Source organism: Ruegeria haliotis (assembly GCF_013377785.1).
In the GTDB taxonomy this organism is placed as follows: domain Bacteria; phylum Pseudomonadota; class Alphaproteobacteria; order Rhodobacterales; family Rhodobacteraceae; genus Ruegeria; species Ruegeria haliotis.
Map to the genome: position 1 here is coordinate 397,143 of NZ_JABXWT010000002.1, position 55,487 is coordinate 452,629.

General features: G+C 57.8%; 60 protein-coding genes and 1 tRNA gene (1 of these 61 only partly in view). 31 read left to right on the forward strand and 30 right to left on the reverse strand.

What is annotated here, in order from left to right:
* Positions 1-539: hypothetical protein (locus HW561_RS06940; protein ID WP_211198541.1), on the reverse strand; the 539-nt coding region annotated here is incomplete at its 3' end.
* Positions 540-768: 229 nt separating this feature from the next.
* On the opposite strand from HW561_RS06940, the gene HW561_RS06945 reads away from it, so the two are divergent.
* Both HW561_RS06945 and HW561_RS06950 read left to right on the forward strand, forming a co-directional pair.
* Entirely contained in the window at positions 769-1,524 is a 756-nt protein-coding gene (locus tag HW561_RS06945; protein WP_176863047.1) for a 3-hydroxyacyl-CoA dehydrogenase, read from the forward strand.
* 9 nt (positions 1,525-1,533) lie between these two features.
* Positions 1,534-2,079 carry a sugar O-acetyltransferase gene (locus HW561_RS06950; RefSeq protein ID WP_176863049.1) on the forward strand — a complete coding sequence of 182 codons (546 nt, stop codon included), beginning with the start codon at positions 1,534-1,536 and terminating at the stop codon, positions 2,077-2,079.
* Positions 2,080-2,154: 75 nt separating this feature from the next.
* Here the strand turns inward: HW561_RS06950 and HW561_RS06955 are convergent, their stop codons facing one another.
* From HW561_RS06955 to HW561_RS06965, 3 genes are all read right to left on the reverse strand, one after another.
* Positions 2,155-3,963, reverse strand: coding sequence for an ABC-F family ATP-binding cassette domain-containing protein (locus HW561_RS06955; protein ID WP_235962826.1), 1,809 nt, complete (start codon positions 3,961-3,963; stop codon positions 2,155-2,157).
* Between the two features lie 68 nt (positions 3,964-4,031).
* Positions 4,032-4,766 (reverse strand): GNAT family N-acetyltransferase, encoded by a 735-nt coding sequence (locus tag HW561_RS06960; RefSeq protein ID WP_176863667.1) that lies wholly within the window; start codon positions 4,764-4,766, stop codon positions 4,032-4,034.
* A gap of 106 nt (positions 4,767-4,872) precedes the next feature.
* Entirely contained in the window at positions 4,873-5,346 is a 474-nt protein-coding gene (locus tag HW561_RS06965; protein WP_176863051.1) for an outer membrane protein assembly factor BamE, read from the reverse strand.
* 84 nt (positions 5,347-5,430) lie between these two features.
* Here HW561_RS06965 and HW561_RS06970 point away from each other — a divergent pair, with 84 nt between their 5' ends.
* The 8 genes from HW561_RS06970 to HW561_RS07005 all read left to right on the forward strand — a co-directional run bounded on the left by HW561_RS06970 (position 5,431) and on the right by HW561_RS07005 (position 10,795).
* Positions 5,431-5,967, forward strand: coding sequence for a YceD family protein (locus tag HW561_RS06970; RefSeq protein WP_176863053.1), 537 nt, complete (start codon positions 5,431-5,433; stop codon positions 5,965-5,967).
* Positions 5,968-6,173: 206 nt separating this feature from the next.
* Entirely contained in the window at positions 6,174-6,380 is a 207-nt protein-coding gene (rpmF, locus tag HW561_RS06975; RefSeq protein ID WP_037316137.1) for a 50S ribosomal protein L32, read from the forward strand.
* Between the two features lie 24 nt (positions 6,381-6,404).
* Positions 6,405-7,493, forward strand: coding sequence for a phosphate acyltransferase PlsX (plsX, locus tag HW561_RS06980; protein ID WP_176863055.1), 1,089 nt, complete (start codon positions 6,405-6,407; stop codon positions 7,491-7,493).
* Positions 7,494-7,514: 21 nt separating this feature from the next.
* The gene (locus tag HW561_RS06985) at positions 7,515-8,486 is read left to right on the forward strand and encodes a beta-ketoacyl-ACP synthase III (protein ID WP_176863057.1); all 972 of its coding nucleotides are present in this window, start codon (positions 7,515-7,517) and stop codon (positions 8,484-8,486) included.
* 97 nt (positions 8,487-8,583) lie between these two features.
* On the forward strand, positions 8,584-8,886 hold the full coding sequence (ihfA, locus tag HW561_RS06990; RefSeq protein ID WP_176863059.1) for an integration host factor subunit alpha: 303 nt from the start codon (positions 8,584-8,586) through the stop codon (positions 8,884-8,886).
* An 18-nt stretch (positions 8,887-8,904) separates the two neighbouring features.
* Positions 8,905-9,513: a MerR family transcriptional regulator gene (locus HW561_RS06995; protein ID WP_176863061.1), complete on the forward strand. Its 609-nt coding sequence runs from the start codon at positions 8,905-8,907 to the stop codon at positions 9,511-9,513.
* A 61-nt stretch (positions 9,514-9,574) separates the two neighbouring features.
* Positions 9,575-9,651 (forward strand) — tRNA-Pro (locus HW561_RS07000).
* Positions 9,652-9,712: 61 nt separating this feature from the next.
* Entirely contained in the window at positions 9,713-10,795 is a 1,083-nt protein-coding gene (locus tag HW561_RS07005; RefSeq protein ID WP_176863063.1) for a 2'-deoxycytidine 5'-triphosphate deaminase, read from the forward strand.
* Here HW561_RS07005 and HW561_RS07010 read toward each other — a convergent pair whose 3' ends face one another.
* The 6 genes from HW561_RS07010 to argS all read right to left on the reverse strand — a co-directional run bounded on the left by HW561_RS07010 (position 10,796) and on the right by argS (position 16,438).
* Positions 10,796-11,038, reverse strand: a complete 243-nt coding sequence (locus tag HW561_RS07010; RefSeq protein ID WP_176863065.1) for a hypothetical protein — start codon at positions 11,036-11,038, stop codon at positions 10,796-10,798.
* Positions 11,039-11,103: 65 nt separating this feature from the next.
* Positions 11,104-11,760, reverse strand: a complete 657-nt coding sequence (gene scpB, locus HW561_RS07015; protein ID WP_176863067.1) for an SMC-Scp complex subunit ScpB — start codon at positions 11,758-11,760, stop codon at positions 11,104-11,106.
* Positions 11,753-12,547, reverse strand: coding sequence for a segregation and condensation protein A (locus HW561_RS07020; protein ID WP_176863069.1), 795 nt, complete (start codon positions 12,545-12,547; stop codon positions 11,753-11,755). The genes scpB and HW561_RS07020 overlap by 8 nt, the downstream gene beginning before the upstream one ends.
* Complete coding sequence (gene nagZ, locus HW561_RS07025) at positions 12,537-13,544, reverse strand: beta-N-acetylhexosaminidase (protein ID WP_176863072.1); 1,008 nt, start codon at positions 13,542-13,544, stop codon at positions 12,537-12,539. Before nagZ ends, HW561_RS07020 begins: the two co-directional genes overlap by 11 nt.
* Positions 13,541-14,653, reverse strand: a complete 1,113-nt coding sequence (locus tag HW561_RS07030) for an SPOR domain-containing protein (protein WP_235962827.1) — start codon at positions 14,651-14,653, stop codon at positions 13,541-13,543. The genes nagZ and HW561_RS07030 overlap by 4 nt, the downstream gene beginning before the upstream one ends.
* Positions 14,654-14,692: 39 nt before the next feature.
* On the reverse strand, positions 14,693-16,438 hold the full coding sequence (argS, locus tag HW561_RS07035) for an arginine--tRNA ligase (RefSeq protein WP_176863074.1): 1,746 nt from the start codon (positions 16,436-16,438) through the stop codon (positions 14,693-14,695).
* Positions 16,439-16,570: 132 nt separating this feature from the next.
* On the opposite strand from argS, the gene HW561_RS07040 reads away from it, so the two are divergent.
* Entirely contained in the window at positions 16,571-17,122 is a 552-nt protein-coding gene (locus HW561_RS07040; RefSeq protein WP_176863076.1) for a hypothetical protein, read from the forward strand.
* Here HW561_RS07040 and HW561_RS07045 read toward each other — a convergent pair whose 3' ends face one another.
* Entirely contained in the window at positions 17,123-18,265 is a 1,143-nt protein-coding gene (locus tag HW561_RS07045) for a deoxyguanosinetriphosphate triphosphohydrolase (protein WP_176863078.1), read from the reverse strand.
* Positions 18,266-18,341: 76 nt separating this feature from the next.
* Here HW561_RS07045 and HW561_RS07050 point away from each other — a divergent pair, with 76 nt between their 5' ends.
* Positions 18,342-18,665 (forward strand): HesB/IscA family protein, encoded by a 324-nt coding sequence (locus tag HW561_RS07050; protein ID WP_176863080.1) that lies wholly within the window; start codon positions 18,342-18,344, stop codon positions 18,663-18,665.
* A 282-nt stretch (positions 18,666-18,947) separates the two neighbouring features.
* Positions 18,948-19,727, forward strand: coding sequence for an exodeoxyribonuclease III (xth, locus tag HW561_RS07055; protein ID WP_176863081.1), 780 nt, complete (start codon positions 18,948-18,950; stop codon positions 19,725-19,727).
* Positions 19,728-19,731: 4 nt separating this feature from the next.
* On the opposite strand, the gene HW561_RS07060 is transcribed toward xth, so the two are convergent.
* Both HW561_RS07060 and dksA read right to left on the reverse strand, forming a co-directional pair.
* Complete coding sequence (locus HW561_RS07060; RefSeq protein WP_235962828.1) at positions 19,732-20,868, reverse strand: FAD-dependent monooxygenase; 1,137 nt, start codon at positions 20,866-20,868, stop codon at positions 19,732-19,734.
* 87 nt (positions 20,869-20,955) lie between these two features.
* A complete protein-coding gene (dksA, locus tag HW561_RS07065; protein WP_176863671.1) occupies positions 20,956-21,378 on the reverse strand; it encodes an RNA polymerase-binding protein DksA in 423 nt (140 codons plus the stop codon).
* Positions 21,379-21,761: 383 nt separating this feature from the next.
* On the opposite strand from dksA, the gene HW561_RS07070 reads away from it, so the two are divergent.
* From HW561_RS07070 to HW561_RS07105, 8 genes are all read left to right on the forward strand, one after another.
* Positions 21,762-22,607, forward strand: coding sequence for an AAA family ATPase (locus HW561_RS07070; protein WP_176863085.1), 846 nt, complete (start codon positions 21,762-21,764; stop codon positions 22,605-22,607).
* Positions 22,608-22,712: 105 nt separating this feature from the next.
* Complete coding sequence (locus HW561_RS07075) at positions 22,713-23,162, forward strand: GNAT family N-acetyltransferase (protein ID WP_176863087.1); 450 nt, start codon at positions 22,713-22,715, stop codon at positions 23,160-23,162.
* Positions 23,159-24,526: a DUF2927 domain-containing protein gene (locus tag HW561_RS07080; RefSeq protein WP_176863089.1), complete on the forward strand. Its 1,368-nt coding sequence runs from the start codon at positions 23,159-23,161 to the stop codon at positions 24,524-24,526. The genes HW561_RS07075 and HW561_RS07080 overlap by 4 nt, the downstream gene beginning before the upstream one ends.
* 7 nt (positions 24,527-24,533) lie before the next feature.
* On the forward strand, positions 24,534-24,704 hold the full coding sequence (locus HW561_RS07085; protein ID WP_176863091.1) for a hypothetical protein: 171 nt from the start codon (positions 24,534-24,536) through the stop codon (positions 24,702-24,704).
* 4 nt (positions 24,705-24,708) lie between these two features.
* Complete coding sequence (locus HW561_RS07090) at positions 24,709-25,893, forward strand: vWA domain-containing protein (protein WP_176863093.1); 1,185 nt, start codon at positions 24,709-24,711, stop codon at positions 25,891-25,893.
* A 111-nt stretch (positions 25,894-26,004) separates the two neighbouring features.
* Positions 26,005-26,340, forward strand: coding sequence for a cupin domain-containing protein (locus tag HW561_RS07095; RefSeq protein ID WP_176863095.1), 336 nt, complete (start codon positions 26,005-26,007; stop codon positions 26,338-26,340).
* Between the two features lie 123 nt (positions 26,341-26,463).
* The gene (locus HW561_RS07100) at positions 26,464-26,898 is read left to right on the forward strand and encodes a lipocalin-like domain-containing protein (protein WP_176863096.1); all 435 of its coding nucleotides are present in this window, start codon (positions 26,464-26,466) and stop codon (positions 26,896-26,898) included.
* Positions 26,899-26,979: 81 nt separating this feature from the next.
* On the forward strand, positions 26,980-27,669 hold the full coding sequence (locus HW561_RS07105) for a M48 family metallopeptidase (RefSeq protein ID WP_176863098.1): 690 nt from the start codon (positions 26,980-26,982) through the stop codon (positions 27,667-27,669).
* Here the strand turns inward: HW561_RS07105 and HW561_RS07110 are convergent.
* Genes HW561_RS07110 through HW561_RS07130 form a run of 5 tightly spaced genes read right to left on the reverse strand, consistent with a single transcriptional unit; the run spans position 27,666 to position 32,949 of the window.
* Positions 27,666-28,208, reverse strand: a complete 543-nt coding sequence (locus HW561_RS07110; RefSeq protein WP_176863100.1) for an RSP_2648 family PIN domain-containing protein — start codon at positions 28,206-28,208, stop codon at positions 27,666-27,668. The two genes, HW561_RS07105 and HW561_RS07110, sit on opposite strands and share 4 nt — an antisense overlap.
* Positions 28,205-29,413, reverse strand: coding sequence for an RSP_2647 family RNA methyltransferase (locus HW561_RS07115; RefSeq protein WP_176863102.1), 1,209 nt, complete (start codon positions 29,411-29,413; stop codon positions 28,205-28,207). Before HW561_RS07115 ends, HW561_RS07110 begins: the two co-directional genes overlap by 4 nt.
* A 45-nt stretch (positions 29,414-29,458) precedes the next feature.
* On the reverse strand, positions 29,459-29,731 hold the full coding sequence (locus HW561_RS07120; protein ID WP_176863104.1) for a hypothetical protein: 273 nt from the start codon (positions 29,729-29,731) through the stop codon (positions 29,459-29,461).
* Positions 29,715-32,510 (reverse strand): [protein-PII] uridylyltransferase family protein, encoded by a 2,796-nt coding sequence (locus HW561_RS07125; RefSeq protein WP_176863106.1) that lies wholly within the window; start codon positions 32,508-32,510, stop codon positions 29,715-29,717. Before HW561_RS07125 ends, HW561_RS07120 begins: the two co-directional genes overlap by 17 nt.
* Before the next feature lie 46 nt (positions 32,511-32,556).
* Positions 32,557-32,949 carry a nuclear transport factor 2 family protein gene (locus HW561_RS07130; RefSeq protein WP_235962829.1) on the reverse strand — a complete coding sequence of 131 codons (393 nt, stop codon included), beginning with the start codon at positions 32,947-32,949 and terminating at the stop codon, positions 32,557-32,559.
* A 142-nt stretch (positions 32,950-33,091) separates the two neighbouring features.
* On the opposite strand from HW561_RS07130, the gene HW561_RS07135 reads away from it, so the two are divergent.
* The 4 genes from HW561_RS07135 (at position 33,092) to HW561_RS07150 (ending at position 35,309) form a co-directional block, all read left to right on the forward strand.
* Positions 33,092-33,514, forward strand: a complete 423-nt coding sequence (locus tag HW561_RS07135) for a DUF2852 domain-containing protein (protein ID WP_176863110.1) — start codon at positions 33,092-33,094, stop codon at positions 33,512-33,514.
* Between the two features lie 68 nt (positions 33,515-33,582).
* On the forward strand, positions 33,583-34,014 hold the full coding sequence (locus tag HW561_RS07140; RefSeq protein WP_176863112.1) for an RDD family protein: 432 nt from the start codon (positions 33,583-33,585) through the stop codon (positions 34,012-34,014).
* 73 nt (positions 34,015-34,087) lie between these two features.
* Positions 34,088-34,912, forward strand: a complete 825-nt coding sequence (locus tag HW561_RS07145; RefSeq protein WP_176863114.1) for an arginyltransferase — start codon at positions 34,088-34,090, stop codon at positions 34,910-34,912.
* 7 nt (positions 34,913-34,919) lie between these two features.
* Positions 34,920-35,309 (forward strand): VOC family protein, encoded by a 390-nt coding sequence (locus HW561_RS07150; protein WP_176863116.1) that lies wholly within the window; start codon positions 34,920-34,922, stop codon positions 35,307-35,309.
* Between the two features lie 138 nt (positions 35,310-35,447).
* Here HW561_RS07150 and HW561_RS07155 read toward each other — a convergent pair whose 3' ends face one another.
* From HW561_RS07155 to HW561_RS07165, 3 genes are all read right to left on the reverse strand, one after another.
* Entirely contained in the window at positions 35,448-37,802 is a 2,355-nt protein-coding gene (locus tag HW561_RS07155) for a TRAP transporter large permease (RefSeq protein WP_176863118.1), read from the reverse strand.
* Between the two features lie 17 nt (positions 37,803-37,819).
* A complete protein-coding gene (locus tag HW561_RS07160; protein WP_176863120.1) occupies positions 37,820-38,746 on the reverse strand; it encodes a TRAP transporter small permease subunit in 927 nt (308 codons plus the stop codon).
* A 123-nt stretch (positions 38,747-38,869) separates the two neighbouring features.
* Positions 38,870-39,952, reverse strand: coding sequence for a TRAP transporter substrate-binding protein (locus tag HW561_RS07165; protein ID WP_176863122.1), 1,083 nt, complete (start codon positions 39,950-39,952; stop codon positions 38,870-38,872).
* Positions 39,953-40,199: 247 nt separating this feature from the next.
* Here HW561_RS07165 and HW561_RS07170 point away from each other — a divergent pair, with 247 nt between their 5' ends.
* Positions 40,200-41,633: a cache domain-containing protein gene (locus HW561_RS07170; RefSeq protein WP_176863124.1), complete on the forward strand. Its 1,434-nt coding sequence runs from the start codon at positions 40,200-40,202 to the stop codon at positions 41,631-41,633.
* A complete protein-coding gene (locus HW561_RS07175; protein WP_176863126.1) occupies positions 41,630-42,277 on the forward strand; it encodes a response regulator transcription factor in 648 nt (215 codons plus the stop codon). The genes HW561_RS07170 and HW561_RS07175 overlap by 4 nt, the downstream gene beginning before the upstream one ends.
* Here the strand turns inward: HW561_RS07175 and HW561_RS07180 are convergent.
* The gene (locus HW561_RS07180; RefSeq protein WP_176863128.1) at positions 42,274-42,549 is read right to left on the reverse strand and encodes a DUF6455 family protein; all 276 of its coding nucleotides are present in this window, start codon (positions 42,547-42,549) and stop codon (positions 42,274-42,276) included. The two genes, HW561_RS07175 and HW561_RS07180, sit on opposite strands and share 4 nt — an antisense overlap.
* Before the next feature lie 139 nt (positions 42,550-42,688).
* On the reverse strand, positions 42,689-43,534 hold the full coding sequence (locus HW561_RS07185; RefSeq protein WP_176863130.1) for a HalD/BesD family halogenase: 846 nt from the start codon (positions 43,532-43,534) through the stop codon (positions 42,689-42,691).
* Positions 43,535-43,956: 422 nt separating this feature from the next.
* Here HW561_RS07185 and HW561_RS07190 point away from each other — a divergent pair, with 422 nt between their 5' ends.
* From HW561_RS07190 to HW561_RS07205, 4 genes are all read left to right on the forward strand, one after another.
* Positions 43,957-45,708 carry an acetolactate synthase 3 large subunit gene (locus HW561_RS07190; protein WP_176863132.1) on the forward strand — a complete coding sequence of 584 codons (1,752 nt, stop codon included), beginning with the start codon at positions 43,957-43,959 and terminating at the stop codon, positions 45,706-45,708.
* Positions 45,708-46,109 (forward strand): hypothetical protein, encoded by a 402-nt coding sequence (locus HW561_RS07195; protein ID WP_176863133.1) that lies wholly within the window; start codon positions 45,708-45,710, stop codon positions 46,107-46,109. Before HW561_RS07190 ends, HW561_RS07195 begins: the two co-directional genes overlap by 1 nt.
* A 6-nt stretch (positions 46,110-46,115) precedes the next feature.
* A complete protein-coding gene (gene ilvN, locus HW561_RS07200; RefSeq protein WP_176863135.1) occupies positions 46,116-46,676 on the forward strand; it encodes an acetolactate synthase small subunit in 561 nt (186 codons plus the stop codon).
* A gap of 319 nt (positions 46,677-46,995) precedes the next feature.
* Complete coding sequence (locus HW561_RS07205; protein WP_176863138.1) at positions 46,996-47,757, forward strand: helix-turn-helix domain-containing protein; 762 nt, start codon at positions 46,996-46,998, stop codon at positions 47,755-47,757.
* 5 nt (positions 47,758-47,762) lie between these two features.
* Here HW561_RS07205 and HW561_RS07210 read toward each other — a convergent pair whose 3' ends face one another.
* The 7 genes from HW561_RS07210 to HW561_RS07240 all read right to left on the reverse strand — a co-directional run.
* Positions 47,763-48,536 (reverse strand): DUF2189 domain-containing protein, encoded by a 774-nt coding sequence (locus tag HW561_RS07210; RefSeq protein WP_176863140.1) that lies wholly within the window; start codon positions 48,534-48,536, stop codon positions 47,763-47,765.
* A gap of 92 nt (positions 48,537-48,628) precedes the next feature.
* Positions 48,629-48,859, reverse strand: coding sequence for a hypothetical protein (locus HW561_RS07215; protein WP_176863142.1), 231 nt, complete (start codon positions 48,857-48,859; stop codon positions 48,629-48,631).
* 121 nt (positions 48,860-48,980) lie between these two features.
* Positions 48,981-49,721 carry a M50 family metallopeptidase gene (locus HW561_RS07220; protein ID WP_176863144.1) on the reverse strand — a complete coding sequence of 247 codons (741 nt, stop codon included), beginning with the start codon at positions 49,719-49,721 and terminating at the stop codon, positions 48,981-48,983.
* Positions 49,678-50,805 (reverse strand): peptide chain release factor 2, encoded by a 1,128-nt coding sequence (gene prfB, locus HW561_RS07225; protein ID WP_176863146.1) that lies wholly within the window; start codon positions 50,803-50,805, stop codon positions 49,678-49,680. The genes HW561_RS07220 and prfB overlap by 44 nt, the downstream gene beginning before the upstream one ends.
* A 129-nt stretch (positions 50,806-50,934) precedes the next feature.
* On the reverse strand, positions 50,935-53,424 hold the full coding sequence (locus HW561_RS07230) for a penicillin-binding protein 1A (protein ID WP_176863147.1): 2,490 nt from the start codon (positions 53,422-53,424) through the stop codon (positions 50,935-50,937).
* Between the two features lie 95 nt (positions 53,425-53,519).
* A complete protein-coding gene (locus tag HW561_RS07235; protein WP_176863149.1) occupies positions 53,520-54,740 on the reverse strand; it encodes an N-acetylmuramoyl-L-alanine amidase in 1,221 nt (406 codons plus the stop codon).
* A 66-nt stretch (positions 54,741-54,806) separates the two neighbouring features.
* Positions 54,807-55,487: the 3' portion of a pyridoxal phosphate-dependent aminotransferase gene (locus HW561_RS07240; protein WP_176863151.1), read on the reverse strand. 483 nt of this gene lie beyond the right edge of the window; the window shows 681 of its 1,164 coding nt (coding positions 484-1,164); its start codon lies beyond the right edge, outside the window — the gene reads right to left on this strand; the stop codon is at positions 54,807-54,809.

Below are 55,487 nucleotides of genomic sequence, written 5' to 3' on the forward strand. Positions count from 1 at the left end.
TTACCGCCGCCATCGCCACCGCCGCCATTACCGCCGCCATCGCCACCGCCGCCATTACCGCCGCCATCGCCACCGCCGCCATTACCGCCGCCATCGCCACCGCCACCATTACCACCGCCATCGCCACCGCCGCCGTTCCCTGGGTTGCCACCGTCATTTCCCGGACCACCAGCGTTGCCACCATTGTCTGCAACCGAAGTTCCACCCGGATCCGAGCTCCGATCCTCTCCCCGACGATCAGCTGCGTTTGACAGGCTTGCGGTCGGCAAGTCGGTCAGCAACGCGGCCAGCCCTGGGCATTGTGCACTTGTAACACTCAGTGTTGTTTCGAAATCGGATCGCTTCTGAAGCCTTTCCAGAAAGCTTGGGGTTACCTGCGCGCAGTCACACAAAGCCGCATAATCGCCAGAATTGGCAAGATTTCGTGCCGTCTTCCAATTGCAAGTTCCCGGATCAGCAGCCGCACTGCTGATCATGACAATTCCAAAGAAAGGCACAGCTACAATTGCGCCCAGATTCTGTTTCGTACTCGTTAACATTTCGGCACCTCCTGACAAAAGAAACACCCGACAGCGTCAGGTTCTTCGTTCACGAGATGGCGATCCACCGTGAAGAGCAGATTAAGACTTGTTGAGGATATGTTCATAAATCTCGCGCGCCGGTCGGACACAGTTTGCGAATCTGACACCCTGCCCCATCAAGTCTATGGACACAGTGCTGTGGAAACAGTTATTGAACGGTTGTTCAAATCTTTGGGAGGAGTCCACCATGCACCTGTCCGCCACCGCCGCCCTCATCACCGGAGGCGCATCTGGTCTGGGCGAGGCCACGGCCCGTCACTTTGCAGCTCAGGGCGCTCAGGTCACGATCCTCGACCGGGATGCGGATCGCGGTCTGCTCGTCGCAAACGAGATTGGTGGGCATTTTGCGCAGACCGACGTCACCGACGAAAGCTCGGTTGCCGCCGCAATCGCCACCGCGACGGACAAAATGGGCAAGATTACGGCCACCGTAAACTGCGCAGGTATCGCTAATGGCATCAAAACTGTCGGTAAGGATGGACCGCACCCACTGGACGCGTTTCAGCGCACCATCGACATCAATCTGGTCGGCTCCTTCAACGTCTCACGTCTGGCCGCCGTCGAAATGGCAAAGAATGACCCCGAGCCGGACGGCGCGCGCGGCGTGATCATCAATACTGCCTCGATTGCCGCGTTCGACGGCCAAAAAGGACAAGCCGCCTATGCCGCATCCAAGGGCGGTGTGGTTGGCATGACCCTTCCCATGGCCCGCGATCTGGCGTCCACCGGAATACGGGTTATGGCCATCGCGCCCGGTATCTTCATGACCCCGATGCTGGCCGGACTGCCCGAAGACGTGCAGCAACAGCTTGCCGCTGACGTCCCCAACCCAGCCCGTCTGGGTGATCCGCATGAATACGGACGGCTCGCCGGGTTCATTGTCGAGATGGGTTATCTGAACGGAGAGGTCATCCGCATCGACGGCGCGCTACGTATGCGCTAAGCCTTGGGCATGACTGAACGGGAAAAGATGCAAGCAGGCGCGTGGTATAGCTGCCTGGACCCGGAACTTTCCGCGTTGCGCGCCCAAGCGCGGCGCGCGGTTCATGCGCACGGCACGTGCGATCCGGACACCCGCAGCGATATGGCGTCCGCACTGAAATCCCTGTTCGCCCGCACCGGTCAGGACTGTTACCTTGAGGCACCGTTTCACTGTGCCTATGGGTTTAACATTCACCTCGGCGACCGGGTGTATTTCAATACCGGTTGCGTCATTCTGGATACCGCACCTGTTCAGATCGGCGATGGCACATTGTTCGGACCGAACGCGCATATTTATTGTGCGCAACACGCAAAAGATCCGGACGAACGCGCGCAGGGTTTGGAAATCGCCCGTCCCGTCACAATCGGCCAAAACGTCTGGGTGGGCGGTGGCGCCATCATCCTGCCCGGCGTCACCATCGGCGACAACGCCATCATCGGCGCGGGCAGCGTGGTGACCAAAGATGTGGCGCCCGGTCAGACAGTCGTCGGAAATCCAGCCCGCCCTATTGAGTGAGTTTTTCGAAGTCAGGGCTCCTGACAAAACGTACGTTTTGTACAATCACGCCCGCTCCAAACGTACAATTTGTACTTAAGCGCCTTCAGCCTTCTCTTCGAGCATCAGCCACTCTTCCTCAGAATTCGACAGTTTCTCGTGCCGCTCGACCAGCGCCTCGGTCGCCTTTTGAAACTTGACCGGCTCGCGCGTGAACAGCGCAGGGTCGGACATCAACTCCTCAAGCTTGGCAATCTCGGCCTCCAGTCGCGCAATCTCGGCCGGCAGTTTTTCAAGCCGGTGCTTTTCCGAGAATGACAGACCGGTTTTGGGCTTAGTATCCTGCTTTATCTTTGACTTGGAAGTTTTTGTTTTCTCTTCTTTATCTCCGACCACATCGCCACGCTGCGCAATGTAATCTGACCACCCGCCCGCATAAACCGTGGCCCGGCCATTGCCCTCCATTGCAATGGTCGTCGTGGCCACGCGGTCCAGAAAATCCCGGTCGTGGCTGACCAGCAGAACCGTGCCATCATAGTCGTCCAACAACTCTTGCAACAGGTCCAGCGTCTCGACATCCAGATCGTTTGTCGGTTCGTCCAGCACCAGCAGATTGGAAGATTTCGCCATCAACTTGGCCAGTAGTAACCGCGCTTTTTCGCCACCTGACAAGGACTTAACAGCCGCTCTGGCCTGCCCTTCATCAAACAGAAACTCTTTGAGATAGCCTACAACATGCTTGGGTTGCCCACCGACCATGATCTGATCGGCCTTGCCCGAAACGCGCATCTCGGGATCACCGGTCAGGCTGTCCCAAAGGCTCATCTCAGGGTCCAGTTGTGCCCGCGCCTGATCAAACACCGCGACCTCCAGATTGGTCCCGAGGGTCACTGAACCTTCATCCGGAGCCTCTTGCCCCAGCAGCATCTTCAGCAATGTCGTTTTGCCAACCCCATTGGGGCCGACAAAGGCCACGCGATCCCCACGTTGGGCCATCAGGTCAAAGTTGCGCACGATCTGCTGGTCACCAAACGTTTTCGAGAGGCCCTTAGCTTCAATCACCTTACGTCCGGATTTCGGACTAGATTCCAAAGCCATAGCGGCAGCTCCCTGCCGCTTGATCTGGGACGCCCGCTCAGCTCGCAACGCCTGTAGCGCACGTACGCGCCCCTGATTGCGCTTACGCCGCGCACTGATGCCTTCGACGGCCCAACGGGCCTCGGATTTGATCAATCGGTTCAACTTGTGCCGCTGCTGATCTTCCTCGTCCCACACCTTGTCGCGCCAGGTTTCAAAGGCCTCGAACCCCTGCTCGTGCCTTCTAACGGCACCTCGGTCAATCCACAGGGTCGCGCGGGTCAACGCGCGCAGGAACGCCCGGTCGTGTGAAATCAGAACAAAGGCCGCCCGCGTCGCACCCAGCTCTCGCTCAAGCCACGCAATGGCTTCGATGTCCAGATGGTTGGTCGGTTCATCCAACAACATAAGATCCGGCGCTTCGGCCATCAACTTGGCCAGCGCCGCGCGCCGCCGTTCCCCGCCCGAGGCTGTTTCGATCGCGCGGGACGGATCGAACTTCAAACCCTCTCCGGCACGTTCAACCTTGTACAGCTCGCCAGGTTCCAAGCCGCTCGACGCATAATCGCCTAACGTCGCGAATCCCTCCATGCTGGGATCTTGCTCCATGTACCCAACGGATTTCCCCGGCGGAATCACGGTATCGCCCCGATCAGGTTCAACCAGGCCCGCCATCACTTTCATCAGCGTGGATTTACCCGAGCCATTGCGCCCGACCAGCGCCACGCGATCACCCGGCTGGACCACAAGATCCAAATCGGAAAACACCGGATCACCCCCGAAGGTCAGGGAAATGCCGGACATCTGTAACAAAGGAATTCTCGCCATGTCTGCCAGCTAAACCGGCAGGAACAAGGCGTCAACGCCCCGGCTTCACCTTTTCAAAAATACTCAATCTAACTTGCCACTACGCGCAACAGACGTTTGCGTGCCGAGGGAATCGCCCGAACCTCAAGCCCGGTAAAGACATGCAGCGTGTTCATGTGCCGGTCCACCACCGCATGATCGCTGACCCACCCGCCCATCATCAAATAAGTACGTAGCAGCGGTGGCATCCGTAGCATCGCTTTTTTTGCATCCGGACGCCGGCGCAACCGCGCAGCAAAACGAAACACATCCGGGGCCTTAACTCGCGGCAACCAGCGGCTTGGGCCCAGATGCCGGTGCTTGAGCATGGCAAAGGCATCCAAGTATTCGGTCGTTTCAATCCCGGCGAAAGAAGAACAGCCAAACAGCATTTCCACCTTGTTATGATCCACATAAGCAGTCATCGCGCCCCATGCGACGCGCAAAATATCTGGATCCGTCCAATCCGGATGAATGCAGAACCGGCCCATTTCCACCATACGCCCGCTGAAATCCTCAAGGGTCGACAGATCGTAGAACTGTGCTGAATAGCTGCGACCAACCTCCCCCCCATGCTCCATGGCCAGCATGCGAAAGCAGCACACCAATTGTCCCTCTGCGCGCATATCCTCGATCAGGATATGCGCGCAGATCGAGTCAAAGACGTCCTGATCCAGGTCTTCGGTACCAAAGGCCAGCGATCGCAACCGCTGCGCCTCTGCCAAATCAAGGGCAGACCGCGCCAAACGAGCCCGATACCGCCCTTTGTTCAACAAAACTGCCATTACCATGGTCGCATCCTCCGAGGTTGCCGACCCGTTTTCGCCATCGCGGTTTCCTTATCACACGCCGGGTGACGGTCGTGTGAACATAACGAGGCGAAGCTACGATTTAGTTGGCACCCGGAATATTCGCCGGATTGAAGTTACCGATATTGCCCAGCAGCTGACGCAGGAATCCTTTGTCCTGAACGCTGGAATCGGTCACACGGCGTTCGAGCGGAATAACGATTCCATCCTCAAGACCGAAGCGTTCGATGTTTCGAACAACACCACGTTGATCGAAACTGATCGCCACCAGTTCACGCGAAACGACTTGGGGTTTTTTCGGACCATAGTGACGGATACGCGACCGGACATAATAATAGCCGGAATCCTGCACGACGCCGGATGCGCTTGGCGCTCCTATCGCTTCGACCACACTGTCGCGCGTGTCTTTGCCGACCTGAATTTCAGCCAAGTCTTCAGAGGGCGGCACATAGCCGTGATTCTTGTAAATCGGAGTACACGCCCCGAGCGCCGCCAGGCAGGCAACAAAGACGAGCGATTTCGTCGTCGATTTCGACCTGATTACTACCTTCAACATGCGCACCCTCTTGCCTTGGCCTCTTGCGGCTTCTATCCGATTACAGAAACCGCTGCCACGGTTCAACACAGGAAAGGCTCACGGATGAGCAACGTTACATCATTGCGGGTGGCCGACCTGCCCCAAAATGCCCCGACCCCCTTTGGCCTGCGCCCTGAAACCAAGGCGCTGGAGGCTATAAAGAACGATCTGGGGTTGCTTGGATTACGCAAGCTCAGTTTTGTAGGCGACGTCCGCGCACAGGGAAAACGGGATTGGATTCTGACGGGCAAGCTGGGTGCAACCGTCATTCAACCTTGTGTGGTGACGTTGGAGCCGGTCACGACTCGGATCGATATACCGGTGTCCCGCGTTTTTATGGCCGACTGGGCCGACCCCGATGAGCCTGATTTCGAGATCCCCGAAGGAGACGAGACCGAGCCTTTGGGCCCGGAAATCGACCCTGAACAAGTTATGATCGAAGCGCTGTCACTGGCACTGCCGCAATATCCGCGCAAGGACGACGCTGAATTGGCGCAGGCCGGCTATACCGAACCGGGCAAAAAGGCGATGACAGACGAGGACGTCAAACCCTTTGCTGGATTGGCGGGATTGCGCGACTCTTTGAAAAAAGACGAGTGACAGGGGTTTGAATTCCTGTCATAGCAGGCGGTCAGAAAAATCGCTTGAACATGTCGAGAATCGCAGTATTTTCGCGCGCTCAACGGAATTTGGGTTGGACATTGCGGGGCTCGTCCCCTAAACGCGCGTCAAACCACGAGAAACACGAAGAATGAAACCCGGTCAGCAGCGAATCTGCCGACCCTTAGTAGACAAAGGTTGAGACCATGGCTGTCCAACAGAACAAAGTTTCCAAGTCGCGCCGCAACAATCGCCGTGCACATGACGCTCTGGTTGCTGCAAACCCGAACGAGTGCGCCAACTGCGGTGAGTTGAAGCGCCCGCATCACGTGTGTGCATCCTGCGGCCACTATGATGATCGTGAAGTCGTCGCACAGGCCGACGAAATCGACCTGGACGAAGACGCGGCCTAAACCTGATTGAGCGCAGGCCAAGGCATGACTGAACAACCCACGCACGCCGGACGGATCACCATCTCGGTTGACGCAATGGGTGGGGACGCCGGTCCTTCAGTTGTTGTGGCAGGCCTTGCGCAATCGGCCAAGAAGAACTCCGATATCGGGTTTCTGCTGCACGGTCCTGAAAAAGTGCTGCGTAAGTTAGTCGCTAAACGACGTGTCCTAGAGGGACGCGTCGTTTTTCGTGATTGCACGGACGTTGTCACGATGGAGGACAAACCAAGTCAGGTTGTCCGCAACGGCAAGCAAACCTCGATGTGGTCCACGCTGGAAGCCGTCCGTCAAGGCGAAGCTCATGGAGCAGTGTCCTGCGGCAATACCGGTGCGTTGATGGCGCTGTCGATGATGCGCTTGCGCAAACTGCCGGGTGTGAACCGCCCGGCCATCGCGATTCTGTGGCCGTCACGCAACCCGCATGGCTTTAACGTGATGCTGGATGTCGGCGCAGATGTGCGTGCCGATGCCAAGGATCTGCTGCAATACGCACTTATGGGCGCCTCTTACGCCCGCAACGGGATGGCCTTGAACCGCCCGCGTATCGGCCTGCTCAATGTCGGAACCGAAGAACATAAGGGGCGCGCCGAGTTGAAGGAAGCGCACGGCATGATCTCGGATTTTGCAGGTCCGGCGAATTTCGATTTTGTGGGCTTTGTCGAAGGCAGCGACATTCCTGGCGACAAGGCGGATGTCATTGTCACCGACGGATTTACCGGCAACGTCGCCATCAAAACTGGCGAAGGCACCGCCAGCCTGATCGGTGATCTGCTGCGCGAGGCGTTCAAATACACGCCACTGTCGCGCCTGGCCTCAATTTTGGCGATCACCTCGCTACAGCGCCTGAAAAAGCGTATTGATCCACGCCGCGTGAACGGCGGTGTGTTTTTGGGCCTGAACGGAACGGTAGTGAAATCGCACGGTGGTGCGGATGCAACTGGCGTGTCGGCGGCGGTCAAATTAGCCTTTACGCTGGCTCAATCAGGTTTCGCCGAAAAGTTGGCGGCACGGGTTGCATCCACTGCCCAGCTTGCACAAGATGCCGCGCAGGCTGCGCCGCAGACAGATAAATAACAAAAAAGGCAGTACCCCAACATGGCAGGCCGTTCAGTTGTTGTAGGTGTCGGGCATTATTTGCCGGAACGTGTGGTCCCCAATTCCGAGTTCGAAAAGACGCTGGATACAACGGATGAGTGGATTCGCACCCGCTCGGGGATTGAACGGCGCCATTTTGCTGCCGATGACGAAACAACATCTGATCTGGCGACCAAAGCCGCTGAGGCCGCATTGGCCGACGCCGGTCTTGAAGCCGATGATATTGATGCGATTATTCTGGCCACCTCGACCGCGGATCTGACATTCCCGTCTGCCGCAACAATGGTTCAGGCGCGGCTGGGCATGACCAAGGGCTTTGCTTTTGACGTCCAGGCGGTCTGCGCCGGATTTGTTTTTGCCCTCAGCAACGCCAACGCTCTGATCGTCTCAGGTCAAGCCAAACGCGTATTGGTTATAGGGGCCGAAACCTTTTCCCGAATCATGGACTGGACTGACCGTTCGACCTGTGTGTTGTTCGGTGATGGCGCCGGTGCGCTGGTTCTTGAGGCGCAGGATGGTGCCGGGACGGCGCAGGATCGCGGTATTCTGGCCACCGATCTGAATTCGGACGGACGGTACAGGGATCTGCTTTATGTTGATGGTGGCGTATCCACTCAATCGACGGGCCATCTGCGGATGCAGGGCAATCAGGTCTTCCGCCATGCCGTTGAAAAACTTGCAAAAACAGCCGAAACTGCACTGAGTCACGTGGGCCTCAGCAGCGCGGATGTGGACTGGATCGTGCCGCATCAGGCCAATATTCGCATCATTCAGGGCACCGCTAAAAAGATGGGTCTGCCGATGGAGAACGTCGTTGTAACCGTGCAAGATCACGGCAACACCTCGGCCGCATCAATTCCGCTGGCCCTTTCGGTGGGCAAGGAACGTGGGCAAATCAAACCCGGTGATCTGATCGTCACAGAAGCCATCGGCGGCGGTCTGGCCTGGGGCGCGGTTGTCCTGCGTTGGTAACAGGCGCAATCCGGCTTACACAGCCGCCTGCAATTCATTGATATTGACAGCGAATTTGCCCTGACCGTATGCTTTGATATCAACAGGGGAAAATGGCATGGGCGACAAAACACTGACCAGAATGGATCTGAGCGAGGCCGTCTTTCGTGAGGTTGGCCTTTCACGCAACGAAAGTGCACAACTGGTCGAAAGCGTTCTGAACCACATGTCCGACGCACTTGTGCGCGGCGAGCAGGTCAAGATTTCATCTTTCGGTACATTCAGCGTTCGGGACAAAACCGCCCGTATTGGCCGCAACCCAAAAACCGGTGAAGAAGTTCCGATTCAGCCCCGCCGCGTGCTGACCTTCCGCCCGTCGCACCTGATGAAGGATCGCGTCGCCGCCGGGAACCGCGAGTAAGTCCGGGGTCGCACGGATATGAGCAAGTCACCCGACGCATTTCGCACAATCAGTGAGGTTGCGGATTGGCTTGGGGTACAGGCCCACGTCCTGCGGTTCTGGGAAAGCCGGTTCACTCAGGTCAAACCTGTCAAACGCGCTGGTGGCCGTCGGTATTACCGTCCCAATGACATGCGGCTGCTGGGTGGCATAAAGAAGCTGCTGCATGAAGACGGAATCACGATCAAAGGCGTTCAACGTATACTGCGGGAACAAGGTGTGGCGCACGTGGCGGCCCTGTCTCAGGGGCTGGACGAAGACGCTCGGCCCGATTCTGTGGCGGACGACACCGTAATCCCGTTTTCCGCAAACTCTGCTCCTCCGGCAAAACAAATCCGTCTGGATCTTGACGATTCTGGTGCGAAGCCGACCGACACGAACGCACACACAGAAGAAACGACTGCCGGTACGCCATCGATAACCAAATCAAGAGACCCCGAATTGGATGCAGCCCCCCTTATGGGTGGAATCGCGTCATTGGCATGGAACCGGTCAGAGTTTGACGATGATCTTCTGAGCCGGATAGAGCCAATCGCAAGGGACTTGCGCAGGTGGCTGGACCGGGTCGAACCCCACGCGACGGGATAGGAAAAAAGGTATTGTTTTCCTCTTGCCCCTGCCGGGGAAACCTATATGAAAAGCCAAACGTCGGGCTATGGCGCAGCCTGGTAGCGCGTCCGTCTGGGGGACGGAAGGTCGCAGGTTCGAGTCCTGCTAGCCCGACCAATTTACACCGACGTTTATGGCAGACAGGCCAGATCCTCTTCTGGCAACAGGGGGGATCGAAATGACAGGCGTGTGCCCGAACCAACAGCTTGAAGCGATGATTGCGCGCGGTGAGATCACCGCCACCCCGGACGTCCTGCCTGCACAAATTCAACCTGCCAGCCTTGATTTACGTTTGGGAACAGTCGCTTATCGTGTGCGTGCGTCATTTCTTTCAGGCGAAGGGCGCACGGTCGCGGATCGTTTGGCCGAGTTCGAGATGCACCGCATCGACATCACTGATGGGGCCGTTCTGGAAAAGGGCTGCGTCTATCTGGTGCCGCTGATGGAATCACTGGTCCTGCCGAAGAACACCAGCGCGGCTGCCAACGCCAAAAGCTCGACCGGGCGACTGGACCTGTTGACCCGTACAATCACCGATGGCGGGACCGAGTTTGATCGGGTGCCCGCAGGCTATACTGGTCCACTGTATGCCGAAATCTGCCCGCGCTCTTTCTCGGTTCTCGTGCGTCCCGGAATGCGGTTGAACCAGATTCGGTTTCGTCAGGGACAAGCGGTTCTGACAGATGCAGAACTGACCGCCTTACATGCCGACTCGCCCTTGGTCGACGGGCCTGCTGTTATTCAGGACGGGTTGGGGTTTTCGGTCGATCTTCAATTGCCGGATACCGATTTGGTTGGCTATCGCGCCAAACCGCATACCGGCGTGATCGATCTGGATCGCATCGGCGAATACGACCCGCAGGAATACTGGGAAGAGGTACGCACCAAGGATGCCCGGATCATCCTCGACCCCGGTGCGTTTTACATTCTCGTTAGCCGCGAGGCGGTGCATATCCCGCCCATGTATGCGGCTGAAATGGCCCCATATCTGGCGATGGTCGGTGAATTCCGAGTACACTATGCCGGGTTCTTTGACCCCGGTTTTGGGCATGCTGCCGCTGGCGGCGCCGGGTCACGTGGTGTGCTGGAAGTGCGCTGCCACGAAGCACCATTTGTGTTGGAGCACGGTCAGGTTGTCGGGCGTTTGGTGTATGAACGGATGACCGAGATGCCGACTCAACTATATGGTGCCGGCATTGCATCCAACTATCAGGGACAGGGCCTGAAACTGTCCAAGCATTTCAAGGCCGTCGACGGGTAATCAGAACTTCATGAAGCGGCGCATCTGACGGGTCAGCTGCTGTGCCTGTTTCATGTTCTGCCTTTGCCGACCCGCGCTCTCGGCCATACGACGTTTGCCTTCCGGATCGCTGGGTGCGCTGTGCGTTTCGCCCGGCTTTCTCGTCACCCGATCCGCCAGATCAAATCCTTTGTCGACTCCGCGAGTAACAAGACGGCGCATCACCTGGCGCACGATCATGTTGATGATCCGATTGGCGTTCATTTACTCGACTCCATTTGCTGCGGCTTAACATAGGCGATCCATACGGCAACAAAAGGGCTTCGCGATCACTCTTCCTCGAACAGTTCGGATTGATCCTCATCCTCTTCGTCTTCTTGCCCCTCGCCCAACGGGATCATGCCCGGAGGCGGACGGTTTTCAAGCAATCCAGCCGCGCGCAATTCCTTAAGGCCCGGCAGATCGCGGGCATTCTCCAGCCCAAAGTGGTCCAGAAACTGCGGCGTCACCACAAAGGTGACCGGGCGACCCGGCGTCATGCGTCGACGCCCCAGCCTAATCCACTCCATCTCGAGCAATTGGTCGATGGTCCCGCGCGAGACGGATACACCGCGGATTTCCTCGATCTCGGCCCGGGTGCAGGGCTGGTGATAGGCCACGATAGCCAGCGTTTCGATGGCCGCCCGGCTCAGCTTGCGAGTTTCGACCGTTTCCTTCTGCATCAGAAAGCCCAGATCAGGGGCGGTTCGGATCGCCCATGCCTCGCCGACTTTGACGACACGCACGCCCCGCCCTTCATACCGCCTTTGCAACAGCTCAAGCGCTTGCGCCGCGTTGCTGCCATGAGGCATACGCGCCTCGAGATCACCAACCGTCACCGGGTCTGCGCTGGCAAACAGAACCGCCTCGACCATGCGCTCTTGCTCGGCCGGAGGGGGCGCCTCGAACAGGGTGCCGGTGCCATCTTCGTTGGGGGCGTCAGTCACGTGTCTCGGTCCTCTTGCGCAGTTGGATCGGGGCAAAGGTCTCGCTTTGCTTGATCTCCATATGTCCTTCTTTCACCAGCTCCAGTGAGGCAGCAAAGGTCGCCGCCGTGGCCGAGCGTCTGCGTACAGGGTCAGCGTCCCAACCGTCGGGCAGATAGGTTTCCATATCCGTCCACGTACCGGCAAACCCAATCAGGGGGCGCATCCGCTCCAAGGCCTGTTCCATCGTGAAGACAGCATCACGGTCCATGACGAAGGGGCGGAATTCGTCACGCGTGCGAATGCGGGCATAACCCTGCATCAGATCCAACAGCGTCGCTGAATAAGTTACCGTGCGAACGCGCCGAATGTCTTCGCCTTGCCCGCGTCTAAAGAAATCTCGGCCCAGCTGATCACGCGCCATCAGTCGCGCGGCGGAATCACGCATGGCTTGCAGCCGTTCCAGTTGAAACGCCAGATGTGCGGCCAGCTCTTCGCCCGAAGGACCTTCGTCATCCGGGTCTGGCGGCAATAATAAACGGGATTTCAGGAAAGCCAGCCAGGCAGCCATAACCAAGTAGTCCGCCGCCAATTCGATCCGTAGCGCGCGGGCTTTTTCGACGAAGGTCAAATACTGCTGCGCCAGCGCCAGAACCGAGATTTTGCGCAGATCAACCTTTTGCGTGCGTGACAGGGTCAGCAGCACGTCCAACGGGCCTTCAAAGCCGTCGACGTCAACGATCAATGCTTCGGCCGCAAGACGATCCGCGACCGAGACCGGGTCTTCGCTGAAAAGGTTATCGTTCATACACCTGCCCGCCCATTAGGCGAGATAGTTCCGCCTCAGCGGCCTGTATGTCAAGTTCCTGCGGGGCTTTGCGCATGGCGAGGGCTCGGTCAGCACGCGTTTGCGCCAAGTCGGACATATCGCCTGCAGCCTCCATCACTTCGATACGCTCGGCAAGACTACCGTTGCAGTGCAAGACAACATCGCATCCCGCTTGCAGCGACTGCCGCGACAGGTCCGCCAGCGACCCGCTGAGCGCCTTCATCGAAATATCATCGGTCATGATCAGACCTTCGAATCCGATATTTTCGCGGATCAAGCCCATCATCGGGGCAGAAATGGTTGCTGGTTTTGGGTCAATCTGATCGTAGACCAGATGCGCCGTCATCCCCATCGGCAGGTCATTCAGTGCGCGGAACGGAGCAAAATCACTGCGCTCCAACTCCTCCAGCGGCAAGTCCACGTGAGGCAGGTCATAGTGACTGTCCAGCACAGCGCGCCCGTGACCGGGAATGTGTTTCAGAACCGGCAGTACACCGCCGTCCAGATGCCCTTGCGCCACAGCGCGTCCAATCCGGGCGGCCGTGTCCGCATCCGTGCCGTAGCAGCGGTTACGTAAAAAAGCATGAGTCTCGGCTTGCGCGACGTCTACCATTGGCGCGCAATTGCTGTCGACGCCTAAGGAAAACAGCTCATCAGCGATCAAGCGGTAGCGCAGGTACATGGCGCGTTCAGCGTCACTGCCGGCACGTTCCGCATGGCTCAACGGAGGCAGCCATTCGCGGGCCATAGGGGCGCGCAAACGCTGCACACGACCACCTTCCTGATCGATAGTGATGGGGCAATTGCGGCCCACCGCCTCGCGAAAGTCATCGCACAAGGCCCGAACCTGATCAGCCGTATCGATATTACGGGCAAACAGGATGAACCCGAACGGATTCATCTGGCGGAACAACGCGCGTTCTTCTAGCGTCAGGCGCAGGCCTTCGGCATCCGTGATCGTGGCGCCAAACTTCACCGCACAGCCACGGGGATACAGTCCGCCCCTTGCGCGACCAACGCCGCACAGAACTGGCGCGAGTCACTTAGGTCTTCAAAGCCTAAAACTCGCAGACGATAAAAGGTGCGTCCACCGCTTGAAGTTTTCTGAATAACACGCTGTTTTCCATCCATATACTCGGAAAATCGGTTATTCATTCTGTCCCATTCAGCCTGCGCGACTTCGGTGCTCTCATACGCGCCAAGCTGGGCCAAACGCGTGCCTTTGCTCAGTGCATCCGGGGCGACATCCAAACCGGCGGCAGCCTTGACGGCTGCGTTGATCGCGTCTTCTGAATTTTCACTCGGCGATACGGCACTGCGGGATGCGCGCGCCGGACGGGTATTGGGGCGCAAAGACCGACGTACCCCCGGCAAGGCAGCTATCTTAGGATCAGGCAATTGTGCGGCAAAGTCCGCAGGGTCGATTGCGGGCTCTTCTTCAGGTGTCGTCAGAGAGGCCAGTTGCACGCCCTGCCCGGTTGGTTGTCCCGCTTGGGCGGCTTCCCCTGCCAGTTCCGCAACCAACGCATCCACTGCGCTTTGACGCATTTCAGCAGCTTCCTGGTTCGAAATCGGTTCTTCGATCACATGGACCGCTGGTGTCGGTTTCAATTCCCCCGCAGGCAGATCCTCGTCCGTCAGGGACACAGGACGTGGTGCCAGGATCAGACGATCAGCAGGAGCCGCGGCTGAACCTTCGGCGGCCACGGCGTTAACCGCAAGGCCCTGATGATCCGCAGGTGTACCGCCCGGATTTTCGGGTTGAATGCGCATTGGTCCTTCGGCAGCACGTACAACCGGAACACCACTGACATCGCGTATAATCAGCTTATAGCCCCAGACAGCCACACCAGCGACCAGCGCCAATGAGGCCACAGCGCCCAGAATATTGATTGCGCGACCAAATCCCGCCGAGGCCGGAGGCGCGTCATAATCCTGCATGTCGTCGGAATAATCATACGCATCCTCAGAATGCGCTTGATTCGTGTAATGCGTCTGCTCGGGGCGCGCTTGCCCCGAGTAATCGTAACTCGCCATATCCGCCTCACTGCCCGATTGCGCCTTAAAACATGGCGCGCGGGTCATTTCTTGTCTGCCTCGGACCGGCGGTTCGGACGGTATTGGTTACCGCATCTCCTGCGCCGGCGTGACCCCAAGAATACCCAGGCCCGCTGAAATCACAACAGAAACGGACCGGGCCAGTGCAATTTTTGACTGACTTGTGGCCGCATCGCCATCCTGAAGGAAGCGCAACTGGGTTTCCTCATTACCCTTATTCCACAACGCGTGGAAATCCCCTGCAAGTTCATACAGATAGAAGGCAACACGATGCGGTTCATTGGTACGAGCGGCAATCTCGATCAGACGTGGCCATTCGGCCAGTTTCTTGGCCACGGTCAACTCTGACGCGTGATCAATTTTGCCTAGATCGGCCGAAATCAGCGTCTCATCCTGTGCGTCGATCCCGGCCTCGGCGGCACGGCGCAACACACTCATGACGCGGGCATGGGCATATTGCACATAGAACACAGGGTTTTCACGGCTCTGTTCCAGCACCTTGTCGAAATCAAAATCCAGCGGCGCGTCATTCTTGCGGGTCAGCATGACAAAGCGGGTCACATCCGGGCCAACCTGATCGACAACATCGCGCAGGGTGACAAAGTTCCCTGCCCGTTTGGACATCTTGAAAGGCTCGCCATTCTTCCACAGCTTCACCAACTGCGTCAGCTTGATATCCAGCGACACCTTGCCATCGGACAAAGCCGAAACAGCTGCCTTCATCCGCTTGACATATCCGCCATGGTCGGCGCCGAACACGTCGATCAGCGCGTCAAAGCCACGGCTCACCTTGTCATAGTGATAGGCGATATCCGGGGCGAAATAGGTCCAACTGCCGTCCGACTTTTTGACCGGGCGATCGACGTCGTCGCCATGCTCGGTCGATTTGAACAGTGTCTGTTCGCGCGGTTCCCAATCCTCGGGCTTCTTGCCCTTTGGCGGTTCCAGCACGCCGTCGTAAATCAGGCCCTTGTCGGTCAATGATTGCAGCGCCGCCTCGATCCGGCCCGTGCCGTAGAGGGATTTCTCCGAGTAGAACACGTCCATCTCGACGCCCAGCGCCTTCAGATCGGCACGGATCAGATCCATCATCGCATCGGTGGCAAAGTTGCGCAGGTCTTCCAGCCACTCGCTTTCCGGCTTGTCGATCAGACTGTCACCGTATTTCTCTTTCAGTGCCTCCCCAATCGGGATCAGGTAGTCGCCGGGATACAGACCCTCGGCAATCTCGGGGCTCAGACCGTTAGCCTCGCGATACCGCTCATATGCCGAACGCGCCAGAACATCGACCTGTGCGCCTCCGTCGTTTATGTAATATTCACGGGTTACGTCATGACCGGAATAGGCCAGCAAGCTCGCCAGCGCATCCCCGAACACCGCGCCCCGCGTATGGCCCACATGCAATGGCCCGGTCGGGTTGGCCGAGACGTATTCCACGTTGACCTTCTGCCCCTGCCCCATAGTCGATCGACCATAGTCGGTGCCTTGTTCCAGAACCCTCGCCAGAACGCCTTGCCACACCGACGGAGCCAGCCGCAGGTTCAAAAACCCTGGGCCAGCCACCTCGGCACTGGTGATCCGCGCGTCCGCCGCCAGTTTCCCGGCCAGAACGTCGGCAATGTCACGCGGCTTCATCCGGGCGGGCTTCGCCAACACCATCGCCGCGTTCGTCGCCATGTCGCCATGCGCCGCGTCGCGCGGAGGTTCGACCGCCACGTTGTCAAAACTCAGCCCCTCAGGCAATGCGCCTTCGGACTGCATCTGTGCCAGCGCGTCCAGTACAAGGCCGCGGATCTCGGAAAACAGGTTCATTTCGGATGTCCTTTTGCTTGTCGCGGGGTTTACCACGCAAAGCGGCAAGGTCAATGGAAGCGATCAGTTTGGGGTTGGTTTGGCGGCAAGGTCGGTTAGTGTCGGCCTAAATCGATACAACGGAGACATTCCATGCGCCTCGCCCTGCCCCTGAGCATTTTACTGACCACCGCCATGCCAGTTTGGGCTGAAATGCCACCACCCGATGACCACGTGCTTTTGACGCTGGGCGGAGCCGTCGCGGAAAGCAACTTACCTGCGCGCGGTGAAAATGACGGTGGTCTGTTTGGGTTTCTCGAAATCATCCATGACGGAGCCGCTGGATTCGACGCCGACATGCTAAACGAGATGGAGCAAGTGGAAATCACCGTTCCCTACGGTCCCGAGGGCAATCAGCGTGACGTCACATTCACCGGCCCGCATTTGTCAGACATCATGACCCAAGCAGGCGCCGAGGGGAAAATGGCTAAACCCATGGCGATGGATGGCTATCAGGCCGAAATCCCGTGGGACAGCATCGCGACCCACCAGCCGATTGTCGCGACCCATGCCGATGGCCTCCCGATGGGGATCGGAGGATACGGTCCTACAATGATCGTGTTTCCGCCCACCGACGACGAAGATCTGGCGCAGGAGCAATCAGGCCAACAGGTTTGGGCTCTGGTTTATATCGGGATCGAATGATCAGTCGGACGTGAGCCTTTCGTGGTCTTGCAGGGCAAAGCGATCGGTCATCCCCGCGATGTAATCCGAAACAATGCGAGCCAGAGCCGTTTCATCCTTGGCCGCTTCGATATCGGCGTGCCAGTGCGCGGGCATTTGTTTTGGCTCATTCAGGTAGATGGGAAACAGGTCTTCGACCACTTTGCTGACTTCAGCCCGTACCTTCATCACGCTGGGGGCACGATACATCTGCGAGAACAAAAATGCGCGGATGTCCCGAAGCTGCGCCCACACCTCGCCCGAGAAACGGATAACCGGATAGCCAAGATGACGGATTTCCTCGACCGATTGCGCCCGCGACTGCGAGATCAAATCCCGCGAGGTTTCGATGACATCCGCCACCATGACGCCAAAGACACGCCGCAACGCCTCGTGCCTGCGGCGATACAGGTCGAGATCAGGGTACTTTTTATCCACCTCTGCATAACACGCGCCAACAATTGGCAATTGTTGGATTTCTTCGTCCGTGAACAGATCCGCTCGCAATCCATCCAGCAGATCATGATTGTTATAGGCGATGTCATCGGACAGCGCTGCAACCTGCGCCTCGGCGCTGGCGTGGGTGTGTAATTCAAGATCAAAGCCGTCATTGCACTCAGCCAGTGCCCACGGCAATTCCCCCAGTACCGGACCGTTGTGTTTTGCGATACCTTCAAGGCATTCCCAGGTCAGATTACAACCATCGAATTCGGCATAGTGACGCTCAAGTTTGGTAACGATCCGAATGGCCTGCGCGTTGTGATCAAAGCCGCCATAGGGTGTCATCAGCGCATGCAGAGCATCCTCGCCGGTATGACCGAACGGCGTATGTCCAAGATCATGCGCCAGTGCGACGGCCTCGGTTATCTCAGCATTTAGATCCAAAGCTCCGGCAATGGTGCGCGCTACCTGAGCCACTTCGATAGAATGGGTCAGACGCGTGCGATAGCTATCGCCCTCATGCTCAACAAACACCTGCGTTTTATGCTTGAGCCGCCGAAAGGCGCTGGCGTGAATAATTCGGTCCCGGTCGCGCTGAAAGCATGACCGAAAACTGCTTTCTTCCTCCGGCACAAGCCGCCCTCTGGCGCGGCCTGGATCCGAGGCAAAACTTGCTCGCTCCAATGGTGTTATCCTTGTCGCCTGTCCTTGCACTTTCTATATTGTAAGGAGTAAAGGAAATAAACCTTTGGAGTCCGGCATGAATCTGCCCCCAACAGTCACAGAACGCGCCTTTGAGCGCCTTGCCGAGATCGGCGCGGCGGATCAGGGTCAGGCCCTGCGCGTCGCGGTGGAAGGCGGCGGATGTTCGGGTTTTCAATACGAAATCGCGCTGGACGCCCCAAAAGACGACGATCTTGTGTTGGAAGGTAAAGGGCAAAAGGTCATAGTAGACTCCATCTCGCTGCCATTTCTGGAAAACGCGGTCATCGATTTCACACAGGAACTGATTGGTGCGCGGTTCGTGATCGAAAACCCTAACGCGACATCTTCCTGCGGCTGTGGCACGTCTTTCTCCATGTGATCGCCCGTGGGGGCTTGGCCCCCACACCCCCAAGGTATTTTTAGCCAGATGAAGCAGGGATCCGCTCTCTGATCCAAAGGTCAGAGGGCTTCACCTGGCGCGGTCATCGGCGCCTCCGCCTGTGCCGCGACTCTACTTTCTGCCAAATTGGTTAAATATCCGTTTCTTCATCTGGCTGAAAATACCTCGGAGCGCGAGGCAGAGCCTCGCAAAGCCGCTGTTCACCTTGCCGCTGGGTCGAAACTGCGCGATAGGTTACCAAGAGGCACCAAAGGAACGCGTATGAAAATCGCCACGTTCAACATCAATGGCATCAAAGCGCGGGCCGAGGCGCTGCCCCGCTGGCTTGACGACACTCAACCCGATGTGGTGCTACTGCAAGAGATCAAGTCGGTCGACGAGAACTTCCCCCGCGAGCTGTTCGAAGAACGTGGGTATAACGTCGAAACCCATGGTCAGAAAAGCTTCAACGGCGTGGCGATCCTGTCGAAGTTACCGCTCGAAGATGTAACGCGTGGCCTGCCCGGAGACGGCGACGATGTACAGGCTCGCTGGATCGAGGCCACGGTCATTGGCAAGCAAGCGCTGCGCATCTGTGGCTTGTACCTGCCCAATGGCAACCCGGTCCCAGGACCGAAGTATGATTATAAGCTGGCCTGGATGGAGCGGCTCTATGATCGGGCGCGCGACCTGCTGGCCACTGAAGAGCCCGCTTTGATGGCAGGCGACTACAACATCATTCCGCAAACTGAAGACGCTAAGCGTCCGGATGCGTGGCGCGAAGATGCGCTGTTCCGCCCGGAAAGCCGCGCCGCTTATCGCAAGGTTTTGAACCTTGGGTTCACCGAAGCGTTCCGTGCCCGCACTCACAGTCCCGGCCATTACTCGTTCTGGGATTATCAGGCAGGTGCATGGAACAAGAATGATGGCATCCGTATCGACCACTTCCTGCTTACCCCGCAGGCCGCTGACCTGATGCGGGATTGCCAGATCGATTCCGAGATACGCGGGCACGAAAAACCGTCAGACCACGTTCCGGTCTGGGTAGATCTCGACATTTAGGCCATCAGGTGGTCGCGTCGTAGCCGTAAATCCATTCGTATCGCCGCGCCAGTCGCGAACCCGCCACCGACAATGCCAGTTGTGCAGCCAAACGTGTTGGGCCCTGCAAGTGAAAATTACGAGCATTGGAGTATGCGGCAGCAACAACTTGCTGCGCGCGAGGGCGGCGTGTTGTTTCATATGCGGCAAGCGCCCGGGCCACACCGGATTGTTCGTCAAAGGATCGCGCCAGAATCCATGCATCTTCCAAAGCCAGGCAAGCCCCTTGCGCCATGAATGGCAGCGTCGGGTGGGCCGAATCCCCTAACAGGGCCACCCGGCCGTTCTGCCAGCTTTGCGCCACGGGCCTCAGGAAGAGCGCCCAAAGATGCGCCTCGGTGATCTGCGAAAGAACCTGGTGAACCGGACCGCCAAAATCTGCAAAACGGGCGCGCAGATCGTCAGGATCCCCTTGCCGCCGCCAGCTTTCCTCTTGCCAGTCTGAACGTTCCTCGATCGCGACAATATTCATCAGGCGCTGGTCGCGCAGCGGATAGATCACCACATGCCGCTTTGGTCCCATCGTCAGTGACGCGCACGGTGTCGCGTCCATTTCGTGCCAAGGGATGGTGGCGCGCCAGGCGATTTGGTGGGTGAACCTCGGTGCTTCCGGCCCGTTCAGGATCGGGCGGATTGCGCTGCGACCTCCATCTGCGGCTATGGCGCATTCAACGCGCAGGCGTTCGCCGCCGTCCAGAACAACCTCGGCCTCGGCAGGGTGTTTGAGAACCTGTGTCACGCGCGCGCCCAAACGGATGTGAACCCCGGCTTGTTTGGCGGCCTGGTGCAAAAGATCCAGCAAGTCAGCCCGGTGATAGTAATAGGACGGTCCGGCCACAGGCCCGGGCAATCGGCTGATGATACGGCCCTTGCGATAATCGCGCAGGACTGTGCCGTGGGATCTTTGCCCAGATTCAGGCGCATCCCCCACAACCCTGAGGGCACGCAGTACGCACATCCCGTTTGCGCTGATCTGCAAACCCGCGCCCACTTCGGTCAGCGCCGGCGCTTGCTCCAGCACTGTGACCCGGGCACCACGCAGACGCAAAGCCAGTGCCGCAGCAAGACCACCGATCCCGCCCCCAATTATGCAAAATTTCAAACTGTCAATATTCATGGCCCCGGAGTAACGCAAAAACGCCGGGGCGACAGGCCCCGGCGTTCATGTTTTTGTTCAATTTTCCAGCGATCAATCGTCGCGGTGGACTTTCTCGCGGCGCTCGTGGCGCTCTTGCGCCTCCAGCGTCATGGTCGCGATCGGACGCGCATCCAGACGTTTCAGCGAAATCGGATCGCCCGTCTTTTCGCAATATCCGTACTCACCCTCATCGATCCGGCGCAGAGCCGAGTCGATCTTGGACACCAGCTTGCGCTGACGATCCCGGGTACGCAGCTCCAGCGCACGGTCGGTTTCCTCACTTGCACGGTCGGCGACATCGGGAATGTTGCGGGTATTGTCTTGCAGCCCTTCGATCGTGTCGCGGCTGCCCGCCATTAGCTCTGTCTTCCAATCCAGCAGCTTGCGGCGGAAATACTCAAGCTGACGGTCATTCATGAAAGGTTCATCTTCGGCCGGGCGATAATCCTCCGGCAGAAAAACTTCCTGCTTCATATTGGCTCCCTCGGTATGGCCAGAAACGTCGGTCACGATAGTTTCACCTGACATTTGGCACCCCCTTCTGCGCAGCGTTTATCCGACAAGCGTCGGAATGTCACTACACAAATGCAGCCCCGACGCGCCGTCACACAGTTCTGTCTAAGCATGAGATTTAGATCGAAAAAACATTGTTTTTCTGTGAAAATTAGCAGGCCATTTTACGGCAACCTGCAACCACCGGGGTATCGGATCGCTACCGAATCAAGCAAAAAGGTTTGGAGTTATTGTGAAATTCGCTCTACCCGACGCAGCGGTCCGGGTTGTCAAAATCGCTGCCCCTCTGTAACCCGGAAATCACAAATCCGCCCGCACATCGCGCGAAACCACACGAGGGGCCCATGACCGCACGTTTTCAAGGCACAGCCGAATATGTTGCCACAGACGACCTGACCATCGCGGTGAATGCCGCTGTCACGCTGGAACGTCCGCTGCTGGTCAAGGGCGAACCCGGAACCGGTAAGACCGAACTGGCCAAACAAGTGGCCAGTGCGCTGGGGTTGAGAATGATTGAGTGGAACGTCAAATCCACCACCCGCGCGCAACAGGGTCTTTACGAATATGACGCCGTCAGTCGCTTGCGCGACAGTCAGTTGGGCGACGAACGCGTACATGACGTGTCCAACTATATCCGCAAGGGCAAGTTGTGGCAGGCATTCGACGCCGATGAAAAGGTGGTTCTGCTGATCGACGAAATCGACAAGGCCGATATCGAGTTTCCCAACGATCTGCTGCAGGAACTCGATAAGATGGAGTTCCACGTCTACGAGACCGGTGAGACGATCCGCGCCAAGCATCGCCCGGTCGTTATCATCACCTCAAACAACGAAAAGGAACTGCCCGACGCGTTTCTGCGCCGCTGTTTCTTTCACTACATCCGCTTCCCAGACGAGGCGACCATGCGTCGGATTGTCGATGTCCACCATCCCGGCATCAAAGACGCGCTGCTGACCACGGCCCTGACCCAGTTCTATGAAATCCGCGAGACACAGGGGCTGAAGAAAAAACCCTCGACCTCAGAGGTGCTGGACTGGCTCAAGCTGCTATTGGCCGAAGATCTGACGGCTGAAGACCTCAAGCGCGAAGGCGCAAACGCGCTGCCGAAATTGCACGGCGCCTTGTTGAAAAACGAGCAGGATGTGCATCTTTTCGAACGGCTCGCCTTCATGGCGCGCAGCAAACGGTAGCCCGCGCTGAACATCCGGTGATCACGGCTTGCCTTGCGGCAGGCCGGATGTCAGCATCGGGACGACCAAAACCAAAAATAGAACCAGCAGAACAGGACGTACCGCTTGGCCAACACAGCAATAATCCGCCCCCTGCACGCCGAGGACAGGGAACCATGGGCCGAAATGTGGCGGGATTATCTGGCGTTTTACGAAACTTCCCTGCCTGACACGATCTATGACGTTACGTTTTCGAGGTTGCTGGGCGACGACCCGCAGGATTTTTCCTGTTTCGTGGCTGAACAGGACGGAAATCTTGTTGGACTGACCCATTATCTGTTTCACCGCCACGCCTGGAAGGAAGAAAAGGTATGCTACCTTCAGGACCTGTTCGCCCGACCCGAGGCCCGCGGGACAGGTGTAGGTCGCGCGTTGATTCAGGCCGTTTATGACGAGGCGGACCGGCTGGGCGCCCCGTCGGTCTATTGGCTGACACAGGAATTCAACCATCCTGCGCGGCAGCTTTATGATCGCATTGGAACGTTGACGCCCTTTATCAAATACAGCCGCTCATGATGCGCTGGGGCGCCCTTGTTTTGGCGCTGACGCTGTCTGCGTGCGCCTCCGTTGATACGATCGAGCTGCCGGCCGAAGTCAAATTTGTCGAATCTTCGCTGCCACCGGCCAAGTCTTTTTCGACCTCACGCCCTACCCCGCCTGCCCGGTCCAACAAGAACATCGCCGCCGATTTCGTGTTGCTGCATTTCGAATTGGAAGGCGGTGCGCAGTTGCCCGTATTCACCCGGTTCGAAACGCCGGTTACGGTACGCCTGACTGGCACACCGACCGCAAGCATGCAGCGGGACCTGACGCGCCTGCTGGGTCGCTTGCAGCGTGAAGCCCGGATCGATATCCGCCAGATCAAAGAGGGTCAGGCTAATATCACCATCGAGGCTGTCAGCCAGAAACAGATCCATCGCATCCTTCCCAATGCCGCCTGTTTTGTGGTGCCCAACGCCTCGAGTTTGGAAGAATACAGCCGCGACCGTCGCAAACCCAAAAGCAGCTGGACCGAGTTGCGCAGCCGCGAGCGTCTGGGAATTTTCGTCCCCTTCGACGTCAGCCCACAGGAAATGCGCGATTGCCTACACGAAGAATTGGCGCAGGCGCTGGGGCCGCTGAATGACCTGTATCATTTGCCGGATTCGGTCTTTAACGACGACAACATCCATACGGTTCTGACCGGGTTCGACATGTTGATCCTGCGCGCAGCCTATGCGCCCGAACTGCGCACCGGCATGACCCGCGACCAGGTTGCCGCCGTCATTCCCGGTGTTCTCACCCGGTTGAACCCACGTGGTGACAGGCTGCCTGCGCAGCAGATATCGGACACACCACGAGAGTGGATCGATGCGATTCAGAAATCGCTGGGGCCCGGTCCCGGCTCACCCCGTCAGAAAAGAGCTGCGCGAAAGGCCGCGCAAATCGGACAGCAACTGGGTTGGACGGATCATCGCCGGGCCTACCCGCATTACCTGATGGGCCGTATGGCGCAGTTCAACGACCCGGAAGAAGCGCAGCGCCAATATCAGATCGCCTTGCAATACCTGAAGGCCACGCCCGGAACCGAAGTGCACCGCGCCCATGTGACGACCCAGACAGCCGCCTTTGCGCTGGCGCATGATCAGGGACCCAGCATCCTGCCGCAGGTGGACAACGCAATCAACGTGATGACCCGGGCCGAGAACGCCTCGATTCTGGCGACGCTGTTGTTGTTGAAATCCGAGGCCCTCAGACAAGCTGGCAAGCCGGAACAGGCACGTGCCGTCAGGCTGGACAGTCTGGGGTGGGCGCGATACGGCTTTGGCTCGGATGTGGTGGTTCAGTCGCTGACGCAGAGCGTCGCAAGCGGGCCCCGCAGCAGCAGCACAGGCGGATGACGAACGGATGCTAGTAGTATTGGGAATGGCGATGCTGGGGGCGATTCTGGGCGTCCTGACCGCGCGCAAACGTAACGGCAGTGGCGCGGATATGGCGCAATATGCCGCCGGTTATGGTATAGCCTTTGCCCTGGTTGGGTTGGTGATCTCACTGATCCTGGTGCGTATGGTGGCGTAATCCTATGTTCCTGCCCTTTTTTGAGAACCTCCGCAAAGCAGGCATTCCCGTATCCTTGCGCGAATTTCTGACCTTTCTGGAGGGCATGAAAAAGGGTCTGGCAACCTATGATGTCGAGGCGTTCTACTATCTCGCCCGCGTGTCGATGGTGAAGGACGAGCGAAACATCGACAAGTTCGATCGCGCCTTTGCCGCCAGTTTCGACGGGTTGAGTGAGATCAGCTTTGATCAGGTTTTGGAAGCCGTCGACATCCCGGCCGAATGGCTGGCCAAGATGGCCGAAAAGCATCTGTCAGCCGAAGAAAAAGCCGAGATTGAGGCGTTGGGCGGCTTCGACAAGCTGATGGAAACGCTGCGCGAACGCCTCAAGGATCAGCAAGGCCGACATCAGGGCGGCAACAAGTGGATCGGCACCGCTGGCACCTCACCTTTTGGCGCTTATGGCTACAACCCAGAAGGCGTGCGCATTGGCCAGAAGGAAAGCCGCCATCAGCGTGCCGTCAAAGTCTGGGACAAACGTGAATTCCGGAATATGGATGACACGGTCGAACTGGGCACACGCAATATCAAAGTGGCCCTGAAACGTCTGCGCCGCTGGGCCCGCGAAGGGGCCGCCGAGGAACTGGATCTGGACGGCACGATCAAGGCCACAGCCGAACATGGCTATCTGGACGTCAAAACCCGACCCGAGCGTCATAACGCTGTGAAAGTCCTGCTGTTTCTGGACGTGGGCGGATCAATGGACCCGCATATCAAAGTGGTGGAAGAGCTGTTTTCCGCCGCGCGGACCGAGTTCAAGCATCTGGAATATTATTACTTTCACAACTGCCTGTACGAAGGTGTCTGGCGCGACAACCGTCGCCGTTGGGACCAGCAGACCCCCACGCATGAAGTGCTGCGCACTTACGGTCCGGATTACAAGTGCATCTTCGTCGGTGACGCCTCGATGAGCCCTTATGAGATCGCCTATCCCGGCGGGGCGAACGAACACTGGAACAAAGAAGCCGGGCAAGTCTGGCTGCAACGCGCCCGTGATCAGTGGACGTCGAACCTGTGGATCAATCCAGTGCCCGAGAAATACTGGGAATACACCCATTCCGTCGGCATGATCCGCGAGATTTTCGAGGACCGCATGGTGCCAATGACATTGGCCGGGTTGGAACAGGGCATGCGGGAACTGACGCGGTAGGCCACGATGTCTGCTTGCGGCTAAAAAACACCGAGATTGCAAACACATTGGCGCACTGACAAGGTGGCGGGCAGATTTATTGCTCCAACCCCATTTTCACAGGATGCCGCCATGCCTTTTCCCGATTTCATAATAGCATTTCCCGGCATCGACATGCCCTTCCCCGAAGATGTCGTCACAACAGCGGTTGTAAAATCCGAGGCTGGATTGGTTGCTTTTTTTACTTTCCACAAAGACATGGAACTTCCCATGCACGCACACGGGGCTCAGTGGGGGACTGTTGTCGAAGGTGAAATCGAATTCACCATTGGTGGCTCGACCAAGATCTACAGACCTGGTGACAGCTATTCAATTCCATCCGGGGTCGAGCACGGAGCGACGATCAAAGCCGGCACACGAGTTATTGACGTGTTCGAAGAAGTCGATCGATACGCCCTCAAAGGCTGACAACCGGAAAAGACAACCGTGCCGTATGCGTCGGGTTTTCGTTTTCCAAAGAAGTACATGCCTCGCAATTGCACACGATATTGGGCAATGATCCGATACAAGCCTTTGAAAAAGGATGCCTTGATGCGCACCTCAACGCCACTGATCGGCACATGGTCATTGATTGACTGGTACAATCAAACAGACACCGGTCAGCGCCTGCATCCTTTGGGCACAAACGCGACCGGGTATATCAGCTATTCTCAAGACGGGTTCGTTTTTGTGCATTTGATGGCGTCTGATCGCGTTTTGTTTGCCGAAAACGACCCTTTTGGTGGCACTGTGGCAGAAGAGGCCGCGGCCTTTAAAACTCAAATTACCTACGCGGGACGGTACGAATATCACGGGGATCATGTGATACATCATGTGACGCAGGCCTCATTCCCGAATTGGATTGGTACGGACCAAGTGCGTCAGGTAGAGTTTATCGGCCGAAACCTGCGACTGAGTGCAGAAAACGCCGCCTTTCAAGGGCAAAAGGTGACCGCTTTTGTTGAATGGAAACGCGCAACCACCTGAATACAGAGCCGCCCTCAGTTTCGCATGGCAGAACCCCATTTTTCATTTGCCCTTGTCGCTCATCACTCCCATATCTAAATCATGCTTCGCCTGACCCCAATCCTGCTGGCCATAGGCTATGCCATCGTGATGTATCGGATTTCCGTCTGGCGCACGCATCGCGAGCTTGATGCCAAGTCGACTGAACTGGCCGACCCTGCGCTGAAACGCATGACTGATCGACTAGCGGCAGCTTTGGATGTCGCACGGGTGCCCGTTTATATTTACGAGATCGACCCGGTGAACGGGTTGGCTGCGCCTGACGGACGTATTTTCATCACGCGCGGGTTTTACCGCAAATTCGGTAATGGAGAGGTTTCAGCCGAAGAAATGGCCAGCGTGATCGCGCATGAGCTTGGGCATGTCGCCCTAGGTCATGCCCGACGACGGATGATCGATTTTTCGGGTCAAAACGCCATGCGGGCGGCTTTGATGATGCTGCTGAACCGGTTCATCCCCTTTATTGGCGCCTGGATTGCCAACGCGCTGACCAGCCTGCTTGCCTCGCGCCTGTCCCGCGCGGACGAGTATGAGGCGGATGAATACGCCGCCGCTTTGTTGACCAAAGCCGGGATCGGGATCGGACCGCAGAAATCCCTGTTTCACAAGCTCGAAGACCTGACCCAGCAACGCGCTGGCATGGCTCCGGCATGGCTGATGAGTCATCCTAAAACAGGCGAGCGGATCGCGGCGCTGGAAGCGTTAGAGCAGCGCTGGGACCAGAAAGGCTAAGCCGCCAACGCCTTGCCAAGCCGGGGCAATCGGGCTTTCTTCATCAAACCGCGCAGGGTCCATTGATCTCCAGACAGGCGGTTGGCCTCAGTCAGAACCCGGTTTGCCACATCACCCAGCCCGTCGGGATCAGCCAGCCAGAAGCTGTGCAAAAGACCGTCAGGATCGCGCCGTTCCACCCCTTCTTCCGCAAGGATGTTTCGCGGAAAATCCTTCGCGTTGACGGTCACGATCACATCCGCCGATGCAGCAATAGCCGTGGCCAGAACATGGATGTCAGCGGAATCGGGCAGCCACAGGCGTTGTTCCAGTCCCGGCGCGACCGGACGTGCGGCGTCGGGCCATTGCGCTTGCGCCAAGGCAACCTCGGCGCGGGCCTGTGCCTCGCCCACTGGACCCAATTTGCGGGCGGCACGGGCCCATTCTTCGAGAATACGATCCGACCAGAACGGAACGAAATGGCCTAGTTTTGCCGCGCCCAGCAACATCTCTCGCATCACTGTCGGATAGATGACGCAGGTATCCAGAACGGCCTTCACAACCGGTAGAACACGGCTTTGAGATATCCGCTCTCGGCCAGTTGTGGCAATTGCGGATGGTCGGATCCAGCAAAACCGGTATGAATCAGCTGCGCCTGTCGTCCAGCGCGCCCGATGCCACGCGAGGATGCGTCACGGAACCGTCCCAAATCCGCCGCATGCGAACACGAACACAGGCCCAGATAGCCGCCCGGTTTGACCAAAGCCGCGGCAAGACGAGCGATACGTTCATACGCCCGCAAGCCCGCATCCAGCGTCTGTCTCGACGGCGCAAAAGCTGGCGGATCACAGATCACGACGTCGAATTGCGCGCCCTCTTCGCCAAGCTGGGTCAGTACCTCAAAGGCGTCACCCTGCCGGGTTTGAAACCGATCTGCATAGCCCGAGGCCTCGGCACCCTTTGTGGCCAGGTCCAACGCAGCGGCGGACCCGTCGACCGCTAAGGTCTGCGCGGCACCTTCGGCCAGCATGGCCAGACCAAACCCTCCGACATGGCTGAAGACATCCAGAACCTGCGCGCCCGGTTGAACCAACTGCGCGGCAAAAGCGTGGTTGGGGCGCTGATCATAGAACAGTCCCGTTTTCTGTCCTCCCGTCAGGTCGGCCATGTAGGTCGCGCCATTCATGGGCACTGGCAGAGGCGCGTCGGGTGCGGTTCCACGCAGCGTCAGGCTGACATCATCAAGACCTTCCAGACTACGGGTTCGGCCCGAGGCGTTCTTGAGCACGGTGGTAACGCCCGTGACCTTGACCAAAGCGTCGGTCAGCACTTCAAGATGCGCCTCGGCCCAAGCCGCATTGGGCTGGATGACGCATGCGTCACCAAAGCGGTCGATGATCACGCCGGGAAAACCATCAGCCTCAGCGTGGATCAGGCGGTAATAAGGGGTGTCAAACAGACGCTCTCGCATCTCCAGCGCGTGTTGAAGGCGGGTTTCGAACCAATTCGCATTCAGGTCTGCGTCCAGATTCCGATCCAGCACGCGGCACATGATCTTGGATTCGGGACTTACTGCCACCAAGGCAATGGGCGCGCGTTTGTCATCCTCAAGAACGGCCAAGGCACCCGGCGCGATTTTGCGAGTGCGCCGGTCGGTCACGATGTCATTGGCGTACACCCACGGAAATCCGTGGCGCACACCGCGCGCGTTGGCTTTGGGTTTCAGGCGAATGCGAGGGCGGTCAATTTGGGTGGTTTGGGTCATGACGCCCTCATAGTCGTGAAGCAGCGGGTGGGAAAGCCCCTACATCTATCGGGCGCGCCCACGCCAGCCGCCGCGCCGTTTCGGCGCATGCGCTGATTGCAGCCCTTCGGCCAATACCTGCGTCATCGGATGATCGGCATCCTGTGCGGAATAGGCCCTGTACAAATCCGTCAAAGCTTGCTTTTGATCTTGGCCATCCGGCAGGCTGAGCGCCCAGTCCAGAAAGATACTGCGGCATTCGGGCAAAGCGATACCGTCAATGCGATACGCTTCGCGGATCAAGCCCTTGGGATCGTTTGGATCAGTGCTGCGCGCCATCTTCGCCCTCTTTGATCACGCTGCCGATCAGGTCGGCGGCGGTGGTGTAGCTGTCCTGCAACGCAGCCTGCAACTGTTCGACCTGTTCAAATCCAGTGGCCCGGCACAGGAATGCAGCACCACCCTCGCTGATCTTGTCGGCCTCGATGACAGTACCCGAGAGCAGCCGCGCCGCGCATTGCACCGACCAGCATAGGTCGTAACTGTCCTTGAGCGTTTGCGCCTGCGCGACATCCAACAACCCGGCAGCGACGGCACCGTCGAGGCCGGAATGAACATCGCGTTGCGGTACGCTCGACAGCAGCGCACCGGTTTCGGCCATCAATTCGATATCCATCAACCGCCCCGGGCCGTTCTTGGCATCCCAAATTCCCGCAGGTGACTTAGCGGCTGCCAGTCGGGCTCGCATCTCGGCCACATCGCCCAGAACTCCATCACGGTCGCGCGGGCCGGACAGAAACTCGACACGGAAGGTTTCGATATCCTCAGCCAGCGCGTCGTTTCCTGCCACCACGTGGGCGCGAGTCAATGCAAGGTGCTCCCACACCCAAGCCTCTTTCTGTTGATAATTGGTAAAGCTGGCCCAACTTGTCGCCACCGGCCCCTGATTGCCCGAGGGTCGCAAACGCATGTCGACCTCATACAGCCGTCCCTGTGACATCGGGGCCGACAGTGCCGTAATCAGGGCCTGCGTGAACCGGGCATAGTAAGTCCGCGTTGCCAGAGGGCGTGGACCGTCGGACATGTCCTGATCCTGTGGATCGTAAATAACAATCATGTCCAGATCGGATTGTGAGTTGATCCGCCCTGCCCCCAGAGACCCCATACCTAATACGGCAACGCCGCGCCCCGGCGCAGGCCCATGCTTGCGGGCAAAGTTGTCTGTGACATGAGGCAGGATCGCGGCAATGACCGCTTGCGCTAGGTCTGCGTATTGCCGACCGGCCTGTGCCCCATCGATCAACCCGCGAAGGTAATGGACGCCAACCCGGAAATGCCACTCCTTGCACCAACGCCGCGCCAGATCCAGCTGTGTTTCATAGTCCGCTTCCTGTGCCAGTGCCTGCGCCAACTCCATTTGCAACGCGTCGCCTCCGGGCCAGTCGGCAAAGAAGCTGCCCCCGATCACCGCATCAAACACCGATGCATTGCGCGACAGATGCGTGGCCAGAGCATGCGACGTGCCAACGATATCGATCAGCAGGTCGATCAGGTGTCGATTGGCCTCGAACAGGGAAAACAGTTGCACGCCTGCTGGCAATCCAGCCAGAAACCCGTCCAACGCCATCAATGCTTCTTCGGGCTGGGCGGTTTTGGCGAGGCGCGACAGGATTTCGGGCTTGAGCCGTTCGAAAATGCGTCTGCCCCGTTGTGAGCGTAGCGCCGGGTAAGTTGTCCAGCGCGCCAGTATGCTCTTGTCGAACGCGACCTCTGGCACCTGGGCGGATGTCGACGACGGACCGGGGGCAAAAAAGCCTTCGGTCAATTCATGTACTTCGACCAAGCGGTTGGTCAGATCACGGGTGAGTTCATCACTGCTGATCCCCATCAGACAGGCGATACGCTCGATCCCGTCTTCCGACTGCGGCACCTTATGAGTCTGTGCGTCATGCACCATCTGGATGCGATGTTCGACGTCCCGGTGCGCGCGGTAATGGTCGCTCAGTTTTTCGGTCACGTCCTGCGGCACCCACCCCTTTTCGGCAAGGGCCGCCAGACCGGGAACCGTGCCGCGCACCCTTAAATCCGGGTCCCGGCCTCCGGCGATCAGTTGACGGGTTTGGGTAAAGAACTCGATTTCGCGAATGCCGCCCCGCCCCAGTTTCATGTCATGACCGGGGACCGACAAAGTGCCCCCGGTGCCCTTGTTCTCGCGAATGCGCAGACGCATATCGTGGGCATCCTGAATGGCGGCAAAATCGAGGTGCCGCCGCCAGACAAACGGGCGCAACGTATCAAGGAATCGCTGCCCGGCGGCGATATCACCCGCACAAGGTCGCGCCTTGATGTAAGCAGCCCGTTCCCAGGTCCGCCCGAGGCTTTCATAATAGCGCTCTGCAGCTTCCATCGCCATGCAGACCGGCGTCACAGCAGGATCGGGACGCAGCCTCAGATCCGTTCGAAACACATACCCATCCGCAGTCTTGTCACTGAGCGTCGCGCAGAAATTTCGCGTGGCGCGCACCATGCTCTGCCGCGCTTCAAAAAAGTCGTCGGGGTCAAAACGCGTCTCGTCGAACAAAACGATCAGGTCGACATCCGAGCTGTAATTCAGCTCGTAAGCCCCCATCTTGCCCATCGCCAGGATCGCCATTCCGGCCGCGTTTTCCACGTCGTCCTCGGTCATCCCCGGCAGCTTGCCACGCCGGATCAATGCAGCGATTTCGGCCTTTGCGGCCACATCCGCGGCCAAAGCGCCAAAATCCGTCAGCGCAGCCGTCACTTTCTCCAACGGCCAGGCGCCTGCCAAATCCGCCAGAGCTGTTAGCAACGCCATGCGTCGCTTGGCTTGTCGCAAACCCGGCTTCAATTGATCCGGTGGTAAGACGCGCGCCTCAGCCATCACCTCGGTCAATGCCTGATCTGGATGCGACAGAGCCTGAGGTAGCCAATCTTTCTCGCGCTCAATCAGGCCCTTCAGATAGGGGCTGGAGCCTGCGGCCCCTGCAATCAAATCGCCCTGGTCGGCCGATAAATCCGGCACCAGTGCGCGTGTCTCTTCCCCCAGAGATGAATCAAATGCACGGGGCAGGCGGGCAATCGCGAAAGCATCAGTCATGGGCGCAAACTGCGCATTACGACACCATGACGTCAATGGGACATTCTTATCCAACACCCTCCAGCGGCGTATCCTGACTGAAACTGTTGACCCAGACGTCGTGTCGGCGTTCCCACAGCGAGGAAATCAACATCGCTTCCCATTTGTCTGTTCCAGGCCTCAGATAGTCAGCCCGGTAGGACAGTAGAATGATATCAGGGGTCAGAACTCGCAGCTTCGTATCGCTAAGCTCAAACTTTGCCATTGTGGGGGCGTCAGCGAACTGCCCCACGTGATCGTCCCGATTGGCAAAACCCGTAGGATAGACGCCCAGAAAATCCGCACTCAGCAAAGCGCGATCAGCCTGTGCGTTGCCGTCTACCAGCGCCGCCCAAACCTGCTTTTCCAACTCGAGGATTTCGTCGCGTGTCGGGGCGGTCTTGTTTTCAGTCATATTCATGCCGGCAAAGTGCGCCTGAAACATTGCAAGGTCAACCAAAACGCAAAATGTAAATCTTTTTTACATCGACCCCTTGCAACACCTGCGTGAGACCCCATCTTGACAATGTGAACATGATTTACATCAACCATGGAGAGCCGAAATGACCGCACTGTCCGAACCCGCCGTCCCCGCGAACCCGGGATGGCTCCACCGTACCGAAGCCTGGCTTGACGACAAAGGCAAAGGCGCCTGGATCGCCGCCATGGTTCTTGGTTTCATCTTCTTCTGGCCCATTGGCCTAGCCCTTTTGGCCTACATGATCTGGAGCAAACGCATGTTCAGCAAATCCTGCAGCCGTCGCAAATCCTGGCACAGCCACATGAGCGCGATGAAGCCGTCGGGCAACAGCGCTTTCGACGCCTACAAGTCAGATACTCTGGCGCGTCTGGAGCGCGAACAGCAGGACTTCGAAGCCTTCCTGGGGCGCTTGCGTGACGCCAAAGACAAGGCCGAGTTCGACGAATTCATGGATGAGCGCGTCCGTGACAATCAGGACGGCGCGGACAAAGGCGAACCGGCCTGATCCACCTCTTGCCCTGCCCCGGCATTTCGGGACAGGGTAAAACGACCCTTCTATTCGGAAAACAAACGATGAATCATCTGCCCGATCCCGATCGCCAACCGGAATTCTACCGGTCTGTTGCGACCAAACGCTTTGTGGCGTGGCTGTTCGATATCGCCTTTATTTCATTGCTCTGCACCGTGGCGATCTTGCTGACCTTCGGTCTTGGCTTCTTTGTCCTTGCCCTGATTTACGCTGTGGTCAGCTTTGCCTACCGCGTCGTCACAATCGCGAACGGGTCGGCCACTTTGGGCATGCGGTTCATGGGGATCGAGCTGCGCGACTCGTTTGGCGAAAGGCTGGATACCGGCAAAGCGGTCGCCCATACCGCCGGGTATTTCGTCAGCATGGCATTCCCGGTGATCCAGATCATCTCGGTCATCATGATGCTGACCAGTGCACGCTGCCAAGGCCTGACCGATGCCTTCCTCGGAACAGTGATGATCAACCAGCGCGCCTGATTAACCCGAGTGAATCACTTGGCGACCTGAAAATCCGTTGCTATCATCCGGTCCGAGGCTACATGGGACGTTCATGCGACACACGCTGCCAATTGCGCCACAATTCTATGTGACGGCACCCCAACCCTGCCCTTACCTTGAGGGCAGGATGGAGCGTAAGCTGTTCACCGCCCTTCAGGGCGATGGCGCGGATCAGCTGAACAACTCCCTGTCACAGCAGGGATTTCGCCGATCGCAAAACGTTCTCTACCGCCCGTCCTGCACCGATTGTGCGGCTTGCCTGTCTGCTCGGATCGATGTGGCAGCCTTCCGCCCAACCAAGAGCCAGAAACGGGCCACACGGCGAAACTCGTATCTGGAGCGTCGGGCCACGTCGCCCTGGGCCACGGACGAGCAATACGAACTGTTCCGACACTATCTCGACACGCGACACGCCGATGGCGGCATGGCAGACATGGACGTGTTCGAATTTGCCGCCATGATCGAAGAGACCCCGATCCGCAGCCGTGTCGTGGAATATACCGATCCCGGAACCGGCAACCTGATCGCTGTCAGCCTGACAGATGTGCTCGATGATGGTCTGAGCATGGTCTATTCCTTCTATGATCCACGGCAACAGCAGAATTCTCTGGGCACTTATATGATCCTGGATCACATCGACATCGCCCGCGAGGCTGGACTGCCCTATATTTACTTGGGGTACTGGGTCCCCGGCAGCCCAAAAATGGGATACAAGGCCAAGTTCTCGGGTCTGGAAGCCTATGTTGGGGGCGCGTGGCAGAAAGTCGGAGATCCAAACCTGTTCTCGGATGCATCAACTCACCCTCTGTCCGCCGCTCCGATTGCCGAGCAGGTCGCCAGCATCCAACTGCCGGATCGTCGCCCCACCAAGGGCTAGCCACCGCATGCAACAGACCCTTCACGCCGTCACCCTTGTGGTACCGAACTATGATGATGCCATCACGTTTTATACCGGCACGCTGAGCTTCACGCTGACCCGGGATGTCGATCTGGGCCAGGGCAAACGCTGGGTCCTGGTGACACCTCCCGGGCCAAACAGTGGCTCCGTGCTGCTGGCCAAGGCTGACGGTGCAGACCAACACGCCGCCATCGGCAACCAGACCGGAGGTCGCGTCGGGTTCTTTCTGCAAACCGATGATTTCAAACGAGATCACACAGACATGCTGGCCAAGGGCGTCGAGTTCGAGGAAGCCCCTCGGCACGAGCCCTACGGAGCAGTTGCAGTGTGGCGCGACCCGTTCGGCAACCGCTGGGATCTCATTCAATTCACCTGATCCGCACCTTCATCTGGCCAAAAATACCTCAGGGATGAATTGGCCAAAGGCCAAGAAGGGGCAGCGCCCCTTGGTATAATCCGACAAAGCAAAAGGGGGCCGATTGGCCCCCTTTTTCAATTTGATTATTTCAACAGATCAGTTCGGTATCAGGTCCGGCACGATGGTCACGATCGCGGGGAAGAACCACAGGATCGCGATACCCACGACCTGAATGATCACGAATGGAATAATCCCACGATAGATATGCCCCGTCGTGACCTCTTTCGGCGCCACACCTCGCAGATAGAACAGCGCAAAACCGAACGGTGGTGTCAGGAACGATGTCTGCAGGTTCACTGCGACCATGATCGTCACCCATTTCGGATCGAACGATCCGCCATAGATCACCGGCCCGACAATGGGGATCACGATGTAGATGATCTCAAGAAAATCCAGAACAAAGCCTAGGAAGAACAGCACCAGCATCACGATCAGGAAGACCGTAAACTCGTTGTCGAAACTCTTGAGGAACTGCTGGATATAGTGCTCACCCCCGAACGAGATCACCACGAGGTTCAGCAGTTGAGAACCGATCAGGATGGTGAACACCATTGACGTCACCTTGGCCGTCTCACGGACTACGGGCGTCAGAACCCCGCTGGTAAACAGAACCCAGCAGCCAAAGATTAGCCCGAACAACGCGTACAGGTAGGCCGAGTACGCGATAGCGAAGGCGATCCAGCTTTCGACACTCACGTTACCCTGATTGATGCGCAAGTCGAAGTTCACCCCCATCAGCAGAGCGATGATTACGGCAAACGTCGACCAGATGATCACCTTGCCTGACCGGCCCTGATCCTGCAGCTTGCGATAGGCCGCCAGCATGATCGCACCACCTGCACCCAGCGCCGCCGCCGGTGTCGGGTTGGTGATGCCCCCCAGAATTGACCCCAAAACCGCGATGATCAGAACCAGCGGTGGAAACACCACCCGGATCAGATCATTGGTGGCACAGCGCGCCGCGGCTTCTTTGCAACCGTAAATCGCCAGGGCAAACGGTAAAGCCAGCAACAGGAAAGTCACCCCTGATGACGTCGTTGGCGCGACCAATAGCACATCGACCAGCAACATCAGCAGCAGGCCGATCCCACCCAGGATCAACGGCTGTGGCGACCGCGACGGGGCGATGCCCCGCCCCATAACCAGCGTCAGCCCCAATAGCACGACGATGACGGCAACACCGGTTCCGATCGGAGCGGTGGCCGCGATCTTGGCGTCGCGTGCGGCGACCAGTTCGTCCTCGGTCAGGCGGTGCGCCTGAGACACTCCTCCGGCGGCATTAATCTCGTCCTGCTCGGTCACGGCCTGATCCCAGGCCGACTGACCATGCAGCTCGATCATTGCCGCCTGGCACTCTGCCGAAACATTGGTACGCAAGGACGCGCCCTGCCCGACATCCGAGAACCCCGAAACGGTGATATTCTGACTGCCAATCACGCCGACACTGCCCAACATGGCCGCGCCAACAATCAGGGCGACAGGTGCACCCAGTAGCCAAGTCAAACCTTCAGAGCGCGTAATAGGCTCACCACTACCACCTGACATCGCAACAGCAGGCGCTTTCTCCGGGTTCAGCAGCGCATACCCAAAGGCATAAAGCGCATACAGCAACGCCAGCATGATCCCCGGCAGCAAGGCCGCCTGAAACAGCGTTCCGACTGAAACAACCGCAGGTTCACCCAGATAGGTCAACGCATCGGTACAGCCAGCGTCAACCGCGCGGGTCTCTTGCGCGGTCGAATAGAGATCGCCCGCCAGCGTACCAAGCAGAACGATCACGATAGACGGCGGGATGATCTGACCAAGCGTACCCGACGCTGCGATGACACCAGTAGCCAGTTCCGGCGAATAGTTGTTGCGCAGCATGGTCGGCAGAGCCAGCAGGCCCATCGTCACCACGGTCGCACCAACGATGCCGGTCGAAGCCGCCAAAAACGCGCCGACAACCACGATCGACACTGCCAGACCGCCCGGCAGCGGGCCAAAGACTCGCGCCATGGTGGTCAGCAGATCATTGGCGATCTTTGAGCGTTCCAGCGTGATGCCCATCAGAACGAACATCAAAACCGCCAACAGCGTTTCGATGGACTGCCCGGCCAGAACACGCTCGTTCATGCGGTTGACGATGAACGAAACGTTGCGGTCCAGTGCGGTTTCCCAGCCTGACGGGAAGACCGGCGTACCGAACCTTGGCAGATCCGGGTATCGGAACACGGATATCGCGTCCGGCTTGACCCCGGTGGCGACCAGATCCCGATACATTTGCGACCCGGTATCAATTGCCTGATGTACCAGCAGCCCGGCGCTGTCCAGCGCGGCGATGATCCCGAATGAGATGATCCCGGCCCCACCGATGGCGAAGGCCACCGGGAAACCGGACAGGATGCCTCCGAAAAGGCAGAAGAAAACGATAATGAGGCCTATCTCAACGCCATCAAGTCCGAATAACATTGTCTGGGTCTCCGTCCCTAATGTGCGCCTTCGTAGGCTTCTTCACCCTCGCCAAGGCTGTCCTTGTCGAGGTACTTTCCAACGCTTTCCGGCCCTTCCACGTATTCCAGATACGAACGGTACAGGAACGCGATTGCGTGCAGGAACACCATGGCGGCGAACGCCACCAGCAGTATCTTGAACAGGAAGTAGCCATTGAAGCCGTTGGGACTGAAACCGATGGTTTCGACATTCCAGCGCAATGCGCGGGACTTCATCACCAGCCGATCCAGCGTGTCACTGGCCGAGGGTTTCGGCACGATCAGGTGTCGCCACATGAAGTACCAACCATACATCCAGGTCAGAACCGCCATGGGCATCATAAATAAAATCGCGCCCAACATGTCCACGACGCGTTTGGCCCGGTGGCTGATACCGGCATAGATCAGGTCCACCCGGACATGCCCGCCCTGCACAAATGTGTAAGTACAGCACAGGCAGACTACCATAGCGTTGTAGAGCTTCAGCTCTTCAGCAAACCAACTGATATCCATCTGAAACGGAATACCCAGACCAAAGGCCATGTCAGGTCGGGTAAAAACCCGTTGCATGAAAACGATGACGATCTGCTGAATTACCATCAACAGACCCGCCCAGGCAAAGAAGCGGCCAGTGGTATTGGCAAAGCCTTCAAGACCCCGCACCATGCCCCACATAAAGCCGCGGAAATACAACCCGATGGCCGTCAGAACCAAAACCAGTGCAAAGATTACAAAGAAGAACTCGACCGATCCGCCATAGTAGACAAAGCGCATGATCGCCTCTTTGTCCGACCAGTTCAGCCAGAGCTGCGGATGCGTGATGGCGTATCCGAAATTATAGAAGGCTTCGGCAATGTTCTGAACGAACCAGATCAGTCCGTTCCACAGGGCGCCGAAAAACGAGATGCCGTTATCGTCCTGCATGTTGTCCCCAGGTCACGTCAGTTGCACTGCTATGATTATAGCGGATTTGTCCAAACCGCGTATATGCAACAAGAAAGGTTTCCCCGCAGGTGCGGGGAAACCGTTTGGTCGAAGACTTGGCAGTTAGCCGCGAACGCGGTTGCGCTGAGCAGTGTAGACACCCGACGACAGATCCAGCCATCCTGCTGACGACGCCGAGGACGCCATTGCGCTGTCGTGGATCTTTTTAAACAGCTCATCGCCCATGTTTTCGTCCAGAACTTCTTGGCTGGCCTGACCGAAGGCATCCCAAACACTGTCCGGGAATTCCATGACCTTGACGCCACCAGACTGCAGACGCTGCAGTGCCGCGCCGTTGTTGGCCAGGAATTGCGCCAGGTTCCACTGGTGCGCTTCGGCCGCTGCGATCTCGATGATCTTCTGTTGACCCGGTGTCAGGCTGTCGAACACATCGCGGTTGGTTGCCAGCGACAGACCCGCATTCGGCTCATGGAAACCAGCGGTATAGTAGACTTTGGTGATTTCCTGGAAACCGGCCTTTTCATCCGCCCACGGACCAATCCACTCGGTTCCGTCAATCGCACCCGACGACAGTGCCTGATACACTTCCGAACCCGGAATATTCTGTACGGAAGCGCCCAGTTTACCCAAGGCTTTGCCGCCCAGACCGGGCATACGGAACTTCAGACCGTTGAAGTCTTCTGGGCTGTTGATCTCTTTCGAGTACCAGCCACCCGCCTGCGCACCGGTGTTGCCGGCCAAGAATGATTTCAGGCCGAAGATTTCGCCCAGCTCGTCATGCAGCTCCATGCCGCCATCCTGGTAGTACCAGTTGACCATTTCCTGCGCGGTCATGCCGAACGGAACAGCCGTGAAGAAGGCGTAACCCGGGTGCTGACCCACGAAATAATAGTCCGCCGCGTGGTACATGTCGGCCTGGCCCGACGACACCGCATCAAACACTTCGAACGCGCCAACCAACTCGCCCGCCGCTTTGATCTCGACATTCAGGCTGCCGTCCGACATCGCGTTGATGCTGTCGGCACAACGCTGTGCACTGTCAAACACGCCCGCAAGGCCGCGGCCCCACGAGGTGACCATGGTCAGTGTGCGCTGACCCTGTGCATAGGCCGGAGCCGCCAAAGCGGTGGCCGCAGCAGCCGAGCCGCCCAGCGCGGATTTTTTCAAAAATGAACGACGATCCATATGAGTGTTCCTCCCCTTCATAGTCCTTGTCCGGAATACATCCGGACCTGTCGCATTCAGTGCGCGTCAGCCTAATGAGAGAGAGATGAAAGGGAATACCTATTACTGCGTAGAGCCACAGATTTCTGACCGGTTTATGCCAAAAACACGGGCAAAGTCCCGGTCCAGACCGAGATTTACGGGCATCTGTAGCGCCATACGTCCAATCTTTTTGCATTTTCGCCGCCGCTTGCGTATCGATTCGACCATGCAAAGATTCCGAAATCTGGTCTCGCTGACCTATGCGCAGAAATTGTCCCTTGTGGCGGCGATCCCTCTGGTCGTCGCTGTTGCCGCAATTGCCGTGCTGGTCGCGTACGAGGCCCGCGCAACAGCCGAGCGCGAGATTCAGGCGCTGGAACGCAGGTTGATCGAGGCAAAAAAAGAGGAATTGCGAAACTACGTGACCCAGGCCCGCAATGGGTTTGCTTATATCTATGGCCGGGCCGAGCCGGATGACGACATCGCAAAGAACCTCGTCTCGCAAATTCTGTCGGCGATGATCTATGGACAGGACGGGTTCTTTTTTGTCTACGACTACGACGGCACCAATCTGGTCAGCCCGCGACAGACGCAGTTCATCAATCGCAACTGGGAAGGCCTGACCGACAGTAATGGAACTCCGATCGTGGACGAGTTCATTCGTCTGGCGCGACAAGGCGCTGGCTGGCACAGCTTCATGTGGCAAAAGCCCACGACCGGGCAAGAGGCACAGATGATCGCCTATGTCGTCGGCCTGCAGGACTGGCGCTGGGTGGTGGGCACCGGCGTTTTCATCGACGATATCGTTGCCACCGTTGCCATTGCCCGGGCCGAGGTTGAGGCGCGTGTGCAGCGCACATTCATGTATATCGGTGCCATTGTCGTGTTGGCTGTGCTGATCGTTTTCGCCTCGGGCATGATGCTGAACATCCGCGAAAGGCGGCTGGCGGATGCCAAGCTCAAGGAACTGACCCAGCGGGTGTTCGACGCGCAGGAGGAAGAGCGCGGACGAGTGGCCCGTGAGCTGCATGATGGGATCAGCCAGATTCTGGTGGGCGTGCGCTATGCGCTCGACAATGCCCGCCGCCGCCTTTCACGTGGCGATGACGCAGGCGCCAGGGCACCGCTCGACAAGGGCGTTGATCACTTGGGCACGGCCATCACCGAGGTTCGCCGCATCAGTCGCGATCTGCGCCCCGGTGTGCTGGACGATCTGGGTCTTGGCCCTGCACTGCGGGCGCTGACCGATGATTTCCGGGACCGCACCGGGATCGAGACCGAGTTTTCAACCGTCGTGTTCCGCAACCGGCTGGATCAGGACGCTAAGATTGCGCTGTATCGCATCGCGCAAGAGGCTCTGACAAATATCGAGCGCCACGCGGATGCAACACGTGTTACCATTGATCTGCGCGGCCACAAGAAGGGCGCGACCATGCGCATCACCGACAATGGTCGCGGATTGCGCCGTGAACCCGGTATGCACAGTACTGGAATTGGTCTGCGCAATATGCAGGAACGCATCGAACAGCTTGACGGATCGTTACGTATTCTGTCATCACGCGGACCGCGTGGTGGCACGGTGATCGAAGTCAGCCTGCCGTTGAGCCATCTGTTGCCGCCGCAAGAAGACGCAACACCAAACCGAAAGGCCGGAACATGAGTATTGAGATGATCCGTGTCCTCATTGTCGACGATCATCCGATGGTGGCCGAAGGCATCCAGTCCATCCTTGAAAGCTATAACGATATCGAAGTGGTCGGCACACTGGGCAGTGGGCAGGCTGCGGTAGATCAGGCCACGCAGCTGGCCCCGGATGTCATCCTGATGGACCTGAACATGCCCGGCCTCAGCGGTCTCAGCGCCACCGAGATCATACTCGAACGCCTACCCGAAACCCGCATCCTGATCCTGTCGATGCATGATAGCCCGGAATATATCTCCACCGCGCTCAGCCACGGTGCCAAAGGGTATGTTCTGAAGGATGTCCCAACGGATGAGATCAGGCAGGCGATCGACGCGGTGATGCGGGATGAGCGATATTTGTGCACCGGGGCAAGCGGCTCACTGGAACCTAAAGGCGGCAGCGCGCGCGAGGCGCTTACAGGCCGTGAACAGACGATCCTGCTGGAACTGGCGCAGGGCAAATCCAACAAACAGGTGGCGCTGGCGCTGGATATATCCGTGCGAACGGTCGAGACTCACCGCAAGAATATCAAGCGCAAGCTGGGAATATCCTCCACAGCCGGGCTGACCCGCTATGCGTTGGAACATGGTGTGCTTCAGGGAACCGGCGTCGGGTTCTAAAGCTTGGAGCGCAGTTTCTCCAACGTACCCTTGTTCAGACAATACTCGGGCGTCTCGCTGACCGGCCCTTTGTATTCGGACAACCAGACTTCGCAGGCTTCCACAAGCGCGCAATTGCTGCAGCGTGTGACCATTTCCGAAAAAGACGCCAGCGCTTCGGGGTCGCGCATGATCTTTTCGGTCAGGTCAACGCCGATGGTTTCGGCCATGCATTGCACAAGTTCGGAGTGACGTTCAAACGTCTCTTTTGGCAGGTTTTGCCCATCGGTCATGCCTGTTCCTCCTGTTTCGGCATAAGTCAGACGTGTCCTGACCTGTCGCGATCAAAACCTACAGAGATCGGGAGACCGCGCCTTGATCTCGCTCAAGGCGTGGATTTCGGGGTATCTGTCGGGAGGGCTTGCCACTCAATCAGTCTTGCAAGCCATCTCCGCGCACCCCTTCGCGTTCATGATGATGCGGCAGGACCCGCCCATAAAGCTGCCGGGTCCGTTCGACACCGCCACACATGCCCTCGACCTCGACAAACGAGAATATACCGACATAGCGCTGCCTATGACCACGCACCGGGGCCACCCGATGCAGCGAATAACGCCCCTTGAATATCTGCAGATCGCCGGGTTGCAGCCCCAGCCGGCGAACCTGTGACAGGTTACCGTCCAGAACCGAGGCAACGGTTGCAAAATTTTCATCGTCAGCGCTGCGCAGGTTGGGCGCGAATTCGAACGCGCCGCCTTCTTCACCATTCTGAATGGCCAGTGTCACCGTGTAGTTGTTGGTGTCAAAATGCCAGGGAAAGCCCTGCCCTTCTTCAACCACGTTAATGATCACATCCGCCAACGGGTCGTCATAGCGAAAGAACTTGTCTTCAGGCTCATTCAGCGCCGTGCGTACGAATGGCAAAAATCCCTCGAATTCGTAAATCCGTCGCAACGGACCCGTTTTGGCGAAATTATCCGCCGACACAAACGCATTCGAACGGTCGTAGAACCGCCGTATCGGGTGGGTCGCGTCCAACCGGGGATCGTCTTTGGTGAAATACGCGTTCGTGCGGTTAAAAGATCGATGCGCTTTGGACGCGACGGATTCCGCCTCCTGCACCAGCAGATCAATTCCCTGTTGATGAGCAAAACCGGGCAACACGGCGCACCCATCCTGATCCAGCTCGCGCTGCAGATCCTCGATCATCCTGTCGTAGGCCGACGAATCCGGGCGGTCGATCGGATACCGGCCCAGATCCACTAAATCGTGTAGCATGTTCCGCCTCCTGTGTTCGCACTGTCAGGATCAGCGTGACGCAGAGAAGGCTGTCGGTCATGCCCGTTTTAGACATTGACCTGACGCTTTCAGACAAGTCGGAATGCTGCTGCGTAACCCGTTTAGAGACCGAATTTCCCGGAAATTCCCAAGGTGCGGCAATCTGCGCAATAAAATGTCGCAAAATCCACCCTGTGAGATAGAAAATTGGTGCAATTGCCTGTTGACGCCCCTTCGCCCCGCTCATAATGTCCCAACACGCACAAAGGAGCCTCTGGCAATGAGAACGCTAGTCGTAATCGTAGGAACCACGCGCATGGGCCGGTAACGGTACACCATAACCTTACCCATGCGCCTCCGAAAATCTCGGGGGCTTTTTTTATGCGAAACGCAAGACACATGTCGCGAACGGAGCAAAGCAGATGACACGTGAGATGACCGGCGCAAAGATGGTAGTTCAGGCCCTCAAGGATCAGGGCGTGGACACAGTATTCGGATACCCCGGTGGCGCCGTCCTACCGATCTATGATGAGATCTTTCTGCAAAATGACATTCGTCACATTCTGGTCCGTCATGAACAAGGTGCAGTTCACGCGGCCGAGGGGTATGCCCGGTCTACCGGCAAACCCGGCGTTGCGTTGGTGACATCCGGTCCCGGTGCAACCAATGCTGTAACCGGCCTGACTGACGCGCTGCTGGATTCGATCCCGATTATCGTGCTGACCGGACAGGTTCCGACCTTCATGATCGGCTCTGACGCCTTTCAGGAGGCCGACACCGTTGGCATCACTCGCCCCTGCACCAAGCATAACTGGCTGGTAAAAGACACGGACTCGCTGTCGGCAACCATGCACGAGGCGTTCCATGTCGCAATGTCAGGTCGGCCCGGTCCGGTTCTGGTCGATATCCCCAAGGACGTTCAGTTCGCCACCGGCGACTACAGCGCCCCTAAACCATCGACCTCGCATTATCAGCCGGTTGTAAAAGGGGATCTGGAAGAGATCACCGAATTGGTTGCCGCCATTGAAACGGCGAAAAAGCCGGTGTTTTATACCGGCGGCGGCGTCATCAACTCTGGCCCTGCGGCCAGCCAATTGCTGCGTGAGCTGGTGGACGCGACCGGTTTTCCGATCACCTCGACCCTGATGGGTCTGGGCGCGTATCCCGCGTCGGGTGAGAACTGGTTGGGCATGCTGGGCATGCACGGCTTGTACGAAGCCAATCTGGCGATGCATGACTGCGATCTGATGATCAACATCGGCGCGCGGTTCGATGACCGGATCACCGGGCGCATCGACGCATTTTCACCTAATTCGAAAAAGGCGCATATCGACATTGATCCGTCCTCAATCAACAAAGTGATCCGTGTGGATATCCCGATTGTGGGCGACGTGGCGCATGTACTGGAAGACATCCTGAAAGTCTGGAAGGCACGTGGCCGCAAGACGGATACTGCGAACATCAAACAATGGCAAAGCCAGATCGCAGAGTGGCGCAAGGTGAATTGCCTTGCCTACACCAACAGCGAAAAGACAATCAAACCGCAATACGCGTTGGAACGGCTTGAAGAACTGACCAAAAAGCACGACCGCTATATCACCACCGAGGTCGGTCAACACCAGATGTGGGCGGCTCAGTACCTTGGCTTCGAAGACCCCAACCGTTGGATGACATCCGGAGGGTTGGGCACCATGGGCTATGGTTTCCCCGCTTCAATCGGCGTGCAGATGGCGCATCCGGAAGCGCTGGTGATCAACGTCGCTGGTGAGGCCTCGTGGCTGATGAACATGCAGGAAATGGGCACCGCGACACAGTATCGCTTGCCGGTGAAACAGTTCATCCTGAACAACGAACGCCTTGGTATGGTGCGTCAGTGGCAGGAATTGCTGCATGGCGAGCGGTATTCGCATTCATGGTCCGAGGCCCTGCCCGATTTCGTAAAACTCGCTGAAGCGTTTGGTGCCAAAGGTATCTTATGCTCGGACCCTGCTGATCTGGATGACGCGATCATGGAGATGATCAACTATGACGGTCCGGTGATCTTTGACTGTCTGGTAGAAAAGCACGAGAACTGCTTCCCCATGATCCCGTCGGGCAAGGCCCACAACGAGATGCTGCTTGGCGAGGCTGAAACCCAGGGCGTGATCGATAGTAAAGGATCGGTTCTGGTGTGATGGAACCATTGATCTGTTTCAATTCCGATCGCTTTAACCCGACACGGGATGAGGTGGATGAGCAAGCGGATGACTACATCAATCCGGATGTTTTCGGCAAAGAACTCAGCGCGTTCCTGTGTCAGGAACTCAAGAAAGCCGGCCATGACATCACGTTTTCATGCGCCGAAGACTGGGGCTGGTATCACGAGGTTCAACATGACGAACCTTTTGCCTTGGTCTTCGGTTGCGCGAATTACGGCGATGGCCACATGGTCCAGTTCGCGCCCAAAACCGACTATGTGAGGAAAATGTTCAAAAAGTATCACGCGGCCCCCAAGGTCAATGCCCTTCGGGAGACGATCTGGAACATACTTGAGAACGCAGAAGGCATCTCGGGCCTTCATTACGAAAAGGACTAATCTGGCATGTCTGCCCTACATATCAAAAAAGGCTCCACCCGCCATTCGGCCTACAACCTACGGCCCACCTTCTCGGACGTTCAGGAACGCCATACGATTGCGGTTCTGGTCGAGAACGAACCGGGTGTTCTGGCGCGGGTCATCGGGCTGTTCTCGGGCCGCGGTTACAACATCGAAAGCCTGACCGTGGCCGAGGTGGATCACACTGGTCATCTCAGCCGCATCACCATCGTCACCACGGGCACGCCGCAGGTGATCGAACAGATCAAGGCTCAACTGGGCCGGATCGTTCCGGTTCACGAAGTGCATGACCTGACGGTCGAGGGTCCTTCGGTCGAGCGCGAACTGGCGATTATCAAGGTCGTCGGCGAAGGCGACAAACGGGTCGAGGCACTGCGGCTGGCCGATATCTTCCGCGCCAATGTGGTCGACAGCACGCTGAACTCTTTCATCTTCGAGATCACTGGCGCGCCCGACAAGATCGACGCATTTGCCGACCTGATGCGCCCCTTGGGTCTGGTCGAGATTGCCCGCACGGGCGTCGCTGCCCTGTTGCGCGGCGACTGATAAAAAAATAACCCCGCCCCCTATCGGCCTACAAGGTCAGGGCGGGGATTGCCCATCCGGGTTTACGGTTTGCATACCCATTGCAAAATTGCGAATATGTATGCGTTAAATTTGCCATAACGCTTGTATTTCTGCATTAACATCACGCATTTAAAAATTAAGCCTATTGCGTTTGCCATCTGGTGCGTTAGCTTTTGCACCGCATTGCAACGTCGGGATACGTTGCATGGGGTCATCTGTACGATTTTAATGCGTGTTCGGCCTTCGGGTCGGCGCTGCCGTGTTTTCACCAAGATACTTGCCAAAGTCTGGGACGACCATGACCGACGACATTCGCAGCCCTGCTGAGATACGTGCCATGTTTGGCTCGAACCTCAGACGGCTGGCGCGGCAATACCCGACCGTTTCAGAGCTATGCCGTCAGCTTGGCATCAACCGGACGCAATTCAACCGATACCTCTCGGGTGAAAGCGTTCCCCGTCCCGACGTTCTGGACCGGATTTGTCGCTTTTTCGATGTAGACGCCCGTATCCTGCTAAAGCCGTTGGATGGCATCCCATCGTCGAACCGACACCCGGCGGCCTCGACCCTGACCGAGTTCCTGGGCTTGGGCTCAGATTCACTCAGCAAAACTACACTGTTGTCTGGTTTTTACGCAGCGACCGAGTACACGCCATCCTGTCATCGAACGACGCTTTTGTATGCCCGTCAGTTGCCGCAATGCACGCTCATACGTGGTTATGAATCGCGGGCCATCATGCCGGGCGCGACGTCAAAGGCACGCGAAATTCAGGGCATCGCGGCCTGCACCGGAGAGCACGCCTATATTCTGATGTCACGCCGGGATGGCGAAAACAGCCACATCTATTTGATCGCGCGGGAGGCAATGGAAGGCATTGACCAATGGCGCGGCACCGTGGTCAGCCCATCCGCTCTGCCCCCTGCAACAGACGGCCCCCGTCAGGTCACTTGGAGGCATCTGGGGCAAGACACTGCGGCTGTGCTGGATACGGCGCGAAAGGCGCTGAAGGGCGTGATGCAGGATGCATCACACGCTCGGCCAGCTCAAGTTATGGCTTGATCGACTTACGTGTCGCTGCCCTGCGTGATCTGGCGATAGAGGTGCCAGCTTGCGTGTCCCAACAGCGGCAGCACAATCAAAAGCCCCAGGAACCATGGCACCATGGATAAGAAGGTAAGCGCCGCAACGAACACCCCCCATCCCAGCATGACAGGCATATTGGCCGAGACATAGGAAAAGCTCGAGATCATCGCGGTCACGAAATCCAATTCACGATCCAGCAACATTGGGATCGACAGAACAGAGATCATGTAGAGCACAGTGGCAAAAACCGCCCCTACGGCGGAACCGACCGCCAACATCGTCAACCCATTGGATGTCAGGAACACCTCGAACGAGGATGAGACATTGGTCATCGTCGACAGCCCCATGAACAGGGCAAAAATCATGTGCGCCAGAAAGAACCAGAACAGAAACATCACCACGATGATGGCACAGATCGAAGGTAGCTGACGGCGGCTCTGTTGTAGTACCACACCGAAGATGGCTCGGATATCCAGCGGCTCCCCCTGCTCCAGCCGATGAGAGACTTCGTACATCCCAACAGCCGCAAACGGGCCGATCAACGGAAATCCGATGGCGGCAAGAACCAGCCAAAACGTTGTCCCGGTTTCTATCGTGAGCCAGGCCATCGCCCATCCCGCCAACACATAGAAACCCGCGAATATCAGACCAAATTTCGGTGCGCGGCGAAGATCGGACCAGGCCCGGTGTAATGCCGTCCGCAGCATGGCGATATCGACTGGTCGCATTTGGGGAACACCAAAGGGTTTTTCCATTTTTGTCTTTCTCCTCCCGTTCCGGCGTTAAGACGTCGCCGGCCTTCTTTTTGGTCACCCGGTAGCAGCGTGACAGGCCGCCCCCCAAATGACTACAGACGCTGATCCGAACCACGCGACCCGAACACCTGTATCCCCATGGGCAGACCAGTTGGCCCAAACCCTGCAGGTGCTGCCAAACACGGCAACCTGATCGGGCTGATTGATGGCATCACAATGGCGCTAACCTTGTCATGGGCCTCGACAATCGGATCCATTGCGGACAAATGCCGGTGCAACAACCGATCCAATAAATCTAAGGCCGAGGTTTGAGTCAGGTCCATCAAGTTCCGCGCTCTTGCTGTTTCAGGCCAGCCTAGCGAGGCGTTCGGATCATTTAAACCCACTGTTTAAATGTATGTTTTCTGGATGACACCAAACAGGCGATGCGGCAGATGAAGACCCTTATCGCGCTTTGAAGCTAAATCGCAGATTGCTGTTCTGACCCAACCAGTATTTCAGGCAAACGAAGATCGCCACACAACTCAACACCAGCCACACCCCACCCCACATCATTGTGGTTCCGCCGAATTCCTCAGCCAGCATAAAGGCGTCCGAACGCACGCCAGGGCGTCGGAGTGTATCGTCAAAGATATCATAGGGAACATAGATCATGCTGGTCAGCCCAATGATCCTCAGCACAAGATCGCATACTGCCCGATCCAGATAGCGCGCCATAGCCAGCATTGCCACTCCGACGCCTGCGCAAAAGATCATCGGGAACGGGTCGCGGATGTACAGAAGTGTCACCAGCAGCATGACACCGCCAAATACACCCAGCACGGCGCGATCAGACCGGGTACGCAATGCGATGATCAGCAACGCCATGCCAAGCGCAAGCGATCCAAGATATCCGGCTGACAAGGTAAGAAAGCGGCTGCCACCTCGGGCCGTGACGTGACCGCCTTGCTGAAGGGAAATTGAGAAGCTTTCGACAGACCCGCCCGTTAGAACGACGGCCAAAGCATGTGAAAACTCATGCAGGAAAACGACCAGTATCTTCAGCGGAAGCACGATCGGCGTGTTCCAAAGGACAAACACCAATAGAGTGATCAGGACAAGCTGCCAGTGCCCCCTGAGAAACCTCACCGCCGTGTCGATCTTATCCGTCGCCTTGCGCCTCAGACCGGCTTTTGCCGGCCACATTCAACGCCAGCGTGGCCGCCATGAATCCATCCAGGTCACCGTCCAGAACGCCCTTGGTGTCCGAGGTCTCATGGTTGGTCCGCAGGTCCTTCACCATTTGATACGGCTGCAGCACGTAAGACCGGATCTGGTTGCCCCAGCCCGCGTCACCCTTGGCTTCATGCGCCGCGTTGATTTCGGCGTTGCGACGGTCCAGTTCCTGCTGGTACAGGCGCGATTTCAGCGCTTTCATGGCGATGTCGCGGTTCTGGTGCTGTGACTTCTCAGACGAGGTCACGACAATCCCGGTTGGGATATGCGTAATCCGCACGGCCGAGTCGGTGGTGTTCACGTGCTGACCACCAGCCCCCGACGACCGATAGGTGTCTACCCGGATGTCCGCCGGATTGACGTCGATTTCGATATTGTCGTCGACGACCGGATAGACCCAGATCGAACTGAACGAAGTGTGCCGCTTAGCCGCTGAATCAAACGGCGATATCCGCACCAACCGGTGCACACCGCTTTCTGATTTTAGCCAGCCATAGGCGTTATGCCCAGAAATCTTGTAGGCTGCGGACTTGATCCCAGCCTCTTCGCCCGAGGTTTCGGACTGCAACTCGACGGTATAGCCCTTTTTCTCGGCCCATCGCACATACATCCGCGCCAGCATCGAGGCCCAGTCGCAGCTCTCGGTGCCGCCCGCGCCCGAATTGATCTCGAGGAAGGTATCATTGCCGTCGGCCTCGCCGTCCAGCAAGGCCTCGAGCTCTTTCTTGGCAGCCTTGGACTGTAGCTTTTTGATCGAATCCTCAGCGTCCTGGACAACCTCTTCGTCCTCTTCCATCTCGCCCAGCTCGATCAATTCGATATTGTCATTCAGATCGGTCTTGATGGTTTCATAGGTCTCGATGGCATCTACCAACATCTGACGTTCGCGCATCAGTTTCTGTGCTTTTTCGGGGCTGTCCCAAAGGTTGGGGTCCTCGACGCGCGCGTTGAATTCCTCCAACCGGTGCGGTGCGGTTTCATAATCCATACGCTGTGCCAACAGCTCCAGCGACTTTTCGATTTCCGCCACGATGTTCTGGGTTTCGGCGCGCATGGTCAGGTCCCAACTTGCTCAATCAGGCTTGCGTGATAGCAAGAGGTGAGAGCCACCACAAGACGACTGAAGCGTGAAACACAAACCGTCCGAATGGAAACACTTTCGGCACATTCAGCAATGAGGGCTTTAGTACAATCCACCGGTTGTAACATCGCCTTGCGTGGCCTTCGGGCCAACCGTAACAGTCTCACCCGTCGAGGTCTGTACCTGAACACCGGCACGCTGCACTTCTTCGAACAACGGCAGGTCCGAGCCGATGGCAAAGCCACCGTCAAAAACGCGGTCGATGAACCCATCGACGCCATCGCGGAAGTATTCGGCGACGACGTAATCCCCGCTGGCATTATCAGGCAGACGTGCACCGCTGAACCGGTCGATCTTGATGAACCGACCGCCCTCGGGCACTTCGAACGGGCCTCCGCCGTATTTCTCAACGGCTTGTTCCATGAAGCTTTGGAACACCGGACCACACAACGTGCCACCATAAGCCCCCCGCCCCATCGGACGCGGACGGTCATACCCGATATAGCAGCCCGCCACGATGTTCGAGGTAAAGCCGATGAACCAGGCGTCTTTGGATTCGTTTGTCGTGCCGGTCTTGCCCGCCGTCGGAACCGGCAGGTTGACAACACGAGAGGCTGTTCCGCGATCCACAACCCCTTTCATCATTGACGTCAACTGATACGCGGTGATGGCATCCATGACCTGAGAGCGGTTGGTTTCGATGGTCGGTGACTCGTCGGGCTCAAGCCAGTTGGAGTTGCAGTCCAGACACTGCCGATCATCATGCCGATAGATGGTTTTGCCGAACCGGTCCTGAATACGATCGACCAGAGTGGGTTCGACCCGCTCGCCGCCATTGGCGAACATCGCGTAGGCCGCGACCATTTTGTACAGCGTGGTTTCCTCGGATCCCAGCGAGTTGGCCAGGAATGCGCCCATGCGGTCATAGACACCGAACCGTTCGGCATACCCGGCGACGACCGGCATCGTGACCTCTTGCGCCAGACGGATGGTCATCAGGTTCCGCGACTGTTCAATGCCCGTGCGCAAAGGTGTCGGACCATAGAACTTGTTAGACGAGTTCTTGGGGCGCCACAGGCCTTGCGGCGTATTCACCTCGATCGGCGCGTCGACAACGATGGTGGCCGGGCTGTAGCCGCTGTCCAGTGCTGCGGCATAAACAAAGGGTTTGAAGCTGGAGCCCGGCTGGCGTTGCGCCTGCGTGGCGCGGTTGAACACCGTGTCCTGATACGAGAACCCGCCCTGCATCGCCAATACGCGCCCTGAATTCACGTCCATGGCGACGAAACCGCCCTGCACTTCGGGCACCTGACGGGCAGACCATTGGCCCTCTTCCCCAGCAACCACCAGAATGACGTCACCGCGTTTGAAGTTACCGGCAAAATCACCCTGCATCCATTTGATGTCAGAACGCGGAATGACGCCGTCAGCGGGGCCATCTTCGATGCCAACGGTCAACTGCTGCTCGGCAACCTCCAGAACAACGGCTGGATACCATTGGGTCGGCAGCACCACATCGCGGGGAATTTCCATTAGCGCCAGCACCTGCCGCCATTGGGTTTCATCACCCAGCACATCTTCAGAGATCACTTCACCCGTACCGCGCCATTTCCCACGGGACCGGTCATATTTCTGCAATGCCTCACGCAGAGAGCGGGCCGCCTCGACCTGCATTTCCTCATCAACTGAGGCACGAACCGTGAAGCCGCCGGTAAAGAACTCACCTTCGCCGAAATCTTCGCTCAGCTGGCGGCGGATTTCGTCGGTAAAGTAGTCACGCGGCGGCAGCGCGGTGCGGAAGCTTTCAAAATCACCGTTCTGAACCGAACGCAGCGGCATTTCGACCTCAGTCTCGTATGTCGCTTGATCGATATAGCCGTTCTGCTGCATTTCCCGCAGCACATAGTCGCGACGCGCCAGCAGGCGGTCCTTTTGTCGAACCGGGTGGTAATCCGAAGGCGCCTTGGGCATCGACGCCAATGTTGCGGCCTCGTGCGGGGCTAATTCCTGCAGGGTCTTGTTGAAATAAGTCTGCGCAGCGGCGGTCACGCCGTAAGAGTTCTGACCCAGAAAGATCTCGTTCATGTAAAGTTCGAGGATCTGTTCCTTGTCCAATGTGCCTTCAAGCCGTGTGGCGAGGATGATCTCTTTGATTTTCCGCTCTGCCCGACGGTCGCCTGACAGCAGGAAGTTCTTCATCACCTGCTGGGTGATGGTCGACGCCCCGCGGACGGTTTCGCCCTTGGTCCGCACTGCCTCGACGCCAGCCGCTATGATGCCGCGCGGATCATAGCCCTGATGGGTATAGAAATTCTTGTCTTCGGCCGAGATGAACGCCTGCTTCACCAGATCGGGGATTTCCTCGGACGGAGTGAACAGACGGCGTTCTTGCGCAAATTCATCAATCAGTTGCCCTTCGCCCGAATAAATCCGGCTGATTGTCGGCGGCTTGTATTGTGCCAGCGATTCATGGCTGGGCAGGTCGCGCCCATACATCCAGAACACAGCGCCAATCACCAGCGCAGCCATAAAAACACCCAAAGTCACGAGGCTGAAGATAGCCCCGAAAATCGAAAGAATGAACCGGATCACGTTACTGCCTTTATCTCGCGGTGAGGCCTATATAGTGTCGCACCGCCCAAGGGTCAAAACAACAAGGCGCATTCTAGCCGTTTTGCGCCGCAAGGTCACTGCCCAATCAGGGACTGTCGAACCAGATCCTGCTGACGCCAGTCTTCCAGACCCCGATATATCCCTAACGCCATCTTGGCACGCCATTCCGGATCTTTCAGGTTTTTCAAGTCTCTGGGGCTGGAAAGAAATCCAAGCTCTACCAGAACTGACGGAATATCCGCCGCCTTGAGCACAGAAAAAGACGCCGTGCGCAACGGCTTGTTATTCATCGGCCCGCCCTGCTGCGCCAATCCATTGGACAGCGCGCGTGCCAGTGCATCCGTGCGCGGTTTGGTTTCCTGACGTGCCATGTCCAGCAATACATCCGCCACCTGATCGTCGGCCCCGTTCAGGTCAATCCCCGAGATCAAATCGCCCCGGTCGTGCCGTTCGGCCAATTTTGAACTGGCCACATCCGAGGCGTCGTCAGACAATGTGTAAACCGCAGCCCCATGCGCCCGCCCCTCGGACAGCGAATCTGCGTGCAGTGAAATGAACACATCCGCCCCGGCCCGGTGCGCCAAAGCAATGCGCCGCTCCAGCGAGACAAACTGATCGCCCACACGGGTCAGCACGACCTCGTATCCGCCCGAGCGCAACAGCAGTTCGCGCAATTCCCGGGCGAAAGCCAACATCATGGTCTTTTCGTCTATGCCGCCAACCTCGGCACCGGGATCAATCCCGCCGTGGCCAGGGTCTAGCATCACGCGGATGGCTCGGGTCCCATCACGCGGTGCCGGTTGTGCCGTCACCGCTGGTTCAGGAAGATCCCAACCCGGAATGCGAGGTGCGCCAGCAGAGGCGTTGAACGCGTCAAAATCGGTGCCCTTGAGGTTCAGAGACAGAAGGGCAGACCCCGAGCTTTCATCAACCCTCATATCCGCCGTATCCACGGCCATTGGCGCGCCCAGTTCCAGCACCAGACGCGACCAGCCGGGCACATAGGCCCCGAATTGCGCGCCGCTGATACGTTCGGATTGCAGGAAATCACCTGCGTTCAAGCCGCTCCAGTCGACCTCTTGAAAATCCAATACCATCCGGTACGGATCTCGCAGCGTGAAGATGCGATACGGGACACCCTGACTAAGGCCTATATCGATCCGAACACCGGTGCGACCGATATCAACGATCCGGCTCTGGTCCGGTTGAATGCGGGCCAGTGCACTGAAATCCTGTGCGACCGCACCGCCAGCCAGCGCCCAGATCAGCGCAATACAATAGAAAATCCTGCTCATGGCCTCAAGTTTTCCCGAGATCGATTAGCGGACAGCCTATACCACCCGCCGGACTTTGTGAACGCTTCAGACCTGTTCCGGGATCGCGCCGCGCGCGGCCATGAATGTGCGTAACCGCTCAAGCCCGTCCTGAATGTCCGCCGTCGCACGGGCGTAGGAAAAGCGCAGGGTTGTATGGCCCCGTTGTGGGTCGAAATCCAGGCCTGGTGTGACCGCCACACCCGCCTTATCCAAGATTTCGGCGGCAAAGGCGCGGCTATCATCGGTCAGGTCCGAGACGTCGGCATAGACGTAAAACGCACCATCCGGTGGCGCGATATTGGTGAACCCGGCTTTGGGCAGGCCCTGCAACATCAAAGCACGGTTCTGGCGATAAACACCCAGATTGGCCTGCAGCTCTTCCTCGCAATCCATCGCGGCCAATGCGGCCACCTGGCTGGCATGCGGAGCACAGATGAACATGTTCTGCGCAATCCGTTCGACCACACGCACTTGATCCTCGGGCACAACCATCCAGCCAACGCGCCAGCCAGTCATCGAGAAATACTTGGAGAAAGAATTGATCACATAACATTCGTCCGTCAGCTCAAGCGCGGTAACGGCTTTGGCCTCATATTCCAGCCCGTGATAAATTTCGTCAGAGATAAAGGACGCACCCTGCCCCTGCGCCGCTTCGATCAACGCCGCCATGGAGGCATGATTCAGCATGGTCCCGGTCGGGTTGGCCGGAGACGCAACCATCAGACC

What these genes read in the sequence shown, in the direction of transcription:
- HW561_RS07155 (WP_176863118.1), bottom strand. Translation starts at nt 37,802, where the DNA reads ATGTTATTCGGACTTGATGGCGTTGAGATAGGCCTCATTATCGTTTTC.
- HW561_RS07145 (WP_176863114.1), top strand. Translation starts at nt 34,088, where the DNA reads ATGCGACACACGCTGCCAATTGCGCCACAATTCTATGTGACGGCACCC.
- HW561_RS07140 (WP_176863112.1), top strand. Translation starts at nt 33,583, where the DNA reads ATGAATCATCTGCCCGATCCCGATCGCCAACCGGAATTCTACCGGTCT.
- HW561_RS07040 (WP_176863076.1), top strand. Translation starts at nt 16,571, where the DNA reads ATGCGCCTCGCCCTGCCCCTGAGCATTTTACTGACCACCGCCATGCCA.
- argS (WP_176863074.1), bottom strand. Translation starts at nt 16,438, where the DNA reads ATGAACCTGTTTTCCGAGATCCGCGGCCTTGTACTGGACGCGCTGGCA.
- HW561_RS07095 (WP_176863095.1), top strand. Translation starts at nt 26,005, where the DNA reads ATGCCTTTTCCCGATTTCATAATAGCATTTCCCGGCATCGACATGCCC.
- HW561_RS06945 (WP_176863047.1), top strand. Translation starts at nt 769, where the DNA reads ATGCACCTGTCCGCCACCGCCGCCCTCATCACCGGAGGCGCATCTGGT.
- HW561_RS07185 (WP_176863130.1), bottom strand. Translation starts at nt 43,534, where the DNA reads ATGCTACACGATTTAGTGGATCTGGGCCGGTATCCGATCGACCGCCCG.
- HW561_RS07010 (WP_176863065.1), bottom strand. Translation starts at nt 11,038, where the DNA reads ATGAACGCCAATCGGATCATCAACATGATCGTGCGCCAGGTGATGCGC.
- HW561_RS07215 (WP_176863142.1), bottom strand. Translation starts at nt 48,859, where the DNA reads ATGGACCTGACTCAAACCTCGGCCTTAGATTTATTGGATCGGTTGTTG.
- HW561_RS07120 (WP_176863104.1), bottom strand. Translation starts at nt 29,731, where the DNA reads ATGGCGCGCAGCACTGATCCAAACGATCCCAAGGGCTTGATCCGCGAA.
- plsX (WP_176863055.1), top strand. Translation starts at nt 6,405, where the DNA reads ATGACTGAACAACCCACGCACGCCGGACGGATCACCATCTCGGTTGAC.
- HW561_RS07005 (WP_176863063.1), top strand. Translation starts at nt 9,713, where the DNA reads ATGACAGGCGTGTGCCCGAACCAACAGCTTGAAGCGATGATTGCGCGC.
- HW561_RS07085 (WP_176863091.1), top strand. Translation starts at nt 24,534, where the DNA reads ATGCTAGTAGTATTGGGAATGGCGATGCTGGGGGCGATTCTGGGCGTC.
- HW561_RS07210 (WP_176863140.1), bottom strand. Translation starts at nt 48,536, where the DNA reads ATGGAAAAACCCTTTGGTGTTCCCCAAATGCGACCAGTCGATATCGCC.
- HW561_RS07050 (WP_176863080.1), top strand. Translation starts at nt 18,342, where the DNA reads ATGAATCTGCCCCCAACAGTCACAGAACGCGCCTTTGAGCGCCTTGCC.
- ihfA (WP_176863059.1), top strand. Translation starts at nt 8,584, where the DNA reads ATGGGCGACAAAACACTGACCAGAATGGATCTGAGCGAGGCCGTCTTT.
- HW561_RS07175 (WP_176863126.1), top strand. Translation starts at nt 41,630, where the DNA reads ATGAGTATTGAGATGATCCGTGTCCTCATTGTCGACGATCATCCGATG.
- HW561_RS07180 (WP_176863128.1), bottom strand. Translation starts at nt 42,549, where the DNA reads ATGACCGATGGGCAAAACCTGCCAAAAGAGACGTTTGAACGTCACTCC.
- HW561_RS07090 (WP_176863093.1), top strand. Translation starts at nt 24,709, where the DNA reads ATGTTCCTGCCCTTTTTTGAGAACCTCCGCAAAGCAGGCATTCCCGTA.
- HW561_RS07030 (WP_235962827.1), bottom strand. Translation starts at nt 14,653, where the DNA reads ATGACCCGCGCGCCATGTTTTAAGGCGCAATCGGGCAGTGAGGCGGAT.
- HW561_RS06955 (WP_235962826.1), bottom strand. Translation starts at nt 3,963, where the DNA reads ATGGCGAGAATTCCTTTGTTACAGATGTCCGGCATTTCCCTGACCTTC.
- HW561_RS07165 (WP_176863122.1), bottom strand. Translation starts at nt 39,952, where the DNA reads ATGGATCGTCGTTCATTTTTGAAAAAATCCGCGCTGGGCGGCTCGGCT.
- HW561_RS06950 (WP_176863049.1), top strand. Translation starts at nt 1,534, where the DNA reads ATGACTGAACGGGAAAAGATGCAAGCAGGCGCGTGGTATAGCTGCCTG.
- ilvN (WP_176863135.1), top strand. Translation starts at nt 46,116, where the DNA reads ATGTCTGCCCTACATATCAAAAAAGGCTCCACCCGCCATTCGGCCTAC.
- HW561_RS07160 (WP_176863120.1), bottom strand. Translation starts at nt 38,746, where the DNA reads ATGCAGGACGATAACGGCATCTCGTTTTTCGGCGCCCTGTGGAACGGA.
- HW561_RS07130 (WP_235962829.1), bottom strand. Translation starts at nt 32,949, where the DNA reads ATGAATATGACTGAAAACAAGACCGCCCCGACACGCGACGAAATCCTC.
- HW561_RS06960 (WP_176863667.1), bottom strand. Translation starts at nt 4,766, where the DNA reads ATGGCAGTTTTGTTGAACAAAGGGCGGTATCGGGCTCGTTTGGCGCGG.
- HW561_RS07150 (WP_176863116.1), top strand. Translation starts at nt 34,920, where the DNA reads ATGCAACAGACCCTTCACGCCGTCACCCTTGTGGTACCGAACTATGAT.
- HW561_RS07220 (WP_176863144.1), bottom strand. Translation starts at nt 49,721, where the DNA reads ATGTGGCCGGCAAAAGCCGGTCTGAGGCGCAAGGCGACGGATAAGATC.
- HW561_RS07125 (WP_176863106.1), bottom strand. Translation starts at nt 32,510, where the DNA reads ATGACTGATGCTTTCGCGATTGCCCGCCTGCCCCGTGCATTTGATTCA.
- HW561_RS07135 (WP_176863110.1), top strand. Translation starts at nt 33,092, where the DNA reads ATGACCGCACTGTCCGAACCCGCCGTCCCCGCGAACCCGGGATGGCTC.
- HW561_RS06970 (WP_176863053.1), top strand. Translation starts at nt 5,431, where the DNA reads ATGAGCAACGTTACATCATTGCGGGTGGCCGACCTGCCCCAAAATGCC.
- xth (WP_176863081.1), top strand. Translation starts at nt 18,948, where the DNA reads ATGAAAATCGCCACGTTCAACATCAATGGCATCAAAGCGCGGGCCGAG.
- HW561_RS07190 (WP_176863132.1), top strand. Translation starts at nt 43,957, where the DNA reads ATGACACGTGAGATGACCGGCGCAAAGATGGTAGTTCAGGCCCTCAAG.
- HW561_RS07195 (WP_176863133.1), top strand. Translation starts at nt 45,708, where the DNA reads ATGGAACCATTGATCTGTTTCAATTCCGATCGCTTTAACCCGACACGG.
- HW561_RS06965 (WP_176863051.1), bottom strand. Translation starts at nt 5,346, where the DNA reads ATGTTGAAGGTAGTAATCAGGTCGAAATCGACGACGAAATCGCTCGTC.
- prfB (WP_176863146.1), bottom strand. Translation starts at nt 50,805, where the DNA reads ATGCGCGCCGAAACCCAGAACATCGTGGCGGAAATCGAAAAGTCGCTG.
- HW561_RS07105 (WP_176863098.1), top strand. Translation starts at nt 26,980, where the DNA reads ATGCTTCGCCTGACCCCAATCCTGCTGGCCATAGGCTATGCCATCGTG.
- HW561_RS07170 (WP_176863124.1), top strand. Translation starts at nt 40,200, where the DNA reads ATGCAAAGATTCCGAAATCTGGTCTCGCTGACCTATGCGCAGAAATTG.
- HW561_RS07020 (WP_176863069.1), bottom strand. Translation starts at nt 12,547, where the DNA reads ATGAACGATAACCTTTTCAGCGAAGACCCGGTCTCGGTCGCGGATCGT.
- HW561_RS07235 (WP_176863149.1), bottom strand. Translation starts at nt 54,740, where the DNA reads ATGAGCAGGATTTTCTATTGTATTGCGCTGATCTGGGCGCTGGCTGGC.
- HW561_RS07080 (WP_176863089.1), top strand. Translation starts at nt 23,159, where the DNA reads ATGATGCGCTGGGGCGCCCTTGTTTTGGCGCTGACGCTGTCTGCGTGC.
- HW561_RS07100 (WP_176863096.1), top strand. Translation starts at nt 26,464, where the DNA reads ATGCGCACCTCAACGCCACTGATCGGCACATGGTCATTGATTGACTGG.
- HW561_RS07070 (WP_176863085.1), top strand. Translation starts at nt 21,762, where the DNA reads ATGACCGCACGTTTTCAAGGCACAGCCGAATATGTTGCCACAGACGAC.
- rpmF (WP_037316137.1), top strand. Translation starts at nt 6,174, where the DNA reads ATGGCTGTCCAACAGAACAAAGTTTCCAAGTCGCGCCGCAACAATCGC.
- HW561_RS07205 (WP_176863138.1), top strand. Translation starts at nt 46,996, where the DNA reads ATGACCGACGACATTCGCAGCCCTGCTGAGATACGTGCCATGTTTGGC.
- HW561_RS06985 (WP_176863057.1), top strand. Translation starts at nt 7,515, where the DNA reads ATGGCAGGCCGTTCAGTTGTTGTAGGTGTCGGGCATTATTTGCCGGAA.
- dksA (WP_176863671.1), bottom strand. Translation starts at nt 21,378, where the DNA reads ATGAAGCAGGAAGTTTTTCTGCCGGAGGATTATCGCCCGGCCGAAGAT.
- HW561_RS06995 (WP_176863061.1), top strand. Translation starts at nt 8,905, where the DNA reads ATGAGCAAGTCACCCGACGCATTTCGCACAATCAGTGAGGTTGCGGAT.
- HW561_RS07115 (WP_176863102.1), bottom strand. Translation starts at nt 29,413, where the DNA reads ATGACCCAAACCACCCAAATTGACCGCCCTCGCATTCGCCTGAAACCC.